The organism is Clostridium cadaveris, assembly GCF_020911725.1.
Taxonomy (GTDB): domain Bacteria; phylum Bacillota; class Clostridia; order Clostridiales; family Clostridiaceae; genus Clostridium_X; species Clostridium_X cadaveris.
The window spans coordinates 12501-70171 of sequence record NZ_CP076620.1 but is presented as its reverse complement, the minus strand read 5'-3'; the positions used below and the strand labels follow the sequence as shown (position 1 = coordinate 70171).

The 57671-nt window shown below is 30.4% G+C and carries 41 protein-coding genes, 5 tRNA genes, 2 rRNA genes and 1 other annotated feature (2 of these 49 cut by a window edge); of the genes, 10 read left to right on the top strand and 38 right to left on the bottom strand.

Going from position 1 to position 57671, the window contains the following annotated elements; genetic code table 11:
* Positions 1–1578 carry the 3' portion of an ABC1 kinase family protein gene (locus tag KQH81_RS00285; protein WP_027639266.1) on the top strand. 18 nt of this gene lie to the left of the window's left edge, so the window shows 1578 of its 1596 coding nt (coding positions 19–1596); its start codon lies off the left edge, out of view; its stop codon occupies positions 1576–1578.
* A 44-nt stretch (positions 1579–1622) separates the two neighbouring features.
* On the opposite strand, the gene KQH81_RS00280 is transcribed toward KQH81_RS00285, so the two are convergent.
* Positions 1623–2189, bottom strand: coding sequence for a TetR/AcrR family transcriptional regulator (locus KQH81_RS00280; RefSeq protein WP_027639265.1), 567 nt, complete (start codon positions 2187–2189; stop codon positions 1623–1625).
* Positions 2190–2340: 151 nt separating this feature from the next.
* Between KQH81_RS00280 and KQH81_RS00275 the strand changes: the two genes are divergently transcribed.
* On the top strand, positions 2341–3231 hold the full coding sequence (locus KQH81_RS00275; protein WP_099335882.1) for a phosphatidylserine decarboxylase: 891 nt from the start codon (positions 2341–2343) through the stop codon (positions 3229–3231).
* A 68-nt stretch (positions 3232–3299) separates the two neighbouring features.
* On the opposite strand, the gene KQH81_RS00270 is transcribed toward KQH81_RS00275, so the two are convergent.
* The 5 genes from KQH81_RS00270 to KQH81_RS00250 all read right to left on the bottom strand — a co-directional run bounded on the left by KQH81_RS00270 (position 3300) and on the right by KQH81_RS00250 (position 8780).
* Positions 3300–4232 carry a hypothetical protein gene (locus KQH81_RS00270; protein ID WP_074846656.1) on the bottom strand — a complete coding sequence of 311 codons (933 nt, stop codon included), beginning with the start codon at positions 4230–4232 and terminating at the stop codon, positions 3300–3302.
* Between the two features lie 11 nt (positions 4233–4243).
* Positions 4244–5761, bottom strand: coding sequence for an MBOAT family O-acyltransferase (locus KQH81_RS00265; protein WP_230028611.1), 1518 nt, complete (start codon positions 5759–5761; stop codon positions 4244–4246).
* A gap of 67 nt (positions 5762–5828) precedes the next feature.
* The gene (locus KQH81_RS00260; RefSeq protein WP_022788059.1) at positions 5829–6059 is read right to left on the bottom strand and encodes a phosphopantetheine-binding protein; all 231 of its coding nucleotides are present in this window, start codon (positions 6057–6059) and stop codon (positions 5829–5831) included.
* Between the two features lie 18 nt (positions 6060–6077).
* Complete coding sequence (locus tag KQH81_RS00255; protein ID WP_230028609.1) at positions 6078–7265, bottom strand: diaminopimelate decarboxylase family protein; 1188 nt, start codon at positions 7263–7265, stop codon at positions 6078–6080.
* 3 nt (positions 7266–7268) lie between these two features.
* Entirely contained in the window at positions 7269–8780 is a 1512-nt protein-coding gene (locus tag KQH81_RS00250) for an amino acid adenylation domain-containing protein (protein WP_178312009.1), read from the bottom strand.
* A 377-nt stretch (positions 8781–9157) separates the two neighbouring features.
* Between KQH81_RS00250 and KQH81_RS00245 the strand changes: the two genes are divergently transcribed.
* Both KQH81_RS00245 and KQH81_RS00240 read left to right on the top strand, forming a co-directional pair.
* A complete protein-coding gene (locus KQH81_RS00245) occupies positions 9158–10072 on the top strand; it encodes an ABC transporter ATP-binding protein (RefSeq protein ID WP_027639259.1) in 915 nt (304 codons plus the stop codon).
* Positions 10072–11304, top strand: coding sequence for an ABC transporter permease (locus KQH81_RS00240; protein WP_230028607.1), 1233 nt, complete (start codon positions 10072–10074; stop codon positions 11302–11304). Before KQH81_RS00245 ends, KQH81_RS00240 begins: the two co-directional genes overlap by 1 nt.
* Before the next feature lie 99 nt (positions 11305–11403).
* On the opposite strand, the gene KQH81_RS00235 is transcribed toward KQH81_RS00240, so the two are convergent.
* From KQH81_RS00235 to KQH81_RS00225, 3 genes are all read right to left on the bottom strand, one after another.
* Positions 11404–12822: a PTS transporter subunit EIIC gene (locus tag KQH81_RS00235; RefSeq protein WP_099335886.1), complete on the bottom strand. Its 1419-nt coding sequence runs from the start codon at positions 12820–12822 to the stop codon at positions 11404–11406.
* A gap of 421 nt (positions 12823–13243) precedes the next feature.
* Positions 13244–14083, bottom strand: coding sequence for a MurR/RpiR family transcriptional regulator (locus tag KQH81_RS00230; RefSeq protein WP_027639256.1), 840 nt, complete (start codon positions 14081–14083; stop codon positions 13244–13246).
* A 177-nt stretch (positions 14084–14260) separates the two neighbouring features.
* Positions 14261–15679: a PTS transporter subunit EIIC gene (locus KQH81_RS00225; RefSeq protein WP_230028605.1), complete on the bottom strand. Its 1419-nt coding sequence runs from the start codon at positions 15677–15679 to the stop codon at positions 14261–14263.
* Between the two features lie 240 nt (positions 15680–15919).
* On the opposite strand from KQH81_RS00225, the gene KQH81_RS00220 reads away from it, so the two are divergent.
* On the top strand, positions 15920–17101 hold the full coding sequence (locus KQH81_RS00220) for an SIS domain-containing protein (protein WP_099335888.1): 1182 nt from the start codon (positions 15920–15922) through the stop codon (positions 17099–17101).
* A gap of 333 nt (positions 17102–17434) precedes the next feature.
* Positions 17435–18604: a helix-turn-helix domain-containing protein gene (locus KQH81_RS00215; RefSeq protein ID WP_027639253.1), complete on the top strand. Its 1170-nt coding sequence runs from the start codon at positions 17435–17437 to the stop codon at positions 18602–18604.
* Positions 18605–18673: 69 nt separating this feature from the next.
* Here KQH81_RS00215 and KQH81_RS00210 read toward each other — a convergent pair whose 3' ends face one another.
* The 5 genes from KQH81_RS00210 to KQH81_RS00190 all read right to left on the bottom strand — a co-directional run bounded on the left by KQH81_RS00210 (position 18674) and on the right by KQH81_RS00190 (position 23179).
* On the bottom strand, positions 18674–19996 hold the full coding sequence (locus KQH81_RS00210; RefSeq protein WP_022788069.1) for an IS3 family transposase: 1323 nt from the start codon (positions 19994–19996) through the stop codon (positions 18674–18676).
* A gap of 172 nt (positions 19997–20168) precedes the next feature.
* Positions 20169–21527, bottom strand: a complete 1359-nt coding sequence (locus KQH81_RS00205; protein WP_230028603.1) for an alanine/glycine:cation symporter family protein — start codon at positions 21525–21527, stop codon at positions 20169–20171.
* A gap of 81 nt (positions 21528–21608) precedes the next feature.
* Entirely contained in the window at positions 21609–22343 is a 735-nt protein-coding gene (locus KQH81_RS00200; protein WP_206153216.1) for a glycerophosphodiester phosphodiesterase, read from the bottom strand.
* A gap of 189 nt (positions 22344–22532) precedes the next feature.
* Positions 22533–23048 (bottom strand): DUF4362 domain-containing protein, encoded by a 516-nt coding sequence (locus tag KQH81_RS00195; protein WP_027639250.1) that lies wholly within the window; start codon positions 23046–23048, stop codon positions 22533–22535.
* A gap of 56 nt (positions 23049–23104) precedes the next feature.
* Positions 23105–23179, bottom strand: a tRNA-Arg gene (locus KQH81_RS00190).
* 547 nt (positions 23180–23726) lie between these two features.
* Here KQH81_RS00190 and KQH81_RS00185 point away from each other — a divergent pair.
* Positions 23727–24599: a DegV family protein gene (locus tag KQH81_RS00185; RefSeq protein WP_178312021.1), complete on the top strand. Its 873-nt coding sequence runs from the start codon at positions 23727–23729 to the stop codon at positions 24597–24599.
* Between the two features lie 137 nt (positions 24600–24736).
* Here KQH81_RS00185 and KQH81_RS00180 read toward each other — a convergent pair whose 3' ends face one another.
* The 7 genes from KQH81_RS00180 to KQH81_RS00150 form a co-directional block, all read right to left on the bottom strand.
* Positions 24737–24877: a hypothetical protein gene (locus tag KQH81_RS00180; RefSeq protein ID WP_155850304.1), complete on the bottom strand. Its 141-nt coding sequence runs from the start codon at positions 24875–24877 to the stop codon at positions 24737–24739.
* A 22-nt stretch (positions 24878–24899) separates the two neighbouring features.
* Positions 24900–26129 (bottom strand): peptidase T, encoded by a 1230-nt coding sequence (gene pepT / locus KQH81_RS00175; protein WP_230028601.1) that lies wholly within the window; start codon positions 26127–26129, stop codon positions 24900–24902.
* 70 nt (positions 26130–26199) lie between these two features.
* A complete protein-coding gene (locus KQH81_RS00170) occupies positions 26200–26979 on the bottom strand; it encodes a DUF1189 domain-containing protein (RefSeq protein WP_230028599.1) in 780 nt (259 codons plus the stop codon).
* Positions 26980–27079: 100 nt separating this feature from the next.
* On the bottom strand, positions 27080–28063 hold the full coding sequence (locus KQH81_RS00165) for a 3'-5' exoribonuclease YhaM family protein (RefSeq protein ID WP_407647318.1): 984 nt from the start codon (positions 28061–28063) through the stop codon (positions 27080–27082).
* A gap of 127 nt (positions 28064–28190) precedes the next feature.
* Positions 28191–29642, bottom strand: a complete 1452-nt coding sequence (locus KQH81_RS00160) for an alanine/glycine:cation symporter family protein (RefSeq protein ID WP_178312007.1) — start codon at positions 29640–29642, stop codon at positions 28191–28193.
* 47 nt (positions 29643–29689) lie between these two features.
* On the bottom strand, positions 29690–31318 hold the full coding sequence (locus tag KQH81_RS00155; RefSeq protein WP_230028597.1) for an amidohydrolase: 1629 nt from the start codon (positions 31316–31318) through the stop codon (positions 29690–29692).
* Between the two features lie 237 nt (positions 31319–31555).
* Positions 31556–32908, bottom strand: a complete 1353-nt coding sequence (locus KQH81_RS00150) for a sigma-54 interaction domain-containing protein (RefSeq protein WP_027639244.1) — start codon at positions 32906–32908, stop codon at positions 31556–31558.
* A gap of 196 nt (positions 32909–33104) precedes the next feature.
* On the opposite strand from KQH81_RS00150, the gene KQH81_RS00145 reads away from it, so the two are divergent.
* Positions 33105–34343 carry a CCA tRNA nucleotidyltransferase gene (locus tag KQH81_RS00145; protein WP_027639243.1) on the top strand — a complete coding sequence of 413 codons (1239 nt, stop codon included), beginning with the start codon at positions 33105–33107 and terminating at the stop codon, positions 34341–34343.
* Positions 34344–34371: 28 nt separating this feature from the next.
* Here the strand turns inward: KQH81_RS00145 and addA are convergent, their stop codons facing one another.
* Both addA and addB read right to left on the bottom strand, forming a co-directional pair.
* The gene (gene addA / locus KQH81_RS00140) at positions 34372–38172 is read right to left on the bottom strand and encodes a helicase-exonuclease AddAB subunit AddA (RefSeq protein WP_230028595.1); all 3801 of its coding nucleotides are present in this window, start codon (positions 38170–38172) and stop codon (positions 34372–34374) included.
* On the bottom strand, positions 38159–41641 hold the full coding sequence (addB, locus tag KQH81_RS00135; protein ID WP_230028593.1) for a helicase-exonuclease AddAB subunit AddB: 3483 nt from the start codon (positions 41639–41641) through the stop codon (positions 38159–38161). Before addB ends, addA begins: the two co-directional genes overlap by 14 nt.
* A gap of 194 nt (positions 41642–41835) precedes the next feature.
* Here addB and KQH81_RS00130 point away from each other — a divergent pair, with 194 nt between their 5' ends.
* Positions 41836–43104, top strand: coding sequence for an MFS transporter (locus KQH81_RS00130; protein WP_027639240.1), 1269 nt, complete (start codon positions 41836–41838; stop codon positions 43102–43104).
* Between the two features lie 34 nt (positions 43105–43138).
* Here the strand turns inward: KQH81_RS00130 and KQH81_RS00125 are convergent, their stop codons facing one another.
* The 5 genes from KQH81_RS00125 to KQH81_RS00105 all read right to left on the bottom strand — a co-directional run bounded on the left by KQH81_RS00125 (position 43139) and on the right by KQH81_RS00105 (position 46255).
* Positions 43139–43693 (bottom strand): GNAT family N-acetyltransferase, encoded by a 555-nt coding sequence (locus tag KQH81_RS00125; RefSeq protein ID WP_051196285.1) that lies wholly within the window; start codon positions 43691–43693, stop codon positions 43139–43141.
* 300 nt (positions 43694–43993) lie between these two features.
* Positions 43994–44084: transfer RNA gene (locus KQH81_RS00120), tRNA-Ser, on the bottom strand.
* A 40-nt stretch (positions 44085–44124) separates the two neighbouring features.
* A tRNA-Ser gene (locus KQH81_RS00115) sits at positions 44125–44215 on the bottom strand.
* A gap of 195 nt (positions 44216–44410) precedes the next feature.
* The gene (locus KQH81_RS00110; RefSeq protein WP_035770910.1) at positions 44411–45136 is read right to left on the bottom strand and encodes a sugar phosphate nucleotidyltransferase; all 726 of its coding nucleotides are present in this window, start codon (positions 45134–45136) and stop codon (positions 44411–44413) included.
* A complete protein-coding gene (locus tag KQH81_RS00105; protein ID WP_027639239.1) occupies positions 45137–46255 on the bottom strand; it encodes a GHMP family kinase ATP-binding protein in 1119 nt (372 codons plus the stop codon).
* 142 nt (positions 46256–46397) lie between these two features.
* Between KQH81_RS00105 and KQH81_RS00100 the strand changes: the two genes are divergently transcribed.
* On the top strand, positions 46398–47642 hold the full coding sequence (locus KQH81_RS00100) for a Gfo/Idh/MocA family protein (RefSeq protein ID WP_027639238.1): 1245 nt from the start codon (positions 46398–46400) through the stop codon (positions 47640–47642).
* A gap of 69 nt (positions 47643–47711) precedes the next feature.
* Here the strand turns inward: KQH81_RS00100 and serS are convergent, their stop codons facing one another.
* From serS to KQH81_RS00050, 10 genes are all read right to left on the bottom strand, one after another.
* Entirely contained in the window at positions 47712–48989 is a 1278-nt protein-coding gene (gene serS, locus KQH81_RS00095) for a serine--tRNA ligase (protein ID WP_027639237.1), read from the bottom strand.
* A gap of 51 nt (positions 48990–49040) precedes the next feature.
* Positions 49041–49238 (bottom strand) — a binding site (T-box leader).
* 50 nt (positions 49239–49288) lie between these two features.
* Positions 49289–49651: a DUF1667 domain-containing protein gene (locus tag KQH81_RS00090; RefSeq protein ID WP_027639236.1), complete on the bottom strand. Its 363-nt coding sequence runs from the start codon at positions 49649–49651 to the stop codon at positions 49289–49291.
* Between the two features lie 14 nt (positions 49652–49665).
* Entirely contained in the window at positions 49666–51060 is a 1395-nt protein-coding gene (locus KQH81_RS00085) for an NAD(P)/FAD-dependent oxidoreductase (RefSeq protein WP_027639235.1), read from the bottom strand.
* Between the two features lie 170 nt (positions 51061–51230).
* A complete protein-coding gene (locus KQH81_RS00080) occupies positions 51231–53972 on the bottom strand; it encodes a UPF0182 family membrane protein (RefSeq protein WP_268254214.1) in 2742 nt (913 codons plus the stop codon).
* Between the two features lie 10 nt (positions 53973–53982).
* The gene (locus KQH81_RS00075; protein ID WP_074846545.1) at positions 53983–54495 is read right to left on the bottom strand and encodes a transcription repressor NadR; all 513 of its coding nucleotides are present in this window, start codon (positions 54493–54495) and stop codon (positions 53983–53985) included.
* A 13-nt stretch (positions 54496–54508) separates the two neighbouring features.
* Positions 54509–55006 (bottom strand): HDIG domain-containing metalloprotein, encoded by a 498-nt coding sequence (locus KQH81_RS00070; RefSeq protein WP_027639232.1) that lies wholly within the window; start codon positions 55004–55006, stop codon positions 54509–54511.
* A 142-nt stretch (positions 55007–55148) separates the two neighbouring features.
* Positions 55149–55224, bottom strand: a tRNA-Ala gene (locus tag KQH81_RS00065).
* Between the two features lie 5 nt (positions 55225–55229).
* Positions 55230–55306: transfer RNA gene (locus KQH81_RS00060), tRNA-Ile, on the bottom strand.
* Positions 55307–55314: 8 nt separating this feature from the next.
* Positions 55315–55432: ribosomal RNA gene (gene rrf / locus KQH81_RS00055) — 5S ribosomal RNA — on the bottom strand.
* A gap of 133 nt (positions 55433–55565) precedes the next feature.
* Positions 55566–57671: ribosomal RNA gene (locus KQH81_RS00050) — 23S ribosomal RNA — on the bottom strand (it continues 798 nt past the right edge of the window).

Sequence of the window (57671 nt, the reverse complement as noted above, 5' to 3'; positions counted from 1 at the left end):
GATCGTTTTAAAGAGATAGTCAAAGTATTTTTTAAATACGGATTTGGGTATCTTGTAGACTCAAAAATAAAAAAAAGAACTCCTTCTCCTGAAAATTTGAAAAAAGCATTTGAAGAACTGGGGCCAACATTTATAAAGCTTGGACAAATTATAAGTACTAGAACAGATTTGCTGCCTGAAGAATACGTATCAGAGCTAAAAAAGTTGCAAGATGAAGCACTTCCTGAAAGTTTCGAATCTATAGAAAAAGTATTTTTCGAGGAATTCGGAGTATCTCTAAAGAATCAATTTAAATTTTTTGATGAAGCTCCTATGGCATCAGCTTCTATATCACAGGTTCATAAGGCTACTTTATTAGATGGAAGAAATGTTATAGTAAAAGTTCAAAGACCTCATATAAAGGAAAAAATGGCTCTAGACGTTTCAGTATTAGCTAAAATTCTAAAGCTTACTAAAAATAAGTTTGCAAATTCATTTATAAATCCAGTTGAAGCTTTAAATGAAATCTGGATTTCTACGCAAAAAGAATTAGATTTTACTATTGAAATGGAGAATACTATAAAATTTAAAGAATTAAATAAAGACGTAGCCTTTATTTATGTTCCATATGTAGTTAAATCCATGAGCAGCGAGAAAATCTTAACTCTAGAAAGAATTGATGGTATAAAGGTAGATAATATTAATAGTCTTCAGGAGAACTATTACGACTTATCAGATATAAGTAGAAAGCTTGCCTTAGGATTTTTAAAACAGGTGTTTAATGATGGTTTCTTTCATGGTGACCCTCATCCTGGAAATATATTAATAAAGGACAATAAAATTTGCTTTATAGATTTTGGTATCGTAGGAAATTTGAGTATTCCCCTTAGAGAAGCTTTAAATGACGCATTGATTTCCATAGTGCTAAAGGATATAAATAAGCTTATCAGCGTTTTTCTATCTATAGGTATAAGAAAAGGTTATGTTGATAGAAATGCTCTTTACGAAGATATAGAGTATTTATTCTTTAACTATCTTAATACCTCCTTAGCACATATTAATATATCTCTTATGCTTAATGATATAATTCAACTAACTGCAAAACATAATATACAGCTTCCAAAAGAACTGACATTGGTTATGAAGAGCCTTGTAATTCTTGAAGGAGTTATGACTCATCTTTCACCAGAAATAAAAATTCTAGATATAGCTATTCCTTATGTGAAGGAGAATAGTGAACTTATTCCAAAACTTTCTCATGACGATATAGTTATAAAAACATATACATTTTTAAATAGTTTATATAAAACTCCTGAAAAAATAGTTGAAGTTAGTGACAACATATTAAGCGGCAGAACAAAATTACAACTTGAACATAAAAATTTAGAAAGACCTCTAATTCAAGTTAATAAGATGGTAAATAGATTAGTATTTGGACTTGTAATTTCGGCTATGATAATAAGCTCAGCTTGGCTCATAAGTTCAAATACTGGTCCAAAGATTAATGGTGTTTCTTTTATGGGTATAGCTGGATTTCTGATGTCTGGAGTTTTAGCTCTATGGCTTTTAATATCTATAATCAGATCAGGTATGACCTAAAAAGAGGTGTTGCAAAATAAATACTCTATTTTGCAATGCCTCTTTTACATCTCTATTCCTTTAAATATAAAATTCATAAGATTATCTATTAGCATTTCTATATCCGTATTCTCAGCATTTATAAGCTCATAAATAGCGGCAGAAAATAGTGTACCAAAGAATGTATATGCCATGAAATTGCTATCACTCTTTTTTAATACTCCATTATCCATACCTTCTTGAAGGAATCTTTCTATAGTTTTTAGATATTCCTCTATGCATTTTCTTAATTCAACCTGTCTTAGTTCCTGTCCCCATACTTGACTCATTATGACCTTAAAGAAATCCTTATTTTCATAAATAAGTTCTAATTGAAATTTGCACATAGTTCTAATCTTAAGTACAGTATTTTCTTCAGCCTTTACAGCATCCTCCACAGCAACTCTCATCATTTCAAGACCATTTGTTATTATGTAGTTGAATATTTCTTCCTTGCTTTTGAAATGATAATATAAGGTTCCTTTTGCTACTCCTGCATTTATCGCTATATCATCCATAGTAGCACCGTTGTATCCAGCCTTAGAGAAAATCTCTATTGCAGACTGAAAAATCGCCTTTTTAGTCTTGTTCATTTTAATCACTCCACATATATATGTTAATATTAATTCTTCCCTATCTTAAATATATTTAACATTTCTATATTGATAGTATACTCTATTACATATTAAAATCATATAAATTTTGTGGTAAAATTAATATTAAGATTTTTAAGGAGAGATAAAGATGATAAAGATTTATAATCGATCTACAAAAAAATATGAGATAGAAAAAGTAGCTGGAGAAACATACTTAAAATGGTGCTACTCATCTCCTGTAGGAATGAAATTTTTAGAACTTTTTATAAAGAAAAAAGCTTTTTCAAAACTCTATGGAAAGTTCTGTGATAGTTCACTAAGTAAAAGAAAAATAAGTTCTTTCATAAATGACTTAGATATTGATATGTCTCTTTGTGAAAAAGACATTGAAGACTTCTCATCATTTAATGATTTCTTTATAAGAAAACTTAAGCCAAAAGCTAGACCAATAACAAATGATAAAAATATTTTGATATCTCCAGGAGATGGAAGACTTACTGCATTTTCTAATATAGATTTAGATAGATTGGTACAGATTAAAGGACTTACATATTCCCTTAAGGAATTAATAAATAACGACAGCGTTGCCGAAGATTATAATGGTGGGGTATGCCTTATTTTAAGGTTATGTCCAACTGACTACCACAGATTTCACTTCGTAGATGATGGAATTTGTAGTGAAACAAAAAAAATAGATGGGTCTTATTACTCAGTAAATCCTATAGCTCTTGAGAAAATACCTAATCTATTCTGTCAAAACAAACGTGAATGGAGTATATTAAAATCAAAAAACTTTGATGATATTTTATGTATGGAAGTAGGTGCAACTTGTGTTGGTACTATAATTCAAACATATGAGCCTAATACTGAGGTTTCAAAGGGTGATGAAAAAGGATACTTTAAATTTGGCGGTTCTACTACAGTCTTATTCCTTAAAAAAGATACTGTAGAAATAGATAAGGACTTATTAGAACATAGTTCCTTAGGTATCGAAACTCAGGTTCTTATGGGCGAGGGGATAGGAAGAAAAATATTATAAAATTTAAAAAACAGAGCTTTTATAAAATAAGTGTTAAATCACTATTGAATAAAACTCTGTTTTTTATCTTAATTTTTATTTGTTATCTTCAAATATTTCTTCCATATGTCATTCCAAAATAAGTACTTCTCATCTTCTCGGTGATCAATTAACTTAGAGTTCTCCGATAAATAATTACCTATATAACTAGTTAACTTTTGAGCTCCAAAGAAATTCAAATGATCTCCTTTGTCATAGGTATCTGTTGCCCAATCTATCCCAAGCTCTTCAGTTTTCAAATTTAAATCTAGAAACGGTAACTTATTTCTCTCTGCAAAATCCTTAATACCATTGTATCTCTTATAATTCCAATTAACAGGTGATGGAACTGTATATAAAATCAATTGAATATCATTTTCCTTGCAAAGTTCAACTATTTTATTTAAATAATACATAGGTACTTTAGGTATTTTCTCAACAGCATCAGTTTCCCTTACATAGGGTCCTTTTGTATATGGTTCTATCTTCTCATCATAGCGAAATCCCCTTAATATATTTGTTCTTATTCTTTTTGATTTTTCACTATCATTCTGAGAATTAAACTCTTTCCATTTATTATGGTTCTTATATACTTCAAAATTATTTTTGAAAATACTTCCGAAAAGTTTGTTTATTTCTCCATTCACTCCGAAAGCCCTACAGGTAGCATTAGTTTCAAGCAAAACCACCTGTGGTTTCTGATTTTTAAGAGCATTTTTTAATGAATAATATGTCTCCTGTAATCTTTGAGCTGGCGCCCCTAAATTATATCCTGTAAATCCATGTTTGTTCCATATTTCCATTGGGGAAATACTTGTAGTAGCTTCACTATCTCCAATAATTAGATAATCAATAGTATTTTGTGGCTCAATTTCAATAGCCTTTTTACTAATGACTTGTCTAAAAAAAGGTGATAGGGACCCCAATATAATAAGAAATATTCCTACAAATGCGACCGGTTTTATGATGTTCTTAAATCTCATAAAGTCACCCCCTAAAATCCTGCATAAATTAATTCTGCTGGAATATAACCCTCACCATAGGCTCCAAAAATAATTACTATTAATAAGGCAGCATAATAAAAGCTCCAGCGAAAGAAAATATTCCAATTAGATATTTTTTTACGAATTGAAACTCCTCTTTCATTATAAATTCCAACAATAAATACAACGATAAGAGCGGCTAAAAGTACACCAAAATCCTTATATGAAATTCCAAGATTTAATATAGTTCCATCTGTAACATCAGACCATGAAAACTTCGTAAAAATAGATTTAAACATTGATAAACCAGCTTTTAATCCATTGGCTCTAAAAAATAATTCACCTGTAAAAACAATTATCAGCATCTTAATAGTTTGTATGCATCTATAAAAAATATTGTGTTTATCTATTTTTAAATATGCTAGAACTTTGTGATTTAATGGCTCTACTATTTTACCAAGTAAAATCAACACAAAATAATACATTCCAAAGAATATATAACTCCATCTATCTCCATGCCAAAGTCCATTGGAAAGCCATACAGCAAATAATGCTATCATTGAAGGGATAACCTGACCAATATGCTTTCCAAATTTTTTTCTTGTCTTTTTTCCTAGCTTTTTAACAAATTTAGTTAGTGATATAGGGTAAAATATATAATCTTTAAACCATGTTCCAAGTGTTATATGCCATCTCTGCCAAAATTCAGCAGCTGTTTTTGAAAAAAATGGCTGACGAAAATTTTCAGGAATTTTTATTCCAAATATTTCACTAATACCAATTGTTATATCAATAGTACCTGAAAAATTCATATATAACTGAAATGTATAGCATACAGCTCCAAGTATTACTACAATTCCTCCATACTTTTCATAATTATCAAATATAGTTTTTACAATTAAGTTTAATCTATCTGCTATAACAATATTTTTGAACAATCCCCATAAAACTCTCTGACTTCCAAAAGTCACATTTTCATATTTAAGTGGTTCTCCACGATATAAATCTTCTGCTATATCAGAATATCTACAAATAGGTCCTTCCATTATTATTGGAAAAAATGACATAAATAACGCTAATCTAGGCAGTTTTTTATCTGCTTCAATTTTTTCTTGATAAACATCCACTATGTAAGATACAGCTTGCAATGTATAGAATGAAATGCCTATAGGTAGAGCAAACTTCAACTCAGGTAGCAGACTTGGTGATGATAGTAAATTAAGAATTGGATTAATATTACTAGCTATAAAATTAAAATATTTTAAGACTACCAATATTCCAATATTAAATACTATCCCAATTAATAAAATTCTACGTTTTCTCTTAGTAAATGCTATTTTCAACTTCTTAATATCATCTGCATTTTTTTCTTTTTCAAGATAATTTTTCTTGCATGACGAAAGGCAAATGCCAATAAAGTAAATTGAAACTGTAGACAACATCAAATAAACCACAAGCTTCTTGCTTACCATAAAGAAAAAAACATAGCTTGCAAGTAATAACACTAGTCCTCTATAACGCTTGGGCATAATTTTATATGCAAGCAAAACAAGAGGTATGAAAACAATAAGGTATACAAAAGAAATGTAATTCATTTTAGTTTTCCTTTTGTAACCTTTGAATCATGTTCCACATTGATTCTGCTGAATTGAAATTTGAAGGAATTAAGTCTACAGGTCTAATTTCAATTTCAAATGCATCTTCCAATTCTGTTACTAAAGATAAAATTGATAGAGAATCTAAAAGCCCATTATCAATAAGCTTATCTTCTTCACCATAGTTAATATCTGGATCAATACCTTCTAAAATTTCAAGTAATTCTTTCATATTATTTACCACTCTTTCTTAATTATTTTTATCTTGTATATAATTTAATTTGTCAGTAGGAAAACTACTTCTGACTAAACGAAGTCCACTATCTTTAGAGTATAAAATCACTTGTGGAAGTTCACGGCTCAAAAATAGCGATATACCTTCGGTCATAGAATATGCCCCTACCTTTTTAAATATTAGCTTATCTTTTAATTGAAGATTTTTGAATGGATACATTTTTACAAGTACATCATTCATCGTGCACAAGGAACCACAAATAGTCCACTCCTTTATCTCACCATCTTTTTCTTCATCCCAGTGAATTATAGGAGGTTTCTTCATTGCCATCATTTGACCAAAATAGTTGATATGGTGGATTCCTCCATCGATTAAACAGTAATTCTGGTTTTGATTTGATTTCATATCAACTACACTTGTGACATAAGTACCACAAGAAGCTGCAATAAATCTCCCCATTTCTAATACAATCTTTTCCTTAAATCTCATATTTTTAATTTCTTTGGCAAAAGCTTCAAGACTATCCTCTTCATAACCATCTTCTTCTTCAAAATAGAAAATTGGAAGACCTGGCCCGTATTCTAATCTTTTAGCATAAAAATCATATTCCTTTGCTAAGGCATCACAAAAATCATCTAACATCTTAAGTTCTTTTGTTATCCTACCAACTGATTTTTTCTGAGTACCTGAGAAAAATTGAATTCCCTCAATTTCAATATGAGGATATAAATTTCTATCCGATATGATTTGATGAATAATACTTTCATCCATACCAAATTGACTTCCATTAGTTAATCTAAGCAAAACTCTAACAGATACATTGTGCTTTTTAGCATACTGTTCAATAATTTGCCATTGTATAAAAGATTCAGCAGTATATGTTATTTTGTTACCATAATTTAAAATTGCATATTCAACATCTTCAGGATTTTTATATACTCCAGACATAATTACCTTCTCCATAGATATTGATGCTCTTTCACATATATGAAACTCTCCTGGCGAACAAACTTCAAAGCCATCAATTACTGTTTCCATCTCTTTAATTATGAAGGGATTAGCTTTCATAGCATAACATACATCAATATCAGAACCTAGAGCAGATTTAATTTTCTTGATTTGTTCAACTAAGATATCTGTATCAAAAATATAAAACGGCGTCTTATATTGAGATATAGCCTCTTTTAAAAAATTATTACTCATACTTTATTTTGACCCTCCAGAATTCTTAAGTTTTTTTCTATCTATTTTTCCATTCTGAGTTATAGGAAGTTCATCCATCAAATGAAACTCTTTCGGTATCATGTACACTGGTAAAGTCTCACGCATTTTTTTATGTATTTCTTTTCTCTCCATATTTCCCACATAAAAAGCGATTATTTTATTTTTATCACTATCAAAAACACAGCAAGCTCTTTGAATATCTTCATATCCATTTAATGTTGCTTCTATCTCTTCTAGTTCAATACGATGACCCATATATTTTATTTGAAAGTCTTTACGTCCTGCAAAACAAAGGTCTCCATGTTCATTATAGGATGCAAGATCTCCTGTCCTGTAAATAGTCTCCATGTATTGTGAATTCAATGGATTTTGTACAAATGCTTTATTAGTTTGTAGGTGATTATTATAATAGCCTAATGCAACTGCTGTACCTGATACACATATTTCTCCGATTTTATTCTTATCGATAATCTCTTTATCATTTTCATCAAGCAAAAATACTTTTTCATTAGGAAATGCCCTTCCTATTGGCAAGATTTCATTGTCTTCAAATTCCCTATCAATTCGATAATAAGTACAATTACAAGTTATTTCAGTTGGCCCATATAAATTAACAAAATTTGCTTGTGGTAAAGCTTTTTGCCAAAGTTTAAGGTGCTTTATAGGCATTACTTCGCCACTAAATAATATCTTATTTACACTCTCTGGTATCCTATATGTTAATCCCTTAAACTGCGTTATCAAGCATAAAGCTGATACTGCCCATATCATAGTTGTAACTTTTTCATTACATATATAATCAAGCAACAAAGTAACTATAGAAAAATAATGTTTAGGTATTATCACCATGGTTGCTCCAACTTTTAGAGTTGAATATATATCTTTTACAGATACATCAAAATCAAACGGTGCTTGATTTCCGATTATATCATCTTGTGTAATTTGAAACATGTCAGGGAAATACTCCATAAAGTCTATTACATTACGATGACTAACTAGAACTCCTTTTGGTACACCAGTAGATCCTGAAGTAAAATTGCAATAAAGAGGATCTATATCAAGGAACATTTCTCTTATATTTTTTAATTTTTCATCTTCTATCTCAGTTTTAACAAGCTTACTATATTCAAGTATATGTCCAGAAAACTCTACTTTTTTTATAGCGCTTATAAATTCACTATGAGTTATAATACATTTCGCCTTTGTAATTTCTAAAATTTGCTTAATACGTGTATCTGTTTGATCAGGATTAATGAAAATATAAAAACATCCTGCATGTACGATTCCCATAAATGCACTTAATGCCTCAACGCTCTTATTCATAAACACAATTACTGGACTTCTCGGCACCTCATATTGTAACACTCCACTTCCAATATGTTTAGCATTTTGTAGTAGGTTTATATATGAACAACTATTTTCAGGATCTTTTACAGCAATTTTATTAGGATACTTTTTTGCCGATTCTTCAAGATATTCTAAAACATTTTTCATTATAATTCTCCTTTCATTTGTTTAATAAAAATCATTTCGTCAATTAAATATCTTCTCTTAGAAGTTAATTGCTAAATATATATTTAGTAATTAAATACAAATCACTTTAACGAAATTTATAATAGCAGTAATTTAGTTGTAAAACTTTACAAACAAATTACAAATAAACAATTCAACATAATACATTATACCAATATAAACTTATCTAATTCTTTATAAAACCTTAAGTCTTCATTAAACATTATAGAAAAAAATCTTCTATAGTTTAATGTAAATTTAATATTATGAAAATCATGTTAATATTGACAAACTTTATTAATAAGTTTACTATCGTTTTATATCTTAATATATAAATAAATTTAAATTGGAGGATTTACATGGAACTTGAAGTGAAAAATTTACGCAAGAGCTTTGATACAAAAGAAGTTCTTCATGGAATATCATTCTCAGCCAAAAGTGGTTCAGCTTTAGGATTGCTTGGTAGAAATGGGGCTGGAAAAACTACAACCATTCGTATTTTAATGGATGTATTCAGAGCCACAGATGGAGAAATCCTACTTGACGGAAAACCTTTTAAACCCTCACAACATCAAATAGGTTATCTTCCAGAAGAAAGAGGCCTATATCCAAAGAAAAAAATAAACGACCAAATAATCTACTTAGCCATGTTAAGGGGAATATCTAAGAAAGATGCAAAAGCCAATATGAAAAAATGGCTTCAAAGACTTGGTGTTGAAGAATATGAAAACAAAAAACTAGAAACTCTTTCAAAAGGAAATCAACAAAAAATACAATTAGCTCAAACCTTAGTGTGTAATCCTGAAATTGTAATATTGGACGAGCCTTTTAGTGGTTTAGACCCAGTAAACTCTCAAATTCTAAAAGATGTTATAAGAGAATTAATTGTAGAAAATAAAATTGTAATATTTTCAAGCCACCAAATGAGTTATGTTGAAGAGTTTTGTGAAGAAATTGCTATCGTAAAAGAAGGTACTATAGTACTAAGCGGAAATTTAAAAGAAATTAAAAAAGATTTCGGTAAAAACAGATTAATATTAAGTGCTAATAATTATTCCTTAGAGGAACTAAAAGATATATGTGAAAATTCATTTCATTCAATGATAAATGTATCAGAGATAAAAAAGGAGTTTATAGTATTAGAACTAATTGGCTCTTACACTAAAAATGATTTGCTAAAATCAATATTATCATCTGATATTGACATTGAAAAATTCGGTGAATATGAACCTACATTAACCGATATTTTCGTTTTAAAGGCAGGTGACAAATAATGAAGCAATTTTTTACCGTATTAAAATTCGAACTCATGAACTATTTAAAAAGCAAAAGCTACATTTTAACTACATGCATTATATCAGCTATATTAATAATTGGGCTAACACTACCTACAATGATAGATTTCTCAAATATATTTTCAAAATTCGGAGGTTCTTCTGACTCTGCAAGCAGCTTTGCAGTATATGATAGAGGGGGAGTTATTTCCAATTCAGATTACTTTAAAAGCTTCTTCCCTGAAGCTGATTTTAAACTAGTTTCAAGCGAAAAGGAAATTGAGGATTTAGTTAGTGATGATACTATAAAGGCAGGTTTCGTTATAAATACACCAACTAGCTATACTTACTTAGTAAAAAACAGTAGTATGAGCGATTCAAATAAATCTACTTTTGAAACTGCATTAACAAAGCTTTACCGAGATGAAATTCTTACATCTAAGGGGTTAGACCCTGTAGAAATAGATGCTTTATATAGCATTCCTATAGAATCAAATGTAACCATCTTAGGGAAAGACTCTGTTAAAAATTTTGGTTATACTTATATATTAATATTCTTTTTATACTTTTTAATAATATTCTATGGACAAATGATAGCTGTTTCAGTAACTACAGAAAAAAGCAATCGTGCTATGGAAGTTTTAGTAACAAGTACAAGCAGTAATAGTTTAATATTTGGTAAGGTAATCGCTACAACTATAGCCAGTGTAATTCAATCTGGTGCAATACTTTTATCTGGTATATTGACCTATAAACTTAACAATGCTAATTGGGGTGGAAAACTAGATATGATATTTGACATTCCTCTGAATGTTATAGCAGTATTTGCCGTTTTCGGAATCTTAGGATATCTATTCTATGCATTCATATTTGGAGCAGTTGGAGCTTTAGTTTCTAAACCTGAAGAGGTAAATTCAAGCGCTGGTACAATAACTTTCATATATGTTGCTGTATTCCTTGCAGTAATGTTTGGAATGACAAATAATCCTGAAAGTATGCTTATGAAGGTATTGTCCTATGTTCCATTCAGTTCATGTATGGCTATGTTTGTAAGAGTTTCTATGGGATCAGTGTCAGCAATAAATATCATAATTTCTTTGGCTATTTTAATAGCTTCAACTCTTCTTACAGGTGTATTTGGTGCAAAGATATATCGTCGTGGAACTTTGATGTATGGAAATCCTGTAAAGTTAAGAAATGCGTTAAAGTGGTTAAAGAAAGAAAAGATTTAAGATTAATTAATATTGACATATTTAAAAAGGGAGCCTGTGGCTCCTTTTTTAATTTTAAAAAAAGCATATCGTATCATAGCCTTAAAAACTACTTAATTTCTATGCATTTTCAACATCTTTTTCTTTTATAAATAGTGCTGTTATTATGAATCCTGCAACATATGAAATTACTAATCCTATTAGGAAATACATCATCATAGCTCCAGTTTTCATAAGAGGTATAGCAACAAGTCCTGATGGTCCCCAAGATGTAGCAACAACTTTCATAATCATTACAAAAGCTCCACCAAATCCAGCACCTATTCCTGCTGTTATGAATGGTTTTCCCATTGGAAGAGTTACTCCATAGATAAGCGGCTCGCCAACTCCTAAGAATCCTGCTGGAAGTGCACCCGCTATAACTTTCTTTAAACGAATATTGCCACATTTTTTTGCTTTCATATATATAGCAATTGCAGCTCCAACTTGACCTGCTCCAGCCATAGCAAGTACAGGGAATAATGAAACTCCTCCCATTTGCTCAAGCTGAATAGCATATATTGGAATAAGCCCATGATGTAATCCTAAAAGTACCATTGGTAAAAATAGTGCTGATAATACAAAACCTGAGATTACAGAAACTACAGGATTTGTTGAATTTATAAGTAAAGAAAGTGCTCCTACTAACCAATCTGAAAGATATCCAGTAATAGGCATTATTATTAATACAAATATTACTGCAACTATAATTAAAGATACAAATGGAGTTACTATAAGATCTAAAACATCTGGCACACGCTTACGTATTGAATTTTCAACCTTTGAAAGTATCCAAACTCCAAAGATAACTCCTATAATACCACCTTTTCCAGTAGTTAATATAGACTCAAGAGGAACTTCAGCATTGAAAAGTCCTAATGCAGTAGATATAGTATTTATCTGTGGCATTATTGACATTGCGCCTAACATTCCACCAAGTGCAGGAGTTGCTCCAAATTTCTTCGCTGCATTTATACCTGTGTATATAGCAAAATAGCTTAAGAATCCTCCACCTATAAGAGAAAATACTGTTTGTAATATAAATATAAATCCTTCTTTTGCAGCAATTTGTGCTGGAGCCATTTGCCCTATTAAACTAGCAAAACCGTTAAATAAACCAGCTGCTATAATTGCTGGAAGCATTGGTATAAATATATCTGCTATAGTTCTTAATGCTTCTTTAACTTTGCTTTGACCTTGACTAGACTTTATAGATTCCTTATTTTCTTTCCAGTCAGAAGATGCAGCACTAGTCACCCCAGCATCTTTAACAAATAAATCGCAAACCTTCTTAGCCTTTCCTGGCCCAAGTACTACTTGAAGTGTATTATCCTCAACTACTCCAAGAACCCCATCAACTGCCTTTAAAGCATCTAATTTAACTTGTGATTTGTCTTTAATATTAATACGAAGACGAGTCATGCAATTAAATGCAGAAATTACATTAGATTGTCCTCCTACTAATTCAAGAATCTTTTTTGATAACTCTTGATTTGTCATTTTAACACCCCTTTTTATTTTTTTATTGAAAAACTATTATAAGATCTCAACATTTGTTTTATCATCAACTATATTTTAAGATTGTTAACGTTTTAAATCAATAATATAAGCATTTATTGAAACATTGTTTCTTAAGTTGAAAATCTATTTAAACAAAAAAACTTTTAATAAAATATTTTACATTTTTTCTGTAATTTTTATTGAATTATTATATTTTTATATTTAAAAAATATAACACGTTTGTCGTTTAAAGCCATAAAAAGTATAATGAATTTTTATTATAAAAATCTCATTTTTTAGTATTAATTTTCATTAATTAGAAATATGAAATCAAATTTCATAATCAATTAAAAATTTCACTTTATGTATAAAAAAGGCTGTATCAAAGCCGATTTGTAAAATCGATTCGATATAGCCTTTTTTATGATTTTTCTATAGAATTATTTCGGATTACTTTTAAAGACTTCTCATATTCTCTATTCATCAATGCTGTAAATAATAGATCTATTATATTCAACTGTGCCATTCTTGATACCATAGCCGCACTTCTAAATGTAGGCTCAGTAGATGGTATATAGAGAACATAATCACCAAGCTTTGCTACTATTGATGGGGTATTCCGTGTTATAGCTATGAGAGGAACATTGTTTTCTTTCATTATTCTCATACATTCTATCATCTCAACTGTATATCCAGAATAAGAGATTACAATTCCAACATCATTACTATTCATATTTTTAGCCTGAAGTAATTGTGAGTGTAAGTCATCATTTATAGTACACTGTTTATTTAATCTTAAAAACTTTAAGTATGCATCTCTAGCTACACAAAGAGATGCTCCTATTCCATAAAGGCATATGTTTTTGGCATTATCTATAATCTCTACACATTTTTCAAGTGTTTCATCATCAACTAAATTCATAGTTTCTTCTAAAGATGCTATGTTCTTATATGTTACTTTTTTTATTATTTCACTTATACTGTCATATTGAGATACATCTTCTATTTCATTATCTCTTTTATTATTTTTCGAAGCTATCTCATAAATCATAGTCTGTCTGAAATCCTTATACCCCTCAAATCCTACCCTTTGACACATACGTATTATAGTCGAAGGTGATGAAAAAGTCTTATCTGCTAATTCCCTTACATTAAGATTCATCACATCTTCTGGATTCTTTAATAAGTATCCAATAACAGCCTTTTCAGTTTCACTAGCTATATCTTGCGCTTCGTAAAGCCTAAGAAATATGCTTTTCACACTCTCACCACTCTCTTAATTTTTTTATATAAATATAATAATATATCTTCAATTTCTTATTTTCAACTTCTAATCATGTATTATATGTAAAAAATCACATATCAATTCATAATTTCAAATTTAATAAAGGAATAATGGACAAAGCCATTATTCCCTTATTGTTAATTTTAAAAAAATCTATACATTTGCAACTTCGTTTTCTTTTATGACCATAGCTGTGATTATAAATCCTGCTACATATGAAATTACTAATCCTAATAAATAATAAAGCATCATAGAACCTGTTTGCATAAGTGGTATCGCTACAAGACCTGATGGTCCCCAAGCTGTAGCCATAACTTTCATAAGCATTACAAATGCACCACCAAAGCCCGCTCCAAGGCCTGCTGTTATAAACGGTTTACCCATTAGAAGAGTTACCCCATATATTAAAGGTTCTCCAACTCCTAAAAATCCTGCTGGAAGAGCTCCTGCTATAACCTTCTTTAAACGAGTATTTCCACATTTTCTTGCCTTAAGATATATAGCTATTGATGCCCCAACTTGTCCAGCTCCAGCCATTGCTAGTACTGGAAATAATGATACTCCTCCCATCTGCTGAAGTTGTATGGCATAAATTGGTATTAATCCATGATGTAATCCTAAAAGTACCATTGGTAAGAACACAGCTGCAAGTACATATCCAGATATAACTGAAATTATTGGATTACTTGAATTTATAAGCAATGAAAGTGCACTTACTAACCAGTCAGAAATAAATCCTGTGGCTGGCATTATGATTAATACAAATAATACCCCAACAACTAATAATGAAATAAGTGGAGTCACGATAAGATCTAAAACATCTGGTACGTGTTTACGCACTGCATTTTCTACCTTTGCAAGTATCCAAACTCCAAATATAACTCCGATGATACCGCCTTTTCCTGTTGTTAAAATAGAATTAAGAGGTACATCTGCATTATAAAGTCCTAAAGCTGTAGATATAGTATTTATTTGTGCCATTATTGACATAGCTCCTAACATACCACCAAGAGCAGGAGTTGCTCCAAATTTTCTTGCTGCACTAATACCAGTATATATAGCAAAGTAGCCTAAGAAAGCTCCTCCTATAAGTGAAAATACTGTTTGTAAAATAAATATAAATCCTTCTTTTGCAGCAATTTGTGCTGGAGCAAGTTGTCCTATTAAGCTTGCAAATCCATTAAATAATCCAGCTGCTATTATAGCAGGAAGCATTGGTATAAATATGTCCGCTATAGTTCTCAATGCCATCTTAAAATTATTCTGATGCTGACCAGCCTTTATAGCTTCCTTGTTTTGTTTCCAGTCAAGAGATTCTCCCTTAGCCATATCAGCATCCTTAACAAATAAGTCACAAACTTTTTTTGCTTTTCCAGGACCTAGTACTACTTGAAGAGTTGAATCCTTAACTACGCCAAGAACGCCATCTAACTGTTTTAGTTCAGTAACATTGACTTTAGAATTGTCTTTGATGTTTATACGAAGACGCGTCATACAGTTAAATGCTGAAATTACGTTTTCTTTCCCGCCAACCAATTCAAGAATTTTTTTCGATAGTTCTTGATTTGTCATTCTAACACCCCATTTTAATAAATATTTTATAAAAACCAAATCTTATTGTATTTATATTCGAATTTTTCTAAAATTATTATTTAATATTTTTCATAGTTATTGAAATTATATTTCTTAATATAAATAATGTTTGCATTTTTTAACACACATATTATATGTTTTAGTAGTTGCATTGTATTTAAAAAAGCTACCATTATAATAGAAAATATACAGCTTATATTTATAATAGGGGGATATGTTATGAACATTTTTAATATCAACGAAGAAGAAATGAAGAATACTTCATCAACTTTTACTTTAAATGAAATTTATCAACAACCTAAGACTTGGAAAAAGACTTGTGATCAAATTAAAGAAAATAAAGAGTTAATTCAAAAATTTATAAATCAAGTTATTACTTGTGAAGATTATGATGTAATTTTTACAGGAGCTGGTACAAGTGAGTTTGTAGGTAACTCTCTATACTCTTATTTAAATAAATTACTTAACTATAAAGTTAAATCTTATGCAACAACTGATATAGTAGCTTCTCCAGAAACTTATTTATCAAAAACCAAGCCAACTTTATTAATAAGTTTTGGACGTTCTGGAAATTCACCAGAATCAATTGGTGCTGTAGATGCTGCTGAAGCAGTATGTGATAATTTATATAACTTATTTATAACTTGTAATAAAAATGGTGCTTTATCTAAAATATCAGAAGAAGCAAATCACTGTTATGCAATAAACTTAACAGATGAAACTCATGATCAATCTTTTGCAATGACATCAAGTTTCACTAATATGTATTTAGCAGCTTATTTAATATTTAATTTAGACTCAATAGACGATAAAGTTTTTACAATAAACAAAATTTGTGCAGCTGCTCAGGACTTCTTAGATAACAACTATAAAGTCGTAAAACAAATAGTTGATGAGTATGATTTTCAAAGAATCGTTTATCTAGGAAGTAATGTCTTAAAAGGAATATCTCAAGAATCGTCATTAAAAATGCTTGAACTAACAGCAGGCAATGTTGTCACTATGTATGATACTCCATTGGGATTTAGACATGGACCTAAGTCAATCATAGATGACACTACACTTATAGTTGTATATGTTAGTGATGATGAATATACAAGAAAATACGAACTTGATTTGATAAAAGAAATAAGCAATCAAAGAAAAAGAAATAAAATCGTTGTTGTATATAATGAGCAATGTGAATCTATAAACACTTTAGCTGACTATTCATTCTCTTATAATATAGGATGCACATTAAATAATATAGAGCTTGGATTAGGTTACATCATTTTTGCTCAAACATTAGCAGTATTAAAATCTTTATCTATAGGATTAACACCTGATAACCCATGCCCATCAGGAGAAGTTAACCGTGTAGTTAAAGGCGTTACATTGTATCCATATATTTCCATAACTTAATTAGTATTAATCAACCTATCAGTTCTTATGCTAACTATAATTTTATATAAAAATGTTAAAAAGAAAACGACATAACTAAATGATTTGTACATTCATTTATTGCTCCATTCACTTAACTGAATGGAGCAAATTTTTTATTTATTAAATTATAAAAAAATATAAACTCAAGCATAGCATTATACATATTTTGCTTATTCTTTACACTGTAATTTTAAATATTGTATAATATATACATTACATAAATTTAAGTTAACTAGTTTAAATTTTTATTTTTTAATATCAAACGCTTTTTTAGCTTGATATAAATTCTATAGTTAAAGAGGTAATTAGGTTATGTATGATAAAACGTCAAGTGCTCATTTTAGAAAATTCGGCTCTATATATGACGAACCTATATCAATAGCGAATAGCAATTTAATTAAAAAAAAAGTTGTTACCAATGACAAAACAATATCTAATATGTATCATTTTTCATGTCCAGTATATGTTGAATTAATAAATGGAATGGCTTCTGTATTAATAGGTAATAATTTGAATGATGAATTAAAATTATTTGCCATTCACAGATATCTAAAAATTAAACCTAATGTATATTTTAATATCATTTCTATGACTGAAGAAACTTTATGCTACTTTATTATTCCGTCAGATTATCAGCTTCAAATAGAGTTTTTAAATCCACCATATGTATACAATAGGATACTATCAACTATAAGCATTCCAGAAATAATCGCTTATTACTATACTATAAAAAGCCCAAACTATAAATTTAAAGGTGAAAAGCATAATCTATATGAACTTACATTTATTGATAATGGAACTTTAGATACAACTGTTGATGGTACAAAGTATACTTTAAATTCTTTTGACCTAATGATTTATGGCAAAAATCAATTTCACACTCAAGCAGTAACCAATGATTCATCCTGCTCTTATCTAACCGTAATGTTTGATATGGAATGTGATGATGCCAGTAAAATATGCAATAAAGTTTTTCATTGCAAAAAAGAATTATATTATGCTGTTAAAACTTTTGCTAGAGATATTTCGTCAACTATACCATACTCTAAAAATTTAACTTTAAACCATTTTCATGAGATTATAGTTAGGTTGTTCCAATACGATTATTTAAAATTAGATGAGTCTAGACCGTCTACTGAAGCTCAACAATATTTTCAGGACGAGCTTCTAAAGGATATTCTTGATTACATAGAAAAAATGACTTATGAGCCAATTACTATTGAAGAATTATGCCATAGATTCTCTATTTCAAGATCTTCGCTTCAAACCCTATTTAAAAATAATTTAAAAATATCACCTAAAAAATATATTAATGAATTGAAACTTTCAAGAAGTAAACAGCTTATAAAAGAAAATAAGTATACCATTAGTGAAATTGCTTTTATGCTTGGCTTCAACTCAATTCATTATTTTTCAAGGACTTTTACTCAGCATTATGAGATAAGTCCTAGTGAATATGCTAAAACTATTTTCAAATCTTAATTTATAAAATAAAAAATGCACCTCCCTGTCTAAAGTGGAACCTATGTCAAGGACACTAAAAAAAGAGAGCTAGGCTACTAAAAGCTGATTTCTGTATTGAACAGGAGTCAGCTTTTTTAAATTCCACTGGCAACGATCATTGTTATAGTAGTCGATATAGTCATCAATAATTAACTGTAGTTCAGATAAAGTTGAACAAGATTTATAATCAATTTCATCTTTCATATGACCAAAAAATGATTCTTGAGGAGCATTGTCCCAACAGTTACCACGTCTAGACATAGATTGTCCAAGATTCTTAGATTTTAAAAGTTTTTGAAATATTGGACTTGTATAATGACTACCTTGATCTGAGTGAATAAAAGCATCTTTTGCTAATTTGACATTGGAGTTGGCCATTAGTTTAAGTATTGTATTCGTGGCGATATCTAAGGTTATTCTATTAGATAAATTATATGCTAGGATTTCATTAGTAGAAGCGTCTTTGATGGTCGATAAATAAGCCATATTATTATTTGAATATGGTAGATATGTGATATCTGTAAGCAATACTTTACCAGGTATTTCTTGCTTGAAATTTCTATTGAGTAGATTAGGTACCACGGTATGTTCCTTTGTAGCCTTAGCTATACGCTTATATGGATTAGGTTTCCTAATAGGGCAAACTATATTGTACTTTCTCATTATTCTTTGGATACGCCTTCTGCTATACACAATATTAAATTTATCTTTTAAAATCATTTTGATTGATCTTGATCCTTTTTTATAACCTCTATAATTCAGCGCTTCAAGAATAGTATTTCTAATTAAATTATCCTTGTTTTCGCGATTAGTTCTAATATTTTTACAAGACAGATATCTATAGTAACCAGAGCGTGAAACACCAGCCGTACTGCATAGATGTTTGACTACATTATGATTTTGCAACTTGCTAACAATATATTCTATTAAGGCAAATGCTTGTGCTGCAATTAATTTACCTTTTCTCACCTGCCTTTCGTGCAGCTCTAATTTTTTTAACAATTCTACCTCAGCCTTTAAATATTCAATTTCTGCTTTTTGCTTTTCTATTATTTCATCGCTAGTAATACTACGCTTACGTGGTCGACCACTATTTTTTCGTCTAGTGTCATCTAATCCTAATATTCCATTATCCTTAAATGCTTTTCTCCATCTTGTACCAGCGCATTCAATACGACGAATACCGAGGGTATTTATATCAAATCCAGCTTCTTCAAAAATAACTCTTGAAGTTTTCCCTTTGCTACATTCAGCGATAAAATGTATTTTAAATTCATTAGTATATGTTATTGCTTTTTCACTTACATTGCTCACATATTTATTTCTTGATAGTCTACTAATTTCATCATTTGAAAATCTTATTTTACTCATAGTTAATTCACCTCATAAACTTATTGTACAAAAAAAGAACCTATATAGATAGACTCTCTTTTATTAGTGTCTATCTTATAGGTTCCATTTTAGTCTAAGTGGAAATGCATTTTTTTATTTTAACATGAATTTCATTGATTGATATTTTGTGGTTTATGTTATAAGAGATTTATTATTTGTTTATAAGCTCTTTATTTTTAGAAAAATAATCTTGAGTTTGCTTACGAACTTGAGGGAATAAAACAATTAACGCAATCATATTAGGAATTACAACTAGTCCCATAGCTAAATCTTGAATAGTCCAAACAAGACTTATCTTAGTTATTGCTCCTATTATACATAAGAAAGGGAATATAAATCTACAAACTGATGTAACCTTTGGTCCAAATGCATATGTAAAACTCTTAGCAGCATTGAACCATTGTCCCATAAGTGTTGTAAAACAGAATATAAGTAAAGCAAGTGTTGCAGCATGTTTTAATGGTGCCCATACTGTTCCAAAAGCTTCTATTGCCATAACAGTTGCAGGTGTTCCTGAAGTGTAAGCTCCTGTTACACCAACAACTAGTGCTGTTATAGTACAAACAACAATAGTATCTAAAAATACTTCTGTAACACCAGTAATTCCTTCCTCAACTGGATGAGAAACTATTGTAGATCCATGTGCAAATGGAGCGGTACCTTCTCCAGCCTCATTTGAATACATACCACGAGTTATACCAAATTGCATTGCTCTAGCGATTATAAATCCACCAGTACCACCTGCAGCAGCTTTAAATGAAAATGCTTCTCTAAAGATAGTAGCAAAAACTGATTGTACATTTTGTATATTTAATATAATAACAAGTAAACCTACAACTATATAGAATATTGACATTATAGGAACTAAGGCAGTAGCTATATTAGCAACTCTCTTTAATCCGCCTAAAGTAATAGTCATTAAAAAAACTATTAATAATGATCCTGTTAACCATGTTGGTATTCCATAGTTTGAATTAAGTATTCCTGAAATAGTATTAGATTGAACTAGGTTTGCACCCATCATCTTAACACACATAAGAACAGCTATTACAACTCCTAGCCAAGGCATATGTAGACCATCTCTTATATAATACATAGGTCCGCTTAAGAGATTCCCTTCTGAATCCTTACCACGATATAATTGAGAAAGAACTATTTCTCCATATTTTAGTGCCATGCCAAAAAATGCAGCAAACCACATCCAAAATATAGATCCAAGTCCGCCAGCTACGATAGCAGTAGCAACACCAACTACATTTCCACCTCCAACATTTCCAGCAAGAGTAACCATCATAGCTTTGAATGATGAAATTGATCCTTCACCTTTTTCACTATTTCTTGATTTAAAAGAGTCAATTAATGTCTTTTTCATTATGAATCTAAAATGTTTTACTTGAATAAATCCATTTGTAAATGTATATAAAACACCAAGTCCTAGTAATACAAATACAAGCCACTTACCCCATATCCATGAATTAATAAGGGCAAGTACATTTTCTAAATTTTCCATCTATCTACACTCTCCTCTGTAAATTTGTAAGATTATAATCCACTGTAAGTTTACATGATATATGTGGAATCGTAAATTTTTTTAATATTCTTTCACCACCTCTTTTATCATATCAGGGAAATTACCAATCACAATATCAATACCTTTTAAAATCATGTCTTTAACATCTTCTTTCGTGTTTACAGTATACGTATTTATTTCTATTCCATATTGTTTAATTTCCTTTACAATATCTTCTGTTAAATTTCTATATAAAGGATGATAACACTGTATACCAAGCTCATGAACATATTTTCCTGCATCAATTAACCATGTCTCACTTAAAAGTCCATACTTTAAATTAGGTGCTATTTTCTTCATTCTCATGATGCTGAAATGATTAAAACTTGATATTATCACTTTATCCTCTAAGTTATATTCTTTAATAAGCTGCCATACCTTTTCTTCAATTCCTATATACTCTATTACACCTGTCTTAAGTTCTATATTAGTAATTATGTCCTTGTCTTTTACTAATTCAAAATATTCTCTAAGAGTAGGTATCTTATTTAATCCATATTCTCCTTTATATATATAAGATGCATCTAGTTTACTTATTTCTTCATAAGTGAAATCTCTAACATCTCCTTTTATGCCAGTTGTTCGGACAACGTTTTCATCATGAATAATAACTATTTCATTATCTTTTGTAAGTTGAACATCCAATTCTATACCATCTGCACCTGCCTCAATAGCTTTTTCAAAAGCAAGCATAGTATTTTCAGGATATCTTCCGCTAAATCCTCTGTGTGCAAAATTCTTAATCACTTTTTCCATTCCCCTCATATATATTTTGACATTAAAAAAAGCCAAGCAAAACCAAGGCTATCCCTAGCCTTAATTCTTGCTTGACTCATTTCTCTGCAATTCATTTTATTAAGTTATTCTTAAAATAACATAAAATCCATAATTTTTCAACACTTACTTTACATTTTATTCACTATTTTTCATCTATTTTATGTCATATTATTGTTTATTTATATAAAATAGCTTTGCCTTCGAATTAACCAATCTGTACCATCCTCCATCTTGGATCATGTCACTATCAGAAATTTCTATATAGTTATAAGTCTTTTTATCATTACTCTTAGTATCATATTCTTTTAGTAATATTTTTTCGCCATCATACTCAATATCTCTCATGCTATCCAAAGAACCCATATAAAATTGAGTGCATCTAATTTTGACAGGCTTTTTATTTTTAAATTCCTCTAAGAATTTTTCTACTTTTTCTATATTTAAGGTTTCACTTTGATCAGTTATTATTATGTAATCACCATTGTTTTTTGATTGTTCCAATGTGTATTTGACAGGAACATTAGATTCTCTAAGAGAATCATCAAATGTTTCTTCTGTTTTTTGTTGAGGCTCACCTTTTTTATTAACTTCTTGTAATGGTATTTTTTCCTTTGCACATCCTATAAACCCAAATAATAAAAATATTAAACTAATAGTTATCGCAAATATGCTCTTTTTATTCATATTTTCCCCCTATAAAAAAAGAATGACCGATAATTTACAGTCATTCCTAGATTCATTGGCAGAGTGTGTAGGAATCGAACCCACAATGTGCGGTCCGTAGCCGCAAGTTATATCCGTTTAACTAACACTCCATATTTAATTAACATATTAATTTTATCACAAAAAAATATTTAGCGCAACATTTTAAAAAAATGACAAAAAAAAGACTTGTAGCATAATTTATCTTTAAGGAGAGAGTTATTATACACTACAAGTCTATGTTGGTTTTCACTTATATGGTTAGATAATTCTTAAGGGTGATATCTTTAATTACCTACGTATTAATATATTCTATATTTTATGTCTAACTCCTTCTTATTTCTTCAATAATTTCAAATTTATTCGACATTACATTCTTAAATATTCACTATTTCAAATTTTAAAAATTTTTTATATAAATAATTAAATTATCACATATATTTTAATATAAATTCATAAATTTCTTTATATTTCTATATATATTAATTAATTTTGGTCAATACTTTGTATATATGCTATTATTTCTATAATTTATCTTAAATTATTATTATCTTTCCTCTTTATACTGCTTAGTCACTTTCTAAATTATAGAAATTATATTATAATAAGTTATAAACAATACCCAAAAGTATATACTTCTTTAAATTGTAAGGAGAGTGAATTATGAATACAGTAATATTAGCAGATTCAAGCTGTGACTTACCAGTAGAATATATCAAAGACAATAATTGTTTAGAAGTTTTAGGTTTAATTTTAAATTTCAAAGGAAAAGACATAATAGATGATTTAGGTGAGACTGTAAAAAATGCTGAATTCTATGATTATCTAAGAAATGGAGGCATGGCTTCCACAGGACAAATCAATTCTTACAGATTTCATGAAGCTTTTGAAAAATACGTAAAAGATAAAAAATCAATTATATATATATGTTTTTCATCAGGTTTAAGCGGAACATACAATTCTGCTCTTATAGCAAAAGAGCAAATTCTTGAAGAATATCCAGATGCAGATATAACTATAATAGATTCTCTTTGCGCATCATTAGGTCATGGACTTATAGTTTATTATGCTGTAGAGCTATTAAAGAGTGGTTCTTCAAAAGATGACATAGTTAGCTTTGTAGAAAATAATAAATTTAGAACAAATCACTATTTTACAGTTAATGATTTAAACCATTTAAAGCGTGGAGGAAGAGTTTCAGCTACAGCAGCTGTTGTCGGAACTATTTTAGATATTAAACCAATTTTACACGTAGACCATGAAGGTCATCTTATTCCTTTAGGTAAAGTAAAAGGTAGAAAAAAATCTATAAAATCACTTTTAGATCATATGATAGAAAGAGTTGAAAATCCTGAAGAGCAAATCATATTTATAAGCCATGGCGATTGTCTTCATGATGCTGAACACTTATCAGATTTAATCAAAAAAGAATTTACCGTTAAGAATATAATAATAAATCCTATTGGACCAGTTATAGGAGCTCACTCTGGACCAGATACTTTGGCATTATTTTTCTTAGGTAAATCTAGATAAAATTATTAATTTATACGGACTTATTAAATATTAGAAATAGAATTTTATTGAAATAAAAAATATAAACCTTTGGAATTTTTCATTTAATTTTTAAACAAAAAGTCGGCAGTAAAATGCCGACTTTAAATTTAACATTATTAATCCCATTGTCCTGGAAATCTTAATTTTTTTTCTTCTGGAAACCATCCAAACTCTAGCCTTACTTCTTTTCTTTGTAAATCATTATTTTTATAGCAACAAGTATCAAGTCTAATTAAACTAAATCCTTCACTTTTCACTTACGTAACTTTTCTCTAGTACTTATAAGCTTTTCTCTACATATAAATTAACTATATTTAATATTACTTGAACTGCTTTCTCCATAGCTTGAGTTGAGATGTACTCATATTTTCCGTGAAAATTCTCTCCACCAGTAAATATATTTGGAGTTGGAAGTCCCATGAATGATAATCTTGCTCCATCTGTACCACCTCTGATTGGAACTATAGTTGGTACTACATCTGATTTTTTCATAGCTTCAAAAGCTATATCAACTATAAATTTTACAGGTTCAACCTTTTCTTTCATGTTGTAATATTGATCCTTCATGTCTAAAATACAAGTTCCTTCGCCATACTTCTTGTTTATTTCATCACACCATTTAGACATGTTATTTTTTCTAGCTTCAAATGAATCATTAAAAAAATCTCTTATTATAAATTTCATTGTTGTATTTTCAACTGAACCAGTGATATTTGATAATAGATAGAATCCTTCGTATTCTTCTGTATGCTCTGGAGTTTCTTCCTTTGGCATCATAGCTAGTAATTCTGCTGCTATAAGCTGAGAATTTACCATTTTTCCTTTTGCTGTTCCAGGGTGAACATTCTTTCCTTTTATTTCAACCTTTGCTCCTGCAGCGTTGAAGTTCTCATATTCTAATTCTCCTTCTCTTCCACCATCTACAGTATAAGCATATTTTGCTCCAAATTTTTCTACATTGAAATGATCTGCTCCTTGGCCTATTTCTTCATCTGGAGTGAAAGCAATTTTTATTGTTCCATGCTCTATTTCAGGATGATTTGTTAGATACTCTATTGCTGTTATTATTTCAGCTATTCCAGCTTTATCATCTGCTCCTAATAAAGTTGTCCCATCTGTTGTGATTAATTTGTGTCCTTTATAAAGGCTTAATTCCGGAAATTCCTTTGTACTCATTACTATGTTTAATTCTTTATTCAATACGATATCGTTTCCATCATAATTTTCTATTATTTGAGGTTTTACATTCTTTCCCGAAAAGTCTGGAGATGTATCCATATGTGCTATAAATCCTATAGTACTTAAATCTTTGTTTGTATTTGAAGGTAATGTCCCCATAACATAGCCATTTTCATCAACATTAACATCCTGTAGTCCTATAGACTTAAGTTCTTCTGCTAATGCATCTGCCAAAACTAACTGACCCTTTGAACTAGGTGTAACCCCTGATGAATCATCTGATTTTGTGTCATAACTAATGTACTTTAAAAATCTTTTTACTACGTCCATATTTAATCCTCCTTATTTAAAACAAGGCTTTCCTAAAAAATTATGGAAAGCCTCGATGTTGTTTTAATTATTATTTTGTAATTGATATTTGTTTATATGCATTATACATATAAACACATCCTATAGCTACATCTATTATTATACCGCTGAACCATCCAAATATAAATAGTATTAATGTTAATAAATAAATAGGAGTTATAGTATACATAGCTAGATTATAGCTTTGTGCAAACTTAGTATCTACCTTAACAAAAGTTTTTGCTATAATTACTCCTAATCCACCTATTATTAATGAATAGAAAACTGCTCTAAAAAATAATGTTATTGGATATGATATGAATGGTCCGTATAGAAGAACTGCTCCATACTGATCTGACATCTCCAATACACTTTGTTTATTCATTTCCTTTATAGGCAATGTCTCATACTTGACATGTTGAGCATCTTTACCATAAGGCTTTACATAGAAACTGTCTTTTTGTAATAGTAAACCTGTTTGATATTGCTTAATATCTTCAACTGTCTTTTCATTTCCAGTGTCTAACATTAATATGAACTTTTCAGTCTTTATCTCTTCATAATTATCATTATTTACTGTCAGTTTATTGTCTGCAAGATTCATTTCTTTTATATTTTCATTAAAAGTAGATTTGAATTCTTTAGTAAAACCGCTAGTTGCTATAGCCTGTTTCCCAGCCATTACAACTCCTAATATTATAGATAAAACTAATAAATATATCATTCCCTTTCCTATAGAAAGTTTCGAAAATTTTACATAGCTCTTAAAGTCATAAACACTCTTATATATTTTCTGAAATATATTCATATTCTGATTTATATTTTTTTTCATATGTTTTCTCCTCTGCTTTTATATTTTTACATCATAATTAAAATTATATAGTATATAGAAACATTGTAAAGCAAGCTATCTATTTGTTTATAAAATTTTCTTATTCTAGATTTGGTTTGTATACTTTTCTGTTTTCTAAGGACCAAATTCTCTCTGAAAAATCTCCAACTGAAGTTGATTTAAGTGCCTTTTCCATGTCATACATTCTTGCATCCATTATATCTAAATAATGAAGCATTTCCGCTTCTGGTATCATAGGTTTTATTGGACTTCCATACTCTGGTTCATAATGATGGGACAACACCATATGCTTTAAAAGCATTGTTATTTCTTTAGATATCCCCAAACTTTCTCCAACATATTCTATCTTCCCAACTCCTAAAGATATATGCCCAAGCAATTGACCTTGAACTGAATATTCTTTTACAAATCCTAAAGTATTACTATCCATTTCATCCATCTTACACATATCGTGTAGTATAATCCCTGCGTATAGCAGCTCTTTATTTAAAAAAGTATATATACTGCTCAATGCTTCTCCGCTTTTAAGCATTGTAAGTGTATGATATAGAAGTCCTCCTCTTAACGCATGATGATTCTTTTTTGCTGCTGGATAATACATAAGTTTCTCTTTATTTTCTTCTATAAAATAACTCGTTATATCCTTAAGCTCTTTATTTTTCATGGAATTTATATATTCATATATAGCATCGACCATATCCTCACTTCTATAAGGTGCGCACTGAACATATTCTTCTAAGTCTATACCTTCCATATCCTCTAAATTACTTATTGAATCTATTTTCAACTGGAGAGAACCCTGCCATGCAAGAACAACTCCAGAAACCTTCGCTAAAAAACTTTCTTTTAATCTATCTTTATCTTCATCTTTTGCATCCCAAAATTTCGCATTTATTTCCCCAGTCTTATCGCACAAATATAAATCTATATATTTTTTATTATTCGAATTGGTGGTTTTAAAATCTAACGATTTTATAAGATATATTCCATCAATTCTCATTCCTTGATTAAAATCTTTTATTCTCAAACAATCCATAGTGTACAAATCACCTTTCAAATTCATTTACAACTTATATTATACACCATAATCTCTTCATTTATAAAAAAAGCTATCAGTTATTTAAAACAATATATCAAAATATTATAGATAAAGGGCTGACTTTTAAAAGCCACCCCTTTATATCTATAAATTATTCTGATGCTACTTTTTCCCCATTTTCCTTTACTACATCCTCATAAAACAACTTAAAATTAGCATCTACTTTTCCAATACCTAAATACCTAGCCTTATAATCCTTTAGTAATTCAAAGAACTTCTTACTCATTAATAGAAGTGCAAAAACATTTATAAATGTAGGAATTACTGAGGTAAAATCTCCAAATGTCCATATTTCAGCTGGAGTACCTCCATAAATTACAGTTACAACAACAACTAGAAATCCTGGAATTGGATATAATAATTTTAAAAGCTTCATAATTATAGATTTAAATTTATTACTGTCAGAAATAGCATGATCAATAATCACTTCAAAATAGGTATACCATCCTGTTATAGTTGTAAGTCCAAATAAGAATATAGATAGAGCTAATAATACTCTTGCATTTCGTCCCATTACTGATTCGAATGCAGAAAGTGTAAGTGTTGCTCCTGTAAGTCCAGATGTGTAATAGCCTGTAATTATTATTACAAAAGCAGTCATAGAACATATAACGATTGTATCCATGAAAACTTCAAATGCACCAAGAATCCCCTGTTTAATTGGATGGTCAGTTTCTGCAGTAGCATGAATCATTGGTGATGTTCCCCATCCAGCTTCATTACTGAATACAGACCTAGAAAATCCATATCTCATTGCTTGTGCTACAGTTGCCCCTAAAAATCCTCCTGCAGCTGCTTGAGTCGTAAACGCTCCTTTAAATACTAACCCTAAGACGTGTGGTATTTCTGAAATATTAGAACCTAATATATAAAGAACACATCCTACATAAAAAACGCACATAACAGGTACTATATAAGATGCTATTTTTCCTATTTTCTTAAGCCCTCCCATTATTACTGCATAAGCACAAATCATAATAACTGCAGATGGAATCATATAATTTAAATTAAATGTAGAACCTATGGCTTCTGATATAGTAAAATTTTGTATTGTTATAAAGTAAATCATCATTATCCCAAATCCAAACATTATGGCTAGAGGTTTCCATGATTTCATTCCTTTTTCTTCACCTAATGCTTTCTGTATATAGTAAGTAGGTCCGCCTTTAAAAGTACCATCAGTTTTTGTTTCCCTATAATATACAGCTAAAGTTACCTCTGCCATCTTTATCATCATACCTAAAAATGCAGCAATCCAAAGCCAGAACAATGCGCCTGGCCCTCCTGTAACTATTGCTGTAGCTACACCACTCATATTAGATACTCCTACAGTTCCCCCTATTGCTACTGTAACTGCCTGAAATGGCGTTAAATTACTTTCTGAATCCTTTTCTTTCTTGAATACCCTTTTCATTATGTGTCCTAAATATCTAAATTGAAAACCTCTTGTTTTTATTGTTATATATAAACCTGTAATAAGAATAATAGATAACAGTGGTACCCCCCACAAAAATGATGTTAATTTGGCAAAAGCTTCATACATATAATAAATCCCCCTTAACTTATATCCCCTATTTATTAATAATACTTTTATAAACTATACTTAATTTCTCCCCCTAATATAGTTTTTTCAACAACAATATCTTTTAATTCTTCTATGTCTATTTCAAATGGATCTCTATCAAGAACTATCATATCTGCTAATTTACCTTCCTTTAAAGATCCCTTTATATTATCTTCAAATGCTGAGTAAGCCGCATTTATAGTAAACATTTTAATTGCATCTTCAACCGAAACCCTTTCATTTTCCAACCATGGTTCTTTTGGATTTCCATCTACATTTTTTCTTGTAACAACAGCATATATGCCCTTAAATATATTTGGTGTTTCTACTGGAATATCAGAGCTTCCTGTTATACATACCCCCATCTTAGTTAGTGTATTCCATGCATGACAGGTTTTCTCCCTTTCTTCACCTACTCTACTTCGCATCATAGGAATATCCGTTGAAGTAGAAATCGGCTGTGTATTTATTATTAAATTTAGATCAGCAATTCTCTTATATTGCTCATTACTTCCCACAAAACAATGCACGATTCTATGTCTATGATCTTTCTTTGGAAATTCTTTAAGTACTTTTTCATACGCATTTAAAACCATTTCTAATGCTCCATCACCAATTGCATGTAAACATACTTGCATTCCATTATTATGTGCATTTTTTATATTTTCATAAAGCTCTTCAGGAGTATAATAATATAATCCCTTATTTCCAATATCATCACTATAGTCATTTAGCATTCCTGCTGTTCTTGCTCCTATAGTTCCATCTGTCCATTGTTTCATTGGTCCTATTCTATAAAATTCATTTCCCATACCTGTTCTAAAATTTCCTTTTAAAAATTCATCAATTTCCATTGATTTAGGAAGCGATATCTTTTGATATATTCTTACAGGAAGTCTTTTTTCTGATATAAGCTCTTGATATGAGTTATATATATCTTCAAAATCCCCACCATATCCTAAATCATAAGAATCCTCAGTATGAACAGATGTTATTCCGTATTTAATAAGCTCATTTCCACCATCTATTATGGCTTTTTTTATTTCATTGTTGCTTTGCTTAGAACCTTTATTCTTTTTAAACCATTCTAGAGAAGCTTCCCTTATTACTCCATTAGGCTCGCCATCATCTCCCTTATCAAACTGTCCCCCTTCTATAAATGTATTTTTTGATATACCAACTTTTTCTAGTGCAATAGTATTTGCAATTCCTATATGACCACAAGTTCTTATTATTAATATAGGATGCTTAATTGATACTTTATCTAAATCATATTTTGTTGGAAATGTATTTTCGTCCGTAAATAGATTTTGATTCCATCCCCTTCCATATACCCATTTACCTTCTGGTATATCATTTTTATTTATAAAATCTCTGCACCTTTCTACTACTTCTTCTTTTGACGTAGTATTTTCAAGGTTAACTGCATTTATGGAACATCCATATCCCACAAGATGAGTATGAGTATCTATAAATCCTGGAATTACTGCTTTACCCATCAAATCTATTACTTCTGTTTCATCAGTAATAAATTTCTCTACTTCTTTGTTAGTTCCAACTTTTATAATTGTGTCATCCTTAATTGAAACAGCCTCATTCACATTACCATCCATAGTGTAAATCTTTCCGTTCTTTAGAACTAAATTAGCCACCATTTATTTCCTCCTAACATAAAATGTTTTTAATTTATACAAGCAAGCTTAGTTCCAAAATAGACAGATTTATTCGAATATTAAAATTAATCAAGAAATCTCCTGTTGTATCTGGATTATTGATAAAATAATTCCCAAGGATTTTGTAACAATTTTAAAATTTATATTTTATAAAAAAAATAAAAAGGCAAAATTATTTTACTTTGTAATAATTTTTTTCCTTTTTATCAATAAAATTTTTTATTTATAATTTATATTATATTTGTCAATCTTATATCTTAAGTTTTGTCTTGATACTTTAAGCTTTTTGGCTGCATCAGCCATATTTTTAGAATCATTTAGAACTAAAGTTATTATCTTTTTCTCATAATCAGATACTAAGTTGCTTAAAGAAGAAGTATTATCCCATTCTATATTACAATCCTCAACATCATTATTTTTTTTATAGTAATTTAAGAACTCTGAAACATGTTTTATAGTTATAACATCAGAGTCAACAGTATTAAAAGCATTTTCTATAGTATTTTTTAATTCTCTTATATTACCATACCAATTATTTGTTTCAAATATATTTTGTGTGAGTTGACTTACTCCCCTTATATCCATTTGCATTTCCTTATTGTAGTGTTCTATAAAATAATTTGTTAAAAGCATTATATCTTCTCGCCGTTCTCTTAAAGGAGGTATCATAAATTTTACTACACTTATACGATAAAACAAATCTTCTCTAATTTTTCCATTTCTTAAAACTTTTAATGGTTCCTCATTCATTGCGCATATTATTTTTACATCTACATATATATCTCTTGTTCCACCAAGTCTACGAACTTTCTTTTCCTCTAGAACTTTCAATAATTTTGCTTGCATTATAAGATCCATAGAATTTATTTCATCCAAAAACAATGTTCCTTTATCAGCCAATTCAAATAAACCTTTTTTGTTTTCCGCTCCAGTATAAGTTCCCTTCTCAGTTCCGAAAAATATGCTTTCTAAAAGGCTGTTAGGTATAGCAGCACAATTTTGAGAAATAAAAACATTATCTTTTCTTTTGCTACTCGTGTGAATAGACTCAGCCACAAGTTCTTTTCCTGTTCCAGTTTCTCCATATATTAAGACTGTTGAACTATTATTAGCCACTTTTAATATCCTTTTTTTTATTTCCTTCATTTCAGGGTTCTGTGTGATAATATCATCTAATTTATATAGTTTATTTTGATTGCTTATTTTTTCTCTGCGTATCTCTCTATCACTCCCACAAAACACTGAGGCACATATAGTACCTATAATTTCTTCATTCACTTTTATTGGCAAAGTTGTACTTATTATATGTATCCTTTCTCCTTTAAAATTTACTATATTCTGCTCATCATCAATACGAGGCTTTCCAGTTTTTAAAACTCTCAATATAGTACTTGTATCTGGAGTAAGCTCAGGATAAATTTCTAAAATATGCTTACCAACTACTTCTTTGCATTCAAAATATGTGTTTCCATGCCATTTAGAATATTCTACATATCCATTTTTGTCACTAATAACTATTGCATCTGCTTTTTCATGTAGACTGATAGCATTTTCAATATATTTACTTAACACTTGATTCCCACCCCCATAAAGAATTCTCATGTAAATTTATCATTGATTGAAAATTTATAATTATCAATTAATTATATCATAAAATTTATCTTATTTTTGATTAAATTTTTATCAATTTCATATATATAACAATGTATTTAAAAATATTATATTTTTGGATAGAATATAATTAAGTATTATTTAAAGGCGTGATTATATGAATATTTTTATTCCACAAAAGGTTAAATTTATATTAGATACCCTTATATCAAATGGGTTTGATGCATATATAGTTGGTGGTTGCGTCCGTGACAGCATACTAAATAAGATTCCCAATGATTATGATGTAACTACAAATGCTTTTCCAGATGATATTATGAGATTATTTGATAAAATAATTCCTACTGGAATTTCCCATGGTACAGTTACAGTTTTAATAGATAAAGAACCTTTCGAAGTAACTACATTTAGGACTGAAAGTGATTATCTAGACAATAGACATCCCTCAAAAGTTTTCTTTGTTAAAGATGTTAAAGAAGACTTATCGAGACGTGATTTTACTATCAATTCTATGGCTTACAATACTAAATATGGATTAGTTGACCCTTTTAATGGCGTTAAAGACTTAAACCTTAAAATTATAAGGTGTGTAGGGGATAGCTCTCTTCGCTTCAAAGAAGATGCTTTGAGAATGCTTCGAGCAATACGTTTCAGTTCTCAACTCGATTTTCAAATAGATAATAACACTTTAAGTGCAATCTCTGAAAACAAAGATTTATTAAAAAATATAAGTGCTGAAAGAATTAGAGATGAACTTATCAAAATGCTTTTAAGTGATAAAGCATTTATTGCAATAAATCATATGATTAACACTAAAACTTTAAAAGTCATACTTCCAGAACTATATGAAATATTGTTAACTAATAAAAGCTTAAATAATATAGATTTGCTTCCCAATAAGCTTTATATAAGGCTTTGTTATCTTATGATACCTCTTGAAAATTTTAAACTTTGTAAAGGACTACTTAAACATTTAAGATTTGATAATAATACTATAAATTTAACTATGAAATTTTACGATGCTATTTTCAAAAATTTTAATTTGCAAGACAGGGTTAGCATAAAAAATTTAATATATAATATTTCAAAAAACAACATATTTGACTTTCTATCTTTACTAAAAATAATTTATATAAATGATTTTGACCATATAAAATTAATAGAAAATGCTCAGCTTCAAGTCGAAGATATAATTTCAAATAAAGAACCACTTTCAATAAAGGATTTAAAGATAAATGGAAATGATCTAAAAGAATTAGGTATTAAAGATGGAAGAATTATAGGTAGTATATTAAATTTTCTTTTAGAAAATGTACTTAGAAATCCAGAAATCAATACCAAAAATCATCTTTTAAAGCTTTCTAATCAATATATAAATAAATCTCCAGTATCCTAATCATTAAATACTGGAGGTTTATTTAAGTTTAATTATTAATTTTTATAGCTTCATCTATATAAAATAAATATAGATATTTTTCTTTTACTTTCTTTCCTGTAATCTTTTCAAGAGCCATGGTATAGTAGTAAATCTGAGTCGCATATCTATTTATCACTTTTTCTCTATTCTCTCTATCTACATAATCAGTCTTGTAGTCTATAAGGATTATTCCATCATCTTCATCTAAAAAACAATCTATTACACCTTGTATTCTTATCAATTCATTTTCATAAATTTCTACAGGTAACTCATCAATTATAGAGGTGCTTGGTACTTCTATATAAAAAGGTTTTTCCCTATGAACTTTATTTCCCGACTCCTTATAGCAGCTAAGAATTCTTTCACCTAAAGGATTTCTAAAGAACTTTAAAATTTTATACGGATTTACTGCCTCTGCTTCCTCATCAGTCAAAATCTCTTTTGCCACAAAATACGCTATCTGCGACTTTATTTCATTTAATGTACTAACATTATCAAGAGATAAGTGCTGCATAGCACTATGAAGTGCAGTTCCTCTCTCCGCAGGAGATAACCCCTTTATTTCCTGAAGGAACTTTGGCTTTCTTAAAGGCGACTCCTTAATTAAATTATTTGCATCACTCTGCTCTTCTTCTAATAAAGCAGATTTTTTAAGTTCTGATACTGACATATTTGTTGGAATTGATCCAGCTCTTTTAAATTTATATTCCCAGTTAAGTCTTTTCTCAACTTCATTCTTATAATAATCATTTGTACCTATTTCTTCGAATATATTCATATCTTCTTCAGTATCTTCATCGGATTCTATATTGTCTCCTATAATATCCGACTTTGAATAAATATTTATTTTCCAAGATGATTCTTCATCATCAAAAGGTCTATCTATATACCCATTAAAACAATCTACAAGAGGAGAGCCATCATTATGAAGCATTAGGGCCATAGATATCCAATCTAAATAGCTTTTTCCCTTAAATACTTCGTTTGACGGTACAGTTTTACTAGCTACACTCACAGCCTTACCCCATTTATCTATAGATTTTTCTAAATTTGAAGTAGTTCCTGTAAGTATTAATTTTTCTTTTGCCCTTGTTAGCGCAACATATAAAACTCTCATTTCCTCCGATAAGTTTTCAAGTCTTAGCTTTTTCTTTATAGCATCTTTAGCAAGAGTAGGGTATTTATATCTCTTTTCATAATCAATAAAATCAGGTCCAAATCCTAAATCCTCGTGGAATAATATTGTTTCATATATATCCCTTTGGTTAAATTGCTTTCCACAGGCTGAAAGTATGACAACAGGAAATTCAAGTCCTTTACTTTTATGAATACTCATGATTCTTACTACATCCTCATTTTCACCTAAAGTTTTTGCACTCCCCATGTCTCCACTGCTGCTACGAAGCTTATTTATAAAGTTTATAAAATTGAATAACCCTTTAAAGCTAGTGCTTTCATACTGCTTTGCTCTTTGAAACAGTATTCTTAAGTTTGCCTGCCTTTGAACTCCATTAGGCATAGCCCTTACATAACCATAATAAGATGTGCTCATATACAAATACCAAATAAATTCATCTATAGGCATATGTATTGACTTTTCTCTCCACTTATCTAAAGATTCCATTACATACTTAGCTTTTTTTATAAGTGAATCTTCAAGTACATATTCCTTTGGAAGAACATCCTCGTTAAATTCTCCATAAGCTATATCTTTTAGTGCATCGTAAAAATATTTATTTTTATTTATTACTCTAAGGTCTATAAGGTCTTCTGGAGTAAATGCAAATATGGGCGATCTAAGAACTGCAACCATAGGAATATCCTGAAGTGGATTATCTATTATTTGAAGTAAAGACATCATAGTTCTTATTTCTATAGTTTGAAAATATCCTGAACTTGAGTCAGCATAAGCTGGTATTTCTTCTTTTGCAAGTTCTTCAGAAAATACATCTGCCCAACCTGCTGTAGCTCTTAGAAGTATTACTATGTCCTTATATTTAACCTGTCTATATTCTTTTACTTCTTTATCATATACAACGAAATGTTTTCCATCTTGAACCTTAAATAAATCCTTTATTTTCTTTGCAACAAGTCTTGCTTCAACTTGGATTTTATCTAATTCTTCTTCATCAAGGATTTCATCATTAATAGCTACTTCTGTTTCTTCCTCTTCAGATTTTCCTGCTAAATCTATTATATTTACATCTATATCTCCACCAACAAAGAAGTTCGTCTCATCTACAGGATCAAATACGGCACCTGGATTCAATCTTTCCTTATCTGTATATTCCATTTCACCAACGCTTGCTGACATTATCTTTTTAAAGATATAGTTTACCCCTCTAAGCACTTCTTTTCTACTTCTGAAGTTCTTGTACAGAAGTATTTTTCCAGAATTATTACTATGATCATCGCTTATTTCTTCATAAGTATTATATTTTTCAAGGAAAAGTTCTGGTTTTGCCTGTCTAAATCTATATATGCTCTGCTTTACGTCTCCAACCATAAATACATTTGGATTATCCGAGTTTTTTCTTGAAACCAAATCTATTATAGTTTCCTGAACACTGTTGCTATCTTGATACTCATCTACCAAAACTTCATAGAATTTATCTTTAAACTCCATAGCAACCGAAGAAGGAGTTATTATTCCTTTATCATAAGTTTCATTTAATATTTTAAGACAATAATGCTCTAAATCATTAAAATCTAATATTCCTTTTTCTATTTTTTTATTTCTATATCTCTCCATAAATTCTATAACTAAATCAGTAAGAGCCTCCATTATAGGATACATATCTTTTATTGCTTCGTAGCTATCCCTTAATGAAAAAGAGAAGGTCTTCTGCATTTCTTTCACCTTATATTTCACACTGTCTCTAACGTTTTTAACTTCATTTTTTATACTATCATCTAGATCTTTTCCCATTCTTAATGTTCCAAATGTTATACTTTGGAGAGATCTTTGAAACTCATCATAACCAGCTTTATATCCATCTATAGCTATATAAATACTGCTTATGGTTTCGCTCAAATTATCTATAATCTTCGGTGCTGCATCCTCCTCTTTTAAAATATCTATAAGTCCATGAAGACTATTTATCATAGATTCTAGCTCTTCTTCCACTCCATCCATAATGATTTCCATCCATTTAGACTTATACAATTCTTCTTCACTAGATAAATTAAATTCTTCTGCTTTTTTATTTAGCCATATCTTTGGATAAGGTCCACTCATAGAAAAATTATATAATCCTTCAATCATATCCTGAAGCTTACTATCATCCTTATTTCCACCAAAAGTTTCTACAAGTTTATAGAATCCATCTGTTAGAGTCATTCCTTCATATTTATCCTCAAATAATTCTCCTACTATATCTTGTTTAAGAAGGATTATTTCTGTTTGATCCCCTATTCTAAAATTAGGATCTAAATCTATATGATGAAAGTTATTTCTTATGACATCAAGGCAGAAGGAGTGCATAGTTGTTATATTAGCTTTATTTAAAAGAGTAAGCTGCTTTTGTAATCTCTTATTATTTGGATTTTTGTCTAGTTTATCTGTTATAGCATTTCCTATTCTTTCTCTCATTTCAGAAGCTGCTGCATTAGTAAATGTAACAACTAAAAGCTTATCTATATCTACAGGGTTTTCATCCCTAACTATCATCTTTATTATTCGTTCAACTAGCACAGCTGTTTTTCCAGAACCAGCAGCTGCTGCCACAAGAAGATTTTTGTCATGAGTATCTATAGCACGCTGCTGTTCATTCGTCCATTTTGTTCCTGATTCTTTATTGCTCATCATGCTCTAATTCCTCCTCCCCTGATATCTTTTCTTTCATCAGCTTCCATATATCTTCTTTATCTTTCTTTTGAAGTAAACAGTATTTATTGTCTTTCAATGAATAGTCAAATTGACATATTGCATTGAATCTACAGTAAGAACAACATGTATACTTACCATTCTTAACAGGTTTTATAGTTATATCACCTTTAAGCATATCTTCACAAAGATCTACAACCTTTTGCCTTACATATTCACTTATAACTTTAAACTGCTCTCTTGTTGCAACTGATGAATTATTCTCTGATATTCCATCCTTACCCATATAAGCAGGTATTATTATAGAATATCCTTTAATATCTTTATCCATTTCCTTTATAACTTTTGGATCTTTTAGAAGAAGCCCACTCATTTTCAGCTCTTTTATAAGCCTCTGCTCTACTTCTTCTTCACTAAGTTCTCCACTTGAAGATATCATTGGATCATCTATTGTGAAGTATAGGATTGCTCCAGGAACTATATCTTTCTTTAAGATTTCCTCTTCATTGCTCAATATTGCATCAAGATAAACAAGAAGTTGAAGTTGAAGTCCATAATAAACTTCATTTAAACTAAATGATTTTTTTCCTGATTTGTAATCTACTATTCTTATATAAACTTCACCATTATCTTCAAGTATATCAACTCTGTCTACTCTTCCTCTAAGATATATATCATCACCACTTGGCAGTGAAAGTTTTATTGGCTTATACTTTCCATCTCCAAATACTATTTCACTATCCAGTGTTTCAAAACTTCCTCTCTTAAAGTGCTCACTTATTACTGACACTGATTTCGTAAGTATCCTCTTCATTTTAGAAACTAAATATTTATATTTAGCTGAGCTTTTCAGTATAGATTCATCTTTTATAACTTCATCTATCATTGATGAAATTGTACTCTCACTCCACTTTTTATCTAAATCAGACCAATGTCGACCTTCATCTTTTACTTTATTAGTGAATTTATCTAATATTTCATGTACAAAGGTTCCAAAATCAGGACTTCCAAATTCATATATCTTTCTGTCTTTAGCTTTTAGCCCATATTGAATATAGAAGGCAAATGGACATTGGGCATATTTTTCAACTCTTGATACATCAAATACATAAGGCTTATCATAAAGAGCTTTTATCTTTTCACCTCTTATAGTTTGAACTTGATTACTATATTTTAAGCCGCTTAGAACTCTCTCAATTCTGCCGTTCCACTCTTCTTTGCCCTTATACCATTCATAAGCATTTTTCCATACGGAACTTACTTCTTCCTTGTCATCATAATAGCTTCTCATCATTGATATAAGCTCATTAAAAGTGGGTTCCGGAGCAACAATCTTGTCTACTGCTTCATCTTCCTTATTCTTTAATATATCGCTTTCTTCCTTAAGCTTTGGGAATAGCTTTTTAAATCTAGAAATAAGTATTGAACTCCTTTGAGCCTTTCCTTCAAAATCAGCAATAGGGTAAGTAAGTACTAAATATTCGCTTGCCATAGTAAGAGTTGTATATATTAAAAAGTTTTCTTCAAACATCTTAGTTTCCGTATCAGAAGCAAGAGTTACCCCCTCAGTTTTCAGAATTCCCCTATCGTTATCAGACAATATTCCCTCTTCTCTATTTACCCTAGGGAATACTCCATCATTAACTCCAATAATGTAAAGAGCCTTTATACTATGACTCTTTATTCTAGCTATATCCCCAACTATAACTTGATCCAAAGCTATTGGTATTAATCCAACTTCTTGCTTTAAAAATCCCATGCTTAATATTTCTATAAACCTATCTAAAGAAACCACTTCATCTCCCATTATTTCAACCATTTGATCTAAAACCTCAAATATCACATCTACTACTTGTTCATATTCATCCGCTCTTTCTGTATTTCCTTCAGCTTTAAAATTTTCAATCCATATATCAACTTTTTGAAAAGCTCCTACTTCACATAAAAATTCATATACATAAATACATAAATCTCTCATGTTACATTTCTTAGCAACTTTACTACCAAAAGTAGTCAAAGGATTTATAACATCATCCTTTATTTCATTAATTACATTTAAAACATCTCTAGTATATTCTTGTTTATCTTTAGCATTTGAAAGACCATACTCCCAAAACTCAAGCCATTTCTTTCCCTTGATTCCGTATGCCAGAACAAAATTTTCAAGTATATCAATCTTTTGTTTTGTTGTAAGCTGCTCTTCGCATCCATCATTAGTTAAATCTATAAGTCCTGTTTTCAAGTATCTAAACACACTTTCATAGGACCAATTCTTATTAAATATATCAAAAACAGAAAGAATTAAAACCACTAAAGGATTATCTGTTACATCTCTTTTCTCATCTAAAAAGTAAGGAATGCTATACTCATCAAATATTACCCGGGTAATTTTTTTATAATTGTCTAAGTCTCTGCACACTACAGCTATATCTCTAAATCTATATCCATCATCACGAACTTTGCTTATTATATTTCTTGCAACCCATTGAATTTCCTCATAATTATTTAATGCTTTATATATTCTTATATTATCTGGTTCTTCTCTATAAGGTACAAAAGGATATTTAAAGAAATACTTTTCCATATGGCCAATATCATAGCTATTGTTAAATCTATAGCAGCAATCTTTATTAAGATCTATAGGTTTATCATAAGCCACATGATTTTCTTCAGCTATCTTAAGTAATTTTCTTTCAGTATTTCTAGCTACCCAAAATATATCATCTATTTCTTCTTTATATTCTGATGATCCATCCATATTTAAGCTTATATTTACTCTTTTTGACTTTTTCATAAGTCTAGAAAGTATTGAATACTGTTGAGGTGTAAAAGTCGAAAATTCATCTACCCATACCTCTGCACCGTTAAATAATGAACACTCCTCAAGCTTTTCATAAAGCATTGTAAGCTCATCTTCATCGTCTATATAATTTTTGTGAATAGCTATTTCAAAGTCTATATAAACTCTATATAAATCCTCTAATTTATATTTAAGTTCAAGCTCATCTTCTTTAAGCTTTTCTATGGTATCTCTTAAAAGTTCAGGCGTTATATTATATCTTTTAAATTCTGTTATAACTTCTGAAACTATATCTATAAATCCCTGCTTTGAACTTGATTTATAAAATATCTTTAAATCATTTTCTCTTTCTCTTAAAATCTTATATAGTATCATAGACTTTCCAGAATCATTAAGTCTCTTATGAGTAATTCCACCGACTTCATTAAAAACTCTATGAGCCATTCTTTTAAAACTCAATACCTCTGTTTTAAATGTGCCCATATCTCCAAGTGCTCTAAGAAGGTTTTTCTCTGCTTCAAATGAAAATTGTTCTGGGACTAAAAGTATTAATCTGTTGTCAAAACCTTTTTCTAGTTTTCTCTTTATATCATCTAAACAAAAACGGCTCTTACCGCTTCCTCCTCTTCCATATATAAATCTTAAGCTCAACTCTTCATCTCCTCTCAATCATCTACGATTATCCTTAATATATATTTTAAATTATTGATGCTAAAATTACACAGACTTTATGAAATTATTTATCAAAATTTATTTCTATCATTTAAATCCAAAAAAATTCAATGTATGTTATAATATTGAACATAGGCTATCTTAAAATATTTCATTTTAATTTGGGGGTTCATATGAATAAAAATGAAGATATAAAAAAGGAAACAGGGATTTATGAAAATCCATTATGGACTAAAGACTTCACAATAATAACACTAGGTACCGTAATATCAAAACTAGGAAATGCTATTTCTGGTTTTGCTATGAGCCTTTTAGTTCTTGATTTATACAAGTCTACTCTTATGTATGCTTTATGTATGTGTGTATTTAGTCTTTCAAATGCAATTGTACCAGCTTTAGCAGGACCATATCTTGATAAATTTTCCAGGAAGAAAACTATATATACTCTTGATTTTCTTTCTGCAGCTCTCTATATGTTGTTCGGTATACTTTTATGGAAAAACAGCAATGTAAATTACATTATTATTATTTTAGTTTCCTTAATCTTAGGTGTAATTAACAGTATTTATTCTGTTGCCTATGATAGTTTATATCCTCTTCTTGTTACGAAAGGAAATTATACAAAAGCTTATTCAATATCAAGTACTCTTGAAACACTTACTATGTTTATGGTTCCCGTATCAGCTTATTTATATAATACCATAGGCATTGGCCCTCTTTTCCTTTTAGATGCAGTAAGCTTTTTTATAGCTGCAGTATTTGAAACACAAATTAGAGCAAAAGAAGAGTATATGGAAATTAGAACTGAAAAATTTACAAGGAGTCAATATATAGAAGATTTTAAACAAGGTATTGAATACCTGAAAAGTGAAAAAGGTCTTCTTGCTATTACAATATATTTTGCTATTACAACATTTGCTGGAAGTTCTTATCAAACATTATCACTTCCATATTTTAAAGAAACATATACCTCAGGAGAGTATATGTTTATATGGGTAATGGGCTTTGGTGTTCTTGGACGTTTTATAGGTGGTGCTATACACTATAAATTCAAATATCCTACAGATAAAAAATTTACAATAGCCCTTTTAGTTTATTTTACAATCTCATTGATTGATGGATCTATGTTGTATTTTCCTATAATAATAATGATGATTCTCAGCTTCATTGAAGGTATCATGGGTGTAACCTCATATAACATACGAGTTTCTGCTACTCAAAGCTATGTACCTCATGAGAAGAAAGGAAGATTCAATGGTATTTTTTTAATGGCTATAACGGCCTCTATGACATTAGGGCAGCTTATTTCCGGAGCACTTGGAGATATTGTTCCAAAGCGTCTTGTAGTTTCTGCATTTATGATTTTTAACCTAATTGGAGTTATAGTTGTTATGTACAAAAATAGAAATCATGTTAAACCTATATATAATAGACAAGCTTGAAATTTTTACAAATAAAAATGGATACCTTATAAAATTAGGTATCCATTTTATTTTTATATACAATTCCCGCTTCTTTCAAATACTCTTCCTTCAGAATACTCATTAAAATTACGTTTCTATATTGTCCCTCTACGAAATATCTATTTCTTCTAACGCCTTCTTTTGTAAAACCACAGTTTAAATAGCATTTAATTGCTCTTTCATTTAGATCAACAACTTCAAGTTCAACCCTATGAGCTCCTTTGTTCATAAAAAGAAATCTTAAAATGGTTTTTATGGCATCTTGCGCATACCCTTTATGCCAATAATTCTTTGCTATAGTTACTCCAATTTCATAATTACCACCTAAATCCTTAAGGCCACTATAACTTATATAGCCTATTAATATCTTTTCCTCATTAAGAATAGTCAAAAACTTCTTGTCTATATTCATTATTTTATAGAAATTTTCTAATATGAATTCTTTAGATGGTGGTATATGATAGCATCCATCGAACCTAGTTATTTCTTCATCATTCCATAGCCCATGAAAAAAATCTATATCCTTTTTCTCAACACTTCTAAGACGAACTTTTTTCCCCTTTAACATCGACTCACCTTCTTTTTATAAAGTACAAGCCCTAATTAAATTATACTACTTTTTTCCTTTATAAAAAACCTTTGATTATGATGGCTATGCTATATTTTAAGGCATTAAATACCATTTAATTAAAATTTATTATTATAGGTCACTATAGGTATTTAATATAAAAAAACACGCTTATACTCTATATTTAAACGTGCTTATCAAATATAATCTATCTTGATGAATGATACTATTTGTAATTTTTAAATGCATGATTTTTATTTTACTATAACAAAAAACGCATTCATTAAATGAATGCGTTTTTGGCGGAGAACGAGGGATTTGAACCCTCGCGCCGGTTACCCGACCTACGCCCTTAGCAGGGGCGCCTCTTCGGCCACTTGAGTAGTTCTCCGAATTAAAATTTTCTATTTAATTATCTTTAAATAAAAAAATGGCGGAAGAAGTGGGATTCGAACCCACGGTACGCTCACACGTACGCCGGTTTTCAAGACCGGTGCCTTAAACCAACTCGACCATCCTTCCATGTCGCCTGACATGATTTATTATATCAGCATATAATATACCTGTCAACATATTTTATAATTTTTTTTGATATGTACTTAATTTTTTTTTATTCATTGGAAAGCCTTATTATATAAGGCTTTCCTTTATAGTAAATTAAGAAAATCTAAAAAACAACTTATTTATATTAATATTTTTCATATAAAAAGTTACATTTCATTTTATAAGGTTTTCCCCTTGTTTTAAGTCTTCTAGTGTATTAATTCCTAACATCTCCGAACAATTCTTACATACATAAATATTTACAACATGTCCACCATCTCTTATTATTTCAGGCACATCTGTTAAATAATATTCTCCCTGACTATTATTATTGCTGACTTTCTTTAATGCATCAAATAATACACTAGAATGAATTATATCTGGTCCACAATTAAGTTCTTTAATTTTTTTCTGCTCCTCAGTGCAATCCTTTTCTTCTACAACTCTTAAAAAATTATTATTTTCATCCCTTATTATTCTTCCATAAGGAGGCTGGTCCTCAAACATAGATGTAAGAACTGTACACATTGACTTTCTTTCTTTATGATATTCTGCAAATCCTTCAAAAGTATCCCTACTTATCATAGGCATATCACCATATAAAATCATTATGTCATCGTTGCAATCTTTTAAATACTTTTCAGTTATCATTACTGCATGTCCAGTTCCTAATTGTTTGTCTTGAGTTATATAGTTATATTCTGAACCTAAAGCTTCTTTTATCATTTCACCTTTATATCCAACTACTATATAGACATCTTTCTTTGAAATAAAAGAAGTGTTTTCTAAAACATATTCTATAAGTGGCTTTCCATTTAATTCTTTTAATGCCTTTGGTAAATTAAATTTATCAGACTGTAGTCTTGTGCCTTTTCCCCCTGCTAGTATAAGTAATTTCATTTAAATTTCATCTTCCCTTCTTACTCCATTAGTAGAATCAACAATTATTCCTGGATATCCTAAAGATTCCACCGCCTTTAAAATTCTATCACAATCTTCATCCATAGCATATACATAGCAACATCCACCGCCACCTGAGCCATTAACTTTTCCTCCTAATGCTCCATTTTCATATGCTGTATTTAAAATTTCTTCTATTTCTTTAGTAGATATAAGAAGACCATCCCTCAGATTCTCATGATGTCTTTTTATAAGCTTTCCAAACTCTTTTGAAGAAAATTCATCAGAATCAATAAACTTCTTTGCATATTGAAGTATTTTGTAGTTATCTATATTAGCTAAAATATTTCTCTTTTCTTCCTCTAGAAGCTCATCTAAGTATTTTATATTCTCTTCATTTTTTATAAAATCTTTTATGCTTTGTATACCATATTTATTTAATTTCTTTAATCCATTAACTACAGGAAATTTTGCAGTTGCAAGTACCTTGGTTGTCTCCTTATCCCTCAATGAATCAAATAATATAAACTTTCCTGGAAGTTTCTTTGATATTTTATTTACTTTTGTTTCTCCATTTTCAAAATTTAAATTTACCATTCCTCCTAATGCAGATGCATAATGATCCATCATTCCGCCTGGTTCATCAAATTCCTTAACTTCAGCTAAAAATCCTAAATAAGCAATTTTTTCAGCATTATCCTTATCTTTAGAGTCTATCAATTCTAGTAATAATTTTATAAGTACTACTATCATAGTTGATGATGAACACATTCCCTTTCCGATAGGTATATCAGACATCATAGATATATTGTATCCATGATCTAGATTATATCCATTATTAATTAGAACGTTTACTATACTCTTCATATAATCTCTATTATTTTCATATATGAGTTCCTTAGAAAAATCTACAACATGTTCCACCCATTGATATGGTTTTTCATTAGGCTTATCAAAATATCTGCTTCCAATCTTAATATTTAAAATTTTATCATTTCTATCTTCACCTTCAGCATAAAATCTTAAATCGATAGCTTGAGCTATAACTTCTAAGCCTAAATAATCCTGATGTTCACCAAACATACAAATTCTGCTTGGTGTAGATACTTTCATCTTCATAATATCCTCCCTAGATTTCAACTGTATTTTCTCAATAATTATATTATAAACTATATTTGTATTTTTTTTAATTTTCTTTTACATTTTGTGATAAAAAATATAAAATATATATTGTAATCTTATTAATTTTGGGGGGATATTTATGAAAAAACTAACTGCTATTGTAATTGGAGCAGGTGACAGAGGTGCAAATGCTTATGCTCCATATGCATTAAAAAATCCTAATAAACTAGAAATTGTAGCTGTAGCTGAACCATTAGAAGAGAGACGAAAGTCATTTAAAGAAAAGTTTTCTCTAAGTGATTTTCAATGTTATAAAAATTATGAAGATATATTAAAAGGGGATAAGCTGGCTGATATAGCTATAATAGCTACTCAAGATAAAATGCATCTTGATCCAACTCTAAAGGCTTTAGAAGCAGGATATGATGTTCTACTAGAAAAGCCTATGTCACCTGATGCACACGAATGCATAAAAATGGCTGATGTTGCTGAAAAAAATCATAGAATTTTATCAATTTGTCATGTACTTAGATATACAAGTTTCTTTCAAAAAATAAAAGAAGTTTTAGCTCAAAATAGAATTGGAGATATAATCTCAATAAATCATAATGAAAATGTAGGATACTATCATCAAGCTCACAGCTTTGTAAGAGGAAATTGGAGAAATACAGATATAGCTGCTCCAATGATATTAGCTAAGAGTTGTCATGATATGGATATACTTTTATATTTAATAAATAAAAAGTGTTTAAATGTATCATCATTTGGTTCTTTAAAACACTTTAAAGAAGAAAATGCTCCAAAAGGTGCTCCTATGAGATGTTTAGATGGATGTCCTCATGAAAATAAATGTCCATTTTATGCACCTAAATTTTATCTTACAGATAATGTAGCATGGCCAACTAATACAATTTCAACGGATCTATCTTTTGAAGGTAGATTAAAAGCTCTTAAAGAAGGACCTTATGGAAGATGTGTTTATCATTGTGATAATAATGTTGTAGACCATCAAGTAGTAAACTTAGAATTTGAAGATGGAGTTACTGCTACATTTTCTATGTGCGCTTTTACTCATGATATAGGAAGAACACTAAAAATAATGGGCTCTAAGGGTGAAATTCGTGCTAATATGAATACACGTGAAATTGAAGTCCATAACTTTGTAGATAATAGCGTAGAAAAGATAACTTTAAAACCTACAACTTCTGGCCATGGAGGCGGAGATTTCGGACTTATTGATGATTTCCTAAATGTTGTTTCTGGAAACAATAAGGAATCTCTTTCATCTGCAAAAACCTCAGTTCAAAGTCACTTGATGGCATTAGCAGCTGAAAAATCACGTATAGAACATAGAATAGTTTCTATTGATGAATTTTATAAATAATAGAGGTTAATTTATAATTTAATAAAAAAGTTCAGATTAAGTTTATGACTAATCTGAACTTTTTTATTGCTATTTAGTTATTTCATCTACACCCATGTAATGTCTTAAAGCTTCTGGAATTTTTACAGAACCATCTTCTTGTTGGAAGTTTTCAAGTATAGCTGCTACAGTTCTTCCTATTGCAACACCTGATCCATTTAATGTGTGTACAAACTTTGGCTTATCTTTTGTGGTTTCCTTATATTTTATATTTGCTCTTCTAGCTTGGAAATCTTCAAAATTACTACAGCTTGAGATTTCAACATATCTGTTGTAACTTGGCATCCAAACTTCTATATCATATTTTAATGCAGCTGTGAATCCTAAATCACCTTTGCATATTCTAACTATTCTATACGGTAATCCTAATCCTTGAAGTACTCTTTCTGCATCTTGTACTAATAGATCAAGTTCCTTATAAGAATCCTCTGGCTTTGCAAACTTTACAAGTTCAACTTTATTAAATTGATGTTGTCTTATAAGACCTCTTGTATCTCTTCCTGCTGAACCAGCTTCTGATCTAAAACAAGCACTGTAAGCAACATGTTTTATTGGAAGTTCGTCTCCTCTTAAAACTTCGTCTCTATACATATTAGTTACTGGAACTTCCGCTGTTGGAATTAAGAAATAATCTTGATCCTTTAATTTAAATGCATCTTCTTCAAACTTTGGTAGCTGTCCAGTACCAGTCATTGAATCTCTATTTACCATAAAGGGTACAAACAATTCTTTGTATCCATTTTTAGTGTGTGTATTTAAAAAGTAATTTATTACAGATCTTTCTAATCTAGCTCCTAAATCTTTATAAAGGGCAAATCTTGAACCTGTGATCTTACCTGCTCTTTCAAAATCAAGTATATCTAATCCTGTTCCTATATCCCAGTGAGCTTTAGGTTCAAAATCAAACTTGGTTGGCTCTCCCCATCTCTTTATTTCTAAATTGTCTTCATAGCTTCCGCCTTCTGGAACTTGATCATTTGGTATATTAGGAATTCTTAGCATGATATAATTTATCTTTTCATTTATTTCAGATACCTTATCATCGTAAGCTTTTATTTCCTCTCCTATTTTTCTCATGTCTTCCATTATAGCAGTTACATCTTCTCCTGCCTTCTTTAATTGAGGCACTTTTTTAGACTCTTGATTTCTCCTTGCCTTAAGCTCCTCAACCTTTACAAGAATACCTCTTTTTTCTTCATCTAGAGCTATAACTTCATCTATTTGTGATATATCAAAGTCTTCTCCTCTATTTTGCATAGCAGCTTTAACTTCTTCAGTTTTACTTCTAAGCATTTTTAAATCTAACATTTCATTTTCCTCCTTATTTATTTTTTGAAATAAAAAAAAGCCCTTCGTCCTTAAAGGGACGAAAAGCTCCGCGTTGCCACCCTAATTGATTACTAATTAAAATAATCCTCTTAAAAATTTAACGATATTACCGTACTGCTCATCACAGTCCCTCTGAGGTGGATTCTTAAAATATCAGTGCCAGTTTTCACCTTCCACTGACTCTCTAAAATCTGAATACTTTAATACTAGCCTCTTCATAGGTTTAATTATAAACTTTTATATATTATATTCCTTAGTTTATCTATTGTCAATATAGTTTAATCTCTTTTTATAGTTTTAGTACTTACTATATCTACACCTGTATTTAATATGTTAGTGCAAACTACATCTCCGCATTTCATATTTGGACCAACATATATCCTGCTTAATGCTTTAGAACATTCTATCCATAGACTTTTATCTATAGGCTTAGTGCTTTTTACAGGTAATACTTTATGTTTATTATCACCCTTTATTCTCACTAAAGTGGTAAGTATTCCCTTTGTACAATTATCTTTAAACTTTTCATAGTAATTACCTAATTCACATTGATTTCCATTAATTATCTTATTTTCATCTGTGTCAGATACATTTAAAATACATTTTTTATTACATCCATAGCATATAGAAGATTCACTCATTCTTAATTTCTCCCTTAAATTTCATTGAATTCCTTAATCCTACTAAGTATTAATCTGGATCCCTTTGAGTCCTTAACTATATCATTTAAATTTTTACCTGTTTCCCTAGCTAAAATATGTGCTATTCTACTCAAACAATAAGAACCCTGACATTCTCCAAAAGTTGCTCCTGTTCTTCTTATAATTCCTTCTATAGTTCTAGCTCCAAGTGGCCTCCTTATACAATCAACTATTTCTGCTTCAGTTATTTCATTACATAAACATATAATCTTTCCATAATTTTTATCAACACTTATTAGTTCATTTCTCTCTTGATTTGTAAGGTTTTTGAACTTATATATTTCTCTTCTTTTATCTATAAAATTCTTTTTCTTCTTGCATTTTAAATTATTAACTATAGTCTCACAAACCATATTTGATATTGCAGGAGTTATAGTAACTTCGCTATAATGATTACCAGTTATTTTTATATAACCTTTGTTAGTCATTTCATTATCATCTATTATCATCATATCTTTATAAAATAATTCATTGTAAGTATTTTTTATGTTATCCTTGCTTATCTCATCAATCAGATTATTTAGCTTACCCAATATTTCTTTAACACCAAGATCTCTTTCTGATATATATTGAGCTATCATATGTTTATTGAAAGTTGGTATTGCATATACATCTTCATCATTTTCCTCTAGAGAAAATATTATATGATTAAAATACTTATCATAAGTATTATCAAGAATGAATGTATTAAGCTTTTCTCTGCTATTTGATGGCTCAATATCTTTGTCTATATTATAATTTTCACCCGGAGTCGTATTTACAACCATTTTGCATGTAAATTTATTTTTATTTGTAGTAACTTTAAGAGATTTAGAAATTTTTTGTATATCTAAAACCTCTTCTTCTAATCTAAAATTGACTCCATTATCAAAGGCTATTTCTGCATATGCTAACGCTAAGTCATATGGAGATACCACTCCTGTGTTCTTAGAGTATAGTGCTATTTTCACATTTTCTTTTAAATTATTTTCTATTGTTCTTGCTTTTTCACCCTCTATTATTTCTATATCCTTTACGCCTCTTTTTACGGCTCTTTTATATATTCTCTTTAATTCCTCTACCTTTTCATCTGTATTTGCTATTAATAGTGATCCTATTCTTTTAAATGGAACATCAAATTTTTCAGTTATTTCATCAAACATTGCATTTCCCATTATTTGAAGCCTAGCCATAAGGTCACTTCTTCCACCTATACCATCGTTTACAACTGCTGTATTTATAGAAGATATGTCATCTGCTATGTCATAGTCTTTTTCAATTACAGCTATATTTAAATTATACTTTGAAAGCTCATAGGCTACGCCGCATCCGATAAGTCCGCCGCCTAATATAAGTACGTCATAATCCATATGATTTCACTACCTCTCACTTTTAAATGTAACAATTTTACTATAAAACATATTACATTACTATTATAACAATGTTTATATATTTTGATAATAAAAATAACTTTAACAGATTTAAAAAAAATAAACTTCATATCACATATTAAAATAAACATATGATATGAAGCCTTATATTACTTAGATAAATTATTAAGGATATCTCCTAATTCTTTTATAAGTTCGCCATATTTAGCCCAATCTCCACTCTTCTGAGCTTCTATAGCCTTATTGTATACATCAGCTGCTTTGCCTATTTTTTCATTAACTATTGATGATGTATTATTTTCTCCTTCATTAATTGGTTTATTATTTGTTTCCTCTTCTGTCTTACCTTCATTAGTTGATTTTCCAAATAACGCAGCAAGAACATTTTCAATGCTATCTTCCATAACAACATTGTCACCATAGTATGCTATTACTCTCTTCATTTCAGGTATACTCTTCTCTCCCTCTGCAACTATATACAGTGGTTTTATATATAAAAGAGAATTATCTATTGGTATTATCAACGTATCACCAAACTTAGTATTTGATCCTTTAGATTTCCACAAAGTTATTTCCTTGGAAATTTCAGTATCCTGATTTATCTTATTATTAAAGAACACAGGACTATATATAGTTTTCTTTGGTGGGAATTTATAAAGAACTAAATTTCCATAATGTTCTTCATCCATTCTGGCACCTAATATAGAAACCATATTTTCTTTTCCTCTTGTATTAAAGTAATCAAGCATTACCATTTCTATTTCATCTTCACCTGGTAATCTTGTAACCATATATGATGACTCTCCATTTGGATTTTCTTCATCATAATCTACCTTCTTAGCTACCTCCCATAAATCTTCTCCATTAAAGAATACTGCTGGATCAGTCATATGGTATTTCTCAAGAACCTTTTTTTGAATTCCAAAGATATCTTGAGGATATCTTAAGTGAGATTTTAATCCTTGTGGCATTTCATCTATATCTTTAAATAGTCCTTTAAACATCTTTGATAAACTTTGAGCTATAGGATCATCTTTATCAGATATATAGAAATCAACAGTTCCATCATAAGCATCTATAACTACTTTAACAGAGTTTCTAATATAGTTTATATTTTCATATGGCTCTGAATAAGGATATAAGTTTGATGTTGTGTACCCATCCATAATCCAGTATATCTTTCCTTCATTTAATACTGTATAAGGATCCTTATCATACTTTATAAATGGTGCTATAGTTTGCACTCTATCAACTATATTTCTTCTAAATAATATTTTACTTTCACTTGTTATATCTTTTGATAGTAGTATATTAACATCTCTCTGATTTATGGCATATAAAACTCTATTGAGGAAAGTCATATTTATACCATCTTTACCATCATAATTATTAGTTTGATTTTCTCCTCCTTTTGGAGCATCAAATTCACTAGTTAGAGTATTTACAATAGCATAGTAATCAGTCTTCTCACCAAAATATATTCTAGGGTTATCTAAAGGTATATCAGTAGAGTTTACTGGTGGTATATCATTTATGAGAAATTTAGGCTGTCCTTCAGATGTAACTTTACTTACATCACTCATTACAACACCATATCCATGAGTATACTTTAAGTGCTTATTTATCCATGTATTAGGTTCTATGCTATCGCTATTAATTTCCCTTGGTGCTACAAATACTTGTTTAAATTCACCATTTATTTTATATCTATCAACATCTATATCATTAAAGTCATAGTAATATCTTATATTTTGAACTTGATTATAGAACTCAAGTGACGGTCTAAATGAGTTTATCTTTATATTGCTAACTATATCTTTATTAGCTTTTATACTTTCTTTGTTTAAGTTATTTGTTACCTCAAAATCTCTCTCTTCTATATTATCAATATTAAATGCTTTTCTCGTAAATTCAATATTATTTGATAAATAAGGTTTTTCTAACTCAAGCTCGTTTGCCTTAACTAAAAATCTTTGAACTAATAATGAAGCTGGCGCCTGAAGTATTGATACTATAAATACTGTTGCTATCGCTATTATTATAGGTTTAACCTTATTTTTTCTTATATTTATAAAAACAATTATAGCAGCTACTATACATAATATTGTAAGAACTCTATAAAATCTGAGTGTTACATTTAAATCTATATAACTTGCACCAAATGCAACTCCATTATCACTGTAAACTAAGTAATAAGCACTTAATATATATTTTATAGAATACATTATAAGTAATGCTGATGCTAATATTGCAAATTGCTTTCCTGCAAAATGTTTAAGCCTGCTACCATCTATATAAGTGATATTTCCCTCTGTATTGTTATGTATCCCTTTTACTCTATCTTTTAATATAAGTGATAAATAAGCTAATACAGTTACTATGATAAGTATAACCAAAAGTGCCATCATTGAATTATATATTGATTGTATTAATGGAAGTTTAAATATATAAAATGATATGTCTTTATTAAATACTGGATCTGTTAAATTGAAATCTGTTGAATTTGTAAATTGAAGAATACTATACCAATACTTATTTGATACTCCATATGATACCAAAGCTGATATTAAAATATTTACTAATATAAATATTTTAGATTCTCTTTTTTTAGTTATAGGATCTAGCTCTACTCTATTTATTTCCTTTAAATAACTCTTTTTTAAACTTCTATAATATAGTCCTATTACTACAAAACATAAAATAAACATAGGAATCATGAATTTTATGATTGCTAATATTTTTGTAAAGTAAACACTTAAATATCCTAGACTTTTAAACCATTGATAGTCTACAGTAAACTTTAGTATTCCGTCTAAGGATAATAGCAATATCATTAATATTAATACTGCTGCCACTAACGTGTACTTTTTTTTCATTTCCTCACTCCTCATTTTATTAATTTTAGGTAATTAAAAAGTTTTTAGATCCTAATTCTGATATTATCTTTTCCATATTCTCATTATTATCAGCAACTATAGTATGTAGATGTACTCCTTCTGTTAATGATGATAGTGGCTGTGCCTTATTTTCATCAAATCTCTTTAAAAAACTTTCTAAATCAGCAGAGTTTTTTATCATTAACATTGCTTTTATTTCTCCATAAACAGGATGCTCTACTATTACATCTTCTATAATACCACCGTATTTTATAACTATTGATAATTCATCAATCATTTCTTCTCTTCTATGATTTATAGCTAATATACTTCTAACTTTATTATCACAATTATCATATATTATATACCCATCTGGAGTAGCTATTATTTTAGTTCCTGTAGCCCTTAAAATCGCGATATCCTTAACTATTACCTGTCTAGTAACATTGAACCTTTCAGCAAGTAGATTTCCCTTTAGAGGCTCTTTAGAGCTTATTAAAAGTCTTTCAATTTGTAGTCTTCTATCTTTAGATGTCATTTCTTCTCACCACCTAACTCATATCATCACTTTTTTTTAAAATATAAAGCATCTTATTTTGTATGTTTACGTTTTTATGATGATTTCTAATTACATATATTAACTCTTCATCATATCCTAATTCTTTAAGAATATCAGCTCCATATTCATCATGATTATAGTATACATCTATCTTCTTTATATTTGTATACTTCTTAATACGTCCATGAGTAACTTTGTTTAAAATAACTAGTATAGATTTATCTATGAGATTTAAATGTTTTTTTATTTTACCTATATCATGAAGTAATGCAATTTTTCTTAGCTTCACTACATCTATATCTTCATATTTATGTGCTGCAATTTTCTCACACGTCTTAGCTACCCTGATAGAATGGTGTTGCTCATTTAATCTTAGCTTTAAAAATATATCTAGTTCATCATTTGTTAAGTTTGATTTGAGATATTCCATATTAATTGATTTAAAGGAAGATATAATTCCCCATACAAATTGCTTAATTCTATATATCATTTTTAGCCACCTGTTAATATACCTTATAAAATATTGTAATAAATAACTTATATATAGACAATTAATAATTTTTTAAATATACATTAACATTTCAAAAATATTAATATAATAAAAAAACCATGAAGTTAATCTTCATGGTTTTTGGTGGAGATAAAGAGATTCGAACTCTTGACCCCCTGCGTGCAAGGCAGGTGCTCTCCCAGCTGAGCTATACCCCCAAAAATGGTGGACCTTCAGGGACTCGAACCCCGGACCTACCGGTTATGAGCCGGTTGCTCTAACCAACTGAGCTAAAGATCCAAGTTTTCACCTGGCGACCACCTACTCTCCCACAGAGCCTCCCCTGCAGTACCATCAGCCGTAATTTGCTTGACCTTCGTGTTCGGAATGGGAACGGGTATTACCAAATTACGCATCATCACCAGATGCTTAGTTTTTCCTAAATCTTCGATTTAGCTGAAAAACTGTACTCCTCACTTCAGTGAGTGAGTTTCCTTTGAAAGAACTTAATTATTCTTTCAAAATTGCACACAGATTTTCTTTTCTATCTTTGTTTTCTTTGATTAAGTCCTCGACCTATTAGTATGAGTCAGCTGAATACATTGCTGCACTTACACCTCTCACCTATCTACCTTGTGTTCTTCAAGGGGTCTTACTAACTTACGTTATGGGAAATCTCATCTTGAGGGGGGCTTCACGCTTAGATGCTTTCAGCGTTTATCCCTTCCCGACTTAGCTACCCAGCTATGCTCCTGGCGGAACAACTGGTGCACCAGAGGTCAGTCCATCCCGGTCCTCTCGTACTAAGGACAGCTCCTCTCAAATTTCCTACGCCCGCGACGGATAGGGACCGAACTGTCTCACGACGTTCTGAACCCAGCTCGCGTGCCGCTTTAATGGGCGAACAGCCCAACCCTTGGGACCTACTTCAGCCCCAGGATGCGACGAGCCGACATCGAGGTGCCAAACCTCCCCGTCGATGTGGACTCTTGGGGGAGATCAGCCTGTTATCCCCGAGGTAGCTTTTATCCGTTGAGCGATGGCCCTCCCACGAGGTACCACCGGATCACTAAGCCCGACTTTCGTCCCTGCTCGACTTGTTGGTCTCGCAGTCAGGCTCCCTTCTGCCTTTGCACTCTTCGAAGGATTTCCGACCCTTCTGAGGGAACCTTTGGGCGCCTCCGTTACTTTTTTGGAGGCGACCGCCCCAGTCAAACTGCCCACCTAACAATGTCCCGTCACCAGCTTCATGGTGCCCGGTTAGAATCCCAGTACTGTCAGGGTGGTATCCCAAGGGTGGCTCCACAGGACCTGACGATCCTATTTCTCAGCCTCCCACCTATCCTGTACAGACAATACCGGAACTCAATGCTAAATTGCAGTAAAGCTCTACGGGGTCTTTCCGTCCAATCGCGGGTAGCCAGCATCTTCACTGGCACTACAATTTCGCCGGATTTGCAGTTGAGACAGTGCCCAAGTCATTACGCCATTCGTGCGGGTCAGAACTTACCTGACAAGGAATTTCGCTACCTTAGGACCGTTATAGTTACGGCCGCCGTTTACTGGGGCTTAAGTTCACACCTTCGCCTAAACTAAGTGTTCCCCTTAACCTTCCAGCACCGGGCAGGCGTCAGCCCCTATACATCAGCTTTCGCTTTAGCAGAGACCTGTGTTTTTGCTAAACAGTTGCTTGGGCCTATTCTCTGCGACCATATTTCTATGGCACTCCTTCTCCCGAAGTTACGGAGTCAATTTGCCGAGTTCCTTAACTGCAATTCTTCCGATGGCCTTAGGATTCTCTCCTCACCTACCTGTGTCGGTTTGCGGTACGGGCACTACTTTGCTCCCTAGAGGCTTTTCTTGGCAGCGTGGAATCAGATACTTCGGTGCTTGCACCTTCCCCATCACACCTCAGCATTGTAAAGACGGATTTGCCTATCTTTACTGCCTAAGTGCTTAGACTAACATCCAATAGTTAGCACATCTTATCCTCCTGCGTCACCCCATTGGTCATACGCTTATAGTGGTATCGGAATATCAACCGATTGTCCATCACCTACGCCTTTCGGCCTCGGCTTAGGTCCCGACTAACCCTGAGCGGACGAGCCTTCCTCAGGAAACCTTAGGTTTTCGGCCAGTGAGATTCTCACTCACTTCTCGCTACTTATGCCAGCATTCTCACTCCTATGTCGTCCACTGCTCCTTTCGGTACAACTTCTTCCAACATAGGACGCTCCCCTACCGCGTACATCTAGTGTACACCCATAGCTTCGGTGGTAGATTTTAGCCCCGGACATCTTCGGCGCAGGATCTCTTGACTAGTGAGCTATTACGCACTCTTTAAATGAGTGGCTGCTTCTAAGCCAACATCCTAGTTGTCTTAGAAATCCCACATCCTTTTCCACTTAATCTACACTTTGGGACCTTAGCTGATGGTCTGGGCTGTTTCCCTTTTGACCACGGATCTTATCATTCGTAGTCTGACTGCTGAGATTCAAGTTAGTGGCATTCGGAGTTTGATAAGGTTCAGTAAGCTCTATGCCCCCTAGCCCATTCAGTGCTCTACCTCCACTACTCATTCTCAACGCTAGCCCTAAAGCTATTTCGGGGAGAACCAGCTATCTCCAAGTTCGATTGGAATTTCTCCGCTATCCACAGTTCATCC

What these genes read in the sequence shown, in the direction of transcription:
- KQH81_RS00280 (WP_027639265.1), bottom strand. Translation starts at nt 2,189, where the DNA reads ATGAACAAGACTAAAAAGGCGATTTTTCAGTCTGCAATAGAGATTTTC.
- KQH81_RS00275 (WP_099335882.1), top strand. Translation starts at nt 2,341, where the DNA reads ATGATAAAGATTTATAATCGATCTACAAAAAAATATGAGATAGAAAAA.
- KQH81_RS00270 (WP_074846656.1), bottom strand. Translation starts at nt 4,232, where the DNA reads ATGAGATTTAAGAACATCATAAAACCGGTCGCATTTGTAGGAATATTT.
- KQH81_RS00265 (WP_230028611.1), bottom strand. Translation starts at nt 5,761, where the DNA reads ATGCCCAAGCGTTATAGAGGACTAGTGTTATTACTTGCAAGCTATGTT.
- KQH81_RS00260 (WP_022788059.1), bottom strand. Translation starts at nt 6,059, where the DNA reads ATGAAAGAATTACTTGAAATTTTAGAAGGTATTGATCCAGATATTAAC.
- KQH81_RS00255 (WP_230028609.1), bottom strand. Translation starts at nt 7,265, where the DNA reads ATGAGTAATAATTTTTTAAAAGAGGCTATATCTCAATATAAGACGCCG.
- KQH81_RS00250 (WP_178312009.1), bottom strand. Translation starts at nt 8,780, where the DNA reads ATGAAAAATGTTTTAGAATATCTTGAAGAATCGGCAAAAAAGTATCCT.
- KQH81_RS00245 (WP_027639259.1), top strand. Translation starts at nt 9,158, where the DNA reads ATGGAACTTGAAGTGAAAAATTTACGCAAGAGCTTTGATACAAAAGAA.
- KQH81_RS00240 (WP_230028607.1), top strand. Translation starts at nt 10,072, where the DNA reads ATGAAGCAATTTTTTACCGTATTAAAATTCGAACTCATGAACTATTTA.
- KQH81_RS00235 (WP_099335886.1), bottom strand. Translation starts at nt 12,822, where the DNA reads ATGACAAATCAAGAGTTATCAAAAAAGATTCTTGAATTAGTAGGAGGA.
- KQH81_RS00225 (WP_230028605.1), bottom strand. Translation starts at nt 15,679, where the DNA reads ATGACAAATCAAGAACTATCGAAAAAAATTCTTGAATTGGTTGGCGGG.
- KQH81_RS00220 (WP_099335888.1), top strand. Translation starts at nt 15,920, where the DNA reads ATGAACATTTTTAATATCAACGAAGAAGAAATGAAGAATACTTCATCA.
- KQH81_RS00215 (WP_027639253.1), top strand. Translation starts at nt 17,435, where the DNA reads ATGTATGATAAAACGTCAAGTGCTCATTTTAGAAAATTCGGCTCTATA.
- KQH81_RS00210 (WP_022788069.1), bottom strand. Translation starts at nt 19,996, where the DNA reads ATGAGTAAAATAAGATTTTCAAATGATGAAATTAGTAGACTATCAAGA.
- KQH81_RS00205 (WP_230028603.1), bottom strand. Translation starts at nt 21,527, where the DNA reads ATGGAAAATTTAGAAAATGTACTTGCCCTTATTAATTCATGGATATGG.
- KQH81_RS00200 (WP_206153216.1), bottom strand. Translation starts at nt 22,343, where the DNA reads ATGGAAAAAGTGATTAAGAATTTTGCACACAGAGGATTTAGCGGAAGA.
- KQH81_RS00195 (WP_027639250.1), bottom strand. Translation starts at nt 23,048, where the DNA reads ATGAATAAAAAGAGCATATTTGCGATAACTATTAGTTTAATATTTTTA.
- pepT (WP_230028601.1), bottom strand. Translation starts at nt 26,129, where the DNA reads ATGGACGTAGTAAAAAGATTTTTAAAGTACATTAGTTATGACACAAAA.
- KQH81_RS00170 (WP_230028599.1), bottom strand. Translation starts at nt 26,979, where the DNA reads ATGAAAAAAAATATAAATCAGAATATGAATATATTTCAGAAAATATAT.
- KQH81_RS00165 (WP_407647318.1), bottom strand. Translation starts at nt 28,063, where the DNA reads ATGAATTTGAAAGGTGATTTGTACACTATGGATTGTTTGAGAATAAAA.
- KQH81_RS00160 (WP_178312007.1), bottom strand. Translation starts at nt 29,642, where the DNA reads ATGTATGAAGCTTTTGCCAAATTAACATCATTTTTGTGGGGGGTACCA.
- KQH81_RS00155 (WP_230028597.1), bottom strand. Translation starts at nt 31,318, where the DNA reads ATGGTGGCTAATTTAGTTCTAAAGAACGGAAAGATTTACACTATGGAT.
- KQH81_RS00145 (WP_027639243.1), top strand. Translation starts at nt 33,105, where the DNA reads ATGAATATTTTTATTCCACAAAAGGTTAAATTTATATTAGATACCCTT.
- addA (WP_230028595.1), bottom strand. Translation starts at nt 38,172, where the DNA reads ATGATGAGCAATAAAGAATCAGGAACAAAATGGACGAATGAACAGCAG.
- KQH81_RS00130 (WP_027639240.1), top strand. Translation starts at nt 41,836, where the DNA reads ATGAATAAAAATGAAGATATAAAAAAGGAAACAGGGATTTATGAAAAT.
- KQH81_RS00125 (WP_051196285.1), bottom strand. Translation starts at nt 43,693, where the DNA reads ATGTTAAAGGGGAAAAAAGTTCGTCTTAGAAGTGTTGAGAAAAAGGAT.
- KQH81_RS00110 (WP_035770910.1), bottom strand. Translation starts at nt 45,136, where the DNA reads ATGAAATTACTTATACTAGCAGGGGGAAAAGGCACAAGACTACAGTCT.
- KQH81_RS00105 (WP_027639239.1), bottom strand. Translation starts at nt 46,255, where the DNA reads ATGAAGATGAAAGTATCTACACCAAGCAGAATTTGTATGTTTGGTGAA.
- KQH81_RS00100 (WP_027639238.1), top strand. Translation starts at nt 46,398, where the DNA reads ATGAAAAAACTAACTGCTATTGTAATTGGAGCAGGTGACAGAGGTGCA.
- serS (WP_027639237.1), bottom strand. Translation starts at nt 48,989, where the DNA reads ATGTTAGATTTAAAAATGCTTAGAAGTAAAACTGAAGAAGTTAAAGCT.
- KQH81_RS00090 (WP_027639236.1), bottom strand. Translation starts at nt 49,651, where the DNA reads ATGAGTGAATCTTCTATATGCTATGGATGTAATAAAAAATGTATTTTA.
- KQH81_RS00085 (WP_027639235.1), bottom strand. Translation starts at nt 51,060, where the DNA reads ATGGATTATGACGTACTTATATTAGGCGGCGGACTTATCGGATGCGGC.
- KQH81_RS00080 (WP_268254214.1), bottom strand. Translation starts at nt 53,972, where the DNA reads ATGAGGAGTGAGGAAATGAAAAAAAAGTACACGTTAGTGGCAGCAGTA.
- KQH81_RS00075 (WP_074846545.1), bottom strand. Translation starts at nt 54,495, where the DNA reads ATGACATCTAAAGATAGAAGACTACAAATTGAAAGACTTTTAATAAGC.
- KQH81_RS00070 (WP_027639232.1), bottom strand. Translation starts at nt 55,006, where the DNA reads ATGATATATAGAATTAAGCAATTTGTATGGGGAATTATATCTTCCTTT.